The sequence below is a fragment of the Streptomyces yangpuensis genome, assembly GCF_024666385.1.
In the GTDB taxonomy this organism is placed as follows: domain Bacteria; phylum Actinomycetota; class Actinomycetes; order Streptomycetales; family Streptomycetaceae; genus Streptomyces; species Streptomyces yangpuensis.
The window spans coordinates 1128970-1185016 of the sequence record NZ_CP102514.1 but is presented as its reverse complement, the minus strand read 5'-3'; the positions used below and the strand labels follow the sequence as shown (position 1 = coordinate 1185016).

The 56047-nt window shown below is 72.5% G+C and carries 53 protein-coding genes (2 of these 53 running past the window's edge); 24 read left to right on the top strand and 29 right to left on the bottom strand.

Annotated features, from left to right (window positions below):
* The 5 genes from mug to NRK68_RS05425 form a co-directional block, all read right to left on the bottom strand.
* Positions 1-493, bottom strand: partial view of a G/U mismatch-specific DNA glycosylase gene (gene mug / locus NRK68_RS05445; RefSeq protein ID WP_257857778.1) — the 5' portion only. The gene continues 62 nt to the left of window position 1, outside the view; only the first 493 of its 555 coding nucleotides appear in the window; the start codon lies at positions 491-493; its stop codon lies off the left edge, out of view.
* A complete protein-coding gene (gene purB, locus NRK68_RS05440) occupies positions 490-1923 on the bottom strand; it encodes an adenylosuccinate lyase (RefSeq protein ID WP_257855220.1) in 1434 nt (477 codons plus the stop codon). The genes mug and purB overlap by 4 nt, the downstream gene beginning before the upstream one ends.
* Before the next feature lie 71 nt (positions 1924-1994).
* Positions 1995-2777 carry an SGNH/GDSL hydrolase family protein gene (locus tag NRK68_RS05435; RefSeq protein WP_257855218.1) on the bottom strand — a complete coding sequence of 261 codons (783 nt, stop codon included), beginning with the start codon at positions 2775-2777 and terminating at the stop codon, positions 1995-1997.
* A 64-nt stretch (positions 2778-2841) separates the two neighbouring features.
* On the bottom strand, positions 2842-3867 hold the full coding sequence (locus NRK68_RS05430) for a hemolysin family protein (RefSeq protein ID WP_257855215.1): 1026 nt from the start codon (positions 3865-3867) through the stop codon (positions 2842-2844).
* The gene (locus NRK68_RS05425; protein WP_257855214.1) at positions 3864-5216 is read right to left on the bottom strand and encodes a hemolysin family protein; all 1353 of its coding nucleotides are present in this window, start codon (positions 5214-5216) and stop codon (positions 3864-3866) included. The genes NRK68_RS05430 and NRK68_RS05425 overlap by 4 nt, the downstream gene beginning before the upstream one ends.
* Before the next feature lie 230 nt (positions 5217-5446).
* On the opposite strand from NRK68_RS05425, the gene NRK68_RS05420 reads away from it, so the two are divergent.
* Positions 5447-5917: a GNAT family N-acetyltransferase gene (locus NRK68_RS05420; protein ID WP_257855213.1), complete on the top strand. Its 471-nt coding sequence runs from the start codon at positions 5447-5449 to the stop codon at positions 5915-5917.
* Between the two features lie 203 nt (positions 5918-6120).
* Here the strand turns inward: NRK68_RS05420 and bioD are convergent, their stop codons facing one another.
* Genes bioD through bioB form a run of 3 tightly spaced genes read right to left on the bottom strand, consistent with a single transcriptional unit; the run spans position 6121 to position 9455 of the window.
* Positions 6121-6864: a dethiobiotin synthase gene (gene bioD, locus NRK68_RS05415; RefSeq protein ID WP_183069021.1), complete on the bottom strand. Its 744-nt coding sequence runs from the start codon at positions 6862-6864 to the stop codon at positions 6121-6123.
* Between the two features lie 10 nt (positions 6865-6874).
* A complete protein-coding gene (locus NRK68_RS05410) occupies positions 6875-8197 on the bottom strand; it encodes an adenosylmethionine--8-amino-7-oxononanoate transaminase (RefSeq protein ID WP_257855211.1) in 1323 nt (440 codons plus the stop codon).
* Complete coding sequence (gene bioB, locus NRK68_RS05405) at positions 8190-9455, bottom strand: biotin synthase BioB (protein WP_183069023.1); 1266 nt, start codon at positions 9453-9455, stop codon at positions 8190-8192. Before bioB ends, NRK68_RS05410 begins: the two co-directional genes overlap by 8 nt.
* A gap of 156 nt (positions 9456-9611) precedes the next feature.
* Here bioB and NRK68_RS05400 point away from each other — a divergent pair, with 156 nt between their 5' ends.
* On the top strand, positions 9612-10784 hold the full coding sequence (locus NRK68_RS05400) for an 8-amino-7-oxononanoate synthase (RefSeq protein WP_183069024.1): 1173 nt from the start codon (positions 9612-9614) through the stop codon (positions 10782-10784).
* Here NRK68_RS05400 and NRK68_RS05395 read toward each other — a convergent pair.
* Together NRK68_RS05395 and NRK68_RS05390 are read right to left on the bottom strand one after the other, a co-directional pair.
* Positions 10781-11011, bottom strand: coding sequence for a DUF397 domain-containing protein (locus NRK68_RS05395; protein WP_183069025.1), 231 nt, complete (start codon positions 11009-11011; stop codon positions 10781-10783). The two genes, NRK68_RS05400 and NRK68_RS05395, sit on opposite strands and share 4 nt — an antisense overlap.
* Before the next feature lie 13 nt (positions 11012-11024).
* A complete protein-coding gene (locus NRK68_RS05390; protein ID WP_183069026.1) occupies positions 11025-11909 on the bottom strand; it encodes a helix-turn-helix domain-containing protein in 885 nt (294 codons plus the stop codon).
* 196 nt (positions 11910-12105) lie between these two features.
* Between NRK68_RS05390 and NRK68_RS05385 the strand changes: the two genes are divergently transcribed.
* From NRK68_RS05385 to NRK68_RS05350, 8 genes are all read left to right on the top strand, one after another.
* Positions 12106-12555 (top strand): ATP-binding protein, encoded by a 450-nt coding sequence (locus tag NRK68_RS05385; RefSeq protein ID WP_183069027.1) that lies wholly within the window; start codon positions 12106-12108, stop codon positions 12553-12555.
* 393 nt (positions 12556-12948) lie between these two features.
* Positions 12949-13251 carry an urease subunit gamma gene (locus NRK68_RS05380; protein ID WP_183069028.1) on the top strand — a complete coding sequence of 101 codons (303 nt, stop codon included), beginning with the start codon at positions 12949-12951 and terminating at the stop codon, positions 13249-13251.
* A gap of 16 nt (positions 13252-13267) precedes the next feature.
* Positions 13268-13579 carry an urease subunit beta gene (locus NRK68_RS05375; protein WP_183069029.1) on the top strand — a complete coding sequence of 104 codons (312 nt, stop codon included), beginning with the start codon at positions 13268-13270 and terminating at the stop codon, positions 13577-13579.
* A complete protein-coding gene (locus NRK68_RS05370) occupies positions 13572-15293 on the top strand; it encodes an urease subunit alpha (RefSeq protein WP_183069030.1) in 1722 nt (573 codons plus the stop codon). Before NRK68_RS05375 ends, NRK68_RS05370 begins: the two co-directional genes overlap by 8 nt.
* Positions 15294-15306: 13 nt before the next feature.
* Positions 15307-15981, top strand: coding sequence for an urease accessory protein UreF (locus NRK68_RS05365; protein ID WP_183069031.1), 675 nt, complete (start codon positions 15307-15309; stop codon positions 15979-15981).
* 150 nt (positions 15982-16131) lie between these two features.
* A complete protein-coding gene (gene ureG / locus NRK68_RS05360; protein ID WP_183069032.1) occupies positions 16132-16827 on the top strand; it encodes an urease accessory protein UreG in 696 nt (231 codons plus the stop codon).
* A complete protein-coding gene (locus tag NRK68_RS05355) occupies positions 16824-17609 on the top strand; it encodes an urease accessory protein UreD (RefSeq protein ID WP_257855201.1) in 786 nt (261 codons plus the stop codon). The genes ureG and NRK68_RS05355 overlap by 4 nt, the downstream gene beginning before the upstream one ends.
* A 182-nt stretch (positions 17610-17791) precedes the next feature.
* The gene (locus NRK68_RS05350; RefSeq protein ID WP_257855199.1) at positions 17792-19468 is read left to right on the top strand and encodes an alpha/beta hydrolase; all 1677 of its coding nucleotides are present in this window, start codon (positions 17792-17794) and stop codon (positions 19466-19468) included.
* A gap of 54 nt (positions 19469-19522) precedes the next feature.
* Here NRK68_RS05350 and NRK68_RS05345 read toward each other — a convergent pair whose 3' ends face one another.
* The 6 genes from NRK68_RS05345 to NRK68_RS05320 form a co-directional block, all read right to left on the bottom strand.
* Positions 19523-20233: a lysophospholipid acyltransferase family protein gene (locus NRK68_RS05345; RefSeq protein WP_257855197.1), complete on the bottom strand. Its 711-nt coding sequence runs from the start codon at positions 20231-20233 to the stop codon at positions 19523-19525.
* A gap of 84 nt (positions 20234-20317) precedes the next feature.
* Positions 20318-20476, bottom strand: a complete 159-nt coding sequence (locus tag NRK68_RS05340) for a hypothetical protein (protein WP_031150049.1) — start codon at positions 20474-20476, stop codon at positions 20318-20320.
* A gap of 32 nt (positions 20477-20508) precedes the next feature.
* Positions 20509-21465, bottom strand: a complete 957-nt coding sequence (locus NRK68_RS05335) for a cytochrome c oxidase assembly protein (protein WP_183069035.1) — start codon at positions 21463-21465, stop codon at positions 20509-20511.
* A 101-nt stretch (positions 21466-21566) separates the two neighbouring features.
* Positions 21567-22592: a 6-phosphofructokinase gene (locus NRK68_RS05330; protein ID WP_257855194.1), complete on the bottom strand. Its 1026-nt coding sequence runs from the start codon at positions 22590-22592 to the stop codon at positions 21567-21569.
* Between the two features lie 215 nt (positions 22593-22807).
* A complete protein-coding gene (locus NRK68_RS05325) occupies positions 22808-23536 on the bottom strand; it encodes a type 1 glutamine amidotransferase (protein WP_030660438.1) in 729 nt (242 codons plus the stop codon).
* A gap of 28 nt (positions 23537-23564) precedes the next feature.
* On the bottom strand, positions 23565-24803 hold the full coding sequence (locus NRK68_RS05320) for a MurT ligase domain-containing protein (RefSeq protein WP_030960131.1): 1239 nt from the start codon (positions 24801-24803) through the stop codon (positions 23565-23567).
* 123 nt (positions 24804-24926) lie between these two features.
* On the opposite strand from NRK68_RS05320, the gene def reads away from it, so the two are divergent.
* The gene (def, locus tag NRK68_RS05315) at positions 24927-25481 is read left to right on the top strand and encodes a peptide deformylase (protein ID WP_183069036.1); all 555 of its coding nucleotides are present in this window, start codon (positions 24927-24929) and stop codon (positions 25479-25481) included.
* Between the two features lie 125 nt (positions 25482-25606).
* Here the strand turns inward: def and NRK68_RS05310 are convergent, their stop codons facing one another.
* The gene (locus tag NRK68_RS05310; protein WP_183069037.1) at positions 25607-26251 is read right to left on the bottom strand and encodes a TetR/AcrR family transcriptional regulator; all 645 of its coding nucleotides are present in this window, start codon (positions 26249-26251) and stop codon (positions 25607-25609) included.
* Positions 26252-26465: 214 nt separating this feature from the next.
* On the opposite strand from NRK68_RS05310, the gene NRK68_RS05305 reads away from it, so the two are divergent.
* The gene (locus NRK68_RS05305) at positions 26466-27695 is read left to right on the top strand and encodes an acyl-CoA dehydrogenase family protein (protein ID WP_183069038.1); all 1230 of its coding nucleotides are present in this window, start codon (positions 26466-26468) and stop codon (positions 27693-27695) included.
* A gap of 302 nt (positions 27696-27997) precedes the next feature.
* Here NRK68_RS05305 and NRK68_RS05300 read toward each other — a convergent pair whose 3' ends face one another.
* Complete coding sequence (locus tag NRK68_RS05300) at positions 27998-28435, bottom strand: SRPBCC family protein (protein ID WP_183069039.1); 438 nt, start codon at positions 28433-28435, stop codon at positions 27998-28000.
* Positions 28436-28590: 155 nt separating this feature from the next.
* Here NRK68_RS05300 and NRK68_RS05295 point away from each other — a divergent pair, with 155 nt between their 5' ends.
* Entirely contained in the window at positions 28591-28776 is a 186-nt protein-coding gene (locus tag NRK68_RS05295) for a DUF5999 family protein (protein WP_183069040.1), read from the top strand.
* Between the two features lie 152 nt (positions 28777-28928).
* Here the strand turns inward: NRK68_RS05295 and NRK68_RS05290 are convergent, their stop codons facing one another.
* Both NRK68_RS05290 and NRK68_RS05285 read right to left on the bottom strand, forming a co-directional pair.
* Complete coding sequence (locus NRK68_RS05290; protein WP_257855188.1) at positions 28929-31025, bottom strand: ATP-binding protein; 2097 nt, start codon at positions 31023-31025, stop codon at positions 28929-28931.
* 62 nt (positions 31026-31087) lie between these two features.
* Entirely contained in the window at positions 31088-32062 is a 975-nt protein-coding gene (locus NRK68_RS05285) for a fibronectin type III domain-containing protein (RefSeq protein WP_257855186.1), read from the bottom strand.
* A 180-nt stretch (positions 32063-32242) separates the two neighbouring features.
* Here NRK68_RS05285 and NRK68_RS05280 point away from each other — a divergent pair, with 180 nt between their 5' ends.
* The 7 genes from NRK68_RS05280 to NRK68_RS05250 all read left to right on the top strand — a co-directional run bounded on the left by NRK68_RS05280 (position 32243) and on the right by NRK68_RS05250 (position 39462).
* Entirely contained in the window at positions 32243-33847 is a 1605-nt protein-coding gene (locus NRK68_RS05280; RefSeq protein ID WP_183069042.1) for an ABC transporter substrate-binding protein, read from the top strand.
* A 46-nt stretch (positions 33848-33893) separates the two neighbouring features.
* Positions 33894-34859 carry an ABC transporter permease gene (locus tag NRK68_RS05275; protein ID WP_183069043.1) on the top strand — a complete coding sequence of 322 codons (966 nt, stop codon included), beginning with the start codon at positions 33894-33896 and terminating at the stop codon, positions 34857-34859.
* On the top strand, positions 34852-35718 hold the full coding sequence (locus NRK68_RS05270; RefSeq protein ID WP_257855183.1) for an ABC transporter permease: 867 nt from the start codon (positions 34852-34854) through the stop codon (positions 35716-35718). Before NRK68_RS05275 ends, NRK68_RS05270 begins: the two co-directional genes overlap by 8 nt.
* Positions 35715-36821: an ABC transporter ATP-binding protein gene (locus NRK68_RS05265; protein ID WP_373023471.1), complete on the top strand. Its 1107-nt coding sequence runs from the start codon at positions 35715-35717 to the stop codon at positions 36819-36821. Before NRK68_RS05270 ends, NRK68_RS05265 begins: the two co-directional genes overlap by 4 nt.
* Positions 36814-37473, top strand: coding sequence for an ABC transporter ATP-binding protein (locus NRK68_RS05260; protein ID WP_183069045.1), 660 nt, complete (start codon positions 36814-36816; stop codon positions 37471-37473). Before NRK68_RS05265 ends, NRK68_RS05260 begins: the two co-directional genes overlap by 8 nt.
* Positions 37474-37571: 98 nt before the next feature.
* Positions 37572-37766 carry a hypothetical protein gene (locus NRK68_RS05255; protein ID WP_183069046.1) on the top strand — a complete coding sequence of 65 codons (195 nt, stop codon included), beginning with the start codon at positions 37572-37574 and terminating at the stop codon, positions 37764-37766.
* A gap of 130 nt (positions 37767-37896) precedes the next feature.
* Entirely contained in the window at positions 37897-39462 is a 1566-nt protein-coding gene (locus tag NRK68_RS05250; RefSeq protein WP_257855181.1) for a hypothetical protein, read from the top strand.
* A gap of 35 nt (positions 39463-39497) precedes the next feature.
* Here the strand turns inward: NRK68_RS05250 and NRK68_RS05245 are convergent, their stop codons facing one another.
* A complete protein-coding gene (locus NRK68_RS05245; protein ID WP_373023470.1) occupies positions 39498-43319 on the bottom strand; it encodes an nSTAND1 domain-containing NTPase in 3822 nt (1273 codons plus the stop codon).
* A gap of 155 nt (positions 43320-43474) precedes the next feature.
* Complete coding sequence (locus NRK68_RS05240; protein ID WP_183069049.1) at positions 43475-43837, bottom strand: hypothetical protein; 363 nt, start codon at positions 43835-43837, stop codon at positions 43475-43477.
* Positions 43838-44171: 334 nt separating this feature from the next.
* Here NRK68_RS05240 and NRK68_RS05235 point away from each other — a divergent pair, with 334 nt between their 5' ends.
* Positions 44172-45215 (top strand): right-handed parallel beta-helix repeat-containing protein, encoded by a 1044-nt coding sequence (locus tag NRK68_RS05235; protein WP_257857775.1) that lies wholly within the window; start codon positions 44172-44174, stop codon positions 45213-45215.
* Between the two features lie 35 nt (positions 45216-45250).
* Positions 45251-46345 (top strand): methyltransferase, encoded by a 1095-nt coding sequence (locus NRK68_RS05230; RefSeq protein WP_183069050.1) that lies wholly within the window; start codon positions 45251-45253, stop codon positions 46343-46345.
* 103 nt (positions 46346-46448) lie between these two features.
* On the opposite strand, the gene NRK68_RS05225 is transcribed toward NRK68_RS05230, so the two are convergent.
* Both NRK68_RS05225 and NRK68_RS05220 read right to left on the bottom strand, forming a co-directional pair.
* Positions 46449-46706, bottom strand: a complete 258-nt coding sequence (locus tag NRK68_RS05225) for an acyl carrier protein (protein ID WP_183069051.1) — start codon at positions 46704-46706, stop codon at positions 46449-46451.
* A gap of 12 nt (positions 46707-46718) precedes the next feature.
* The gene (locus NRK68_RS05220) at positions 46719-47909 is read right to left on the bottom strand and encodes a SchA/CurD-like domain-containing protein (RefSeq protein ID WP_183069052.1); all 1191 of its coding nucleotides are present in this window, start codon (positions 47907-47909) and stop codon (positions 46719-46721) included.
* 146 nt (positions 47910-48055) lie between these two features.
* Between NRK68_RS05220 and NRK68_RS05215 the strand changes: the two genes are divergently transcribed.
* On the top strand, positions 48056-49708 hold the full coding sequence (locus NRK68_RS05215) for an FAD-dependent oxidoreductase (RefSeq protein ID WP_183069053.1): 1653 nt from the start codon (positions 48056-48058) through the stop codon (positions 49706-49708).
* A 199-nt stretch (positions 49709-49907) separates the two neighbouring features.
* On the opposite strand, the gene NRK68_RS05210 is transcribed toward NRK68_RS05215, so the two are convergent.
* The 3 genes from NRK68_RS05210 to NRK68_RS05200 form a co-directional block, all read right to left on the bottom strand.
* The gene (locus tag NRK68_RS05210; RefSeq protein WP_257855179.1) at positions 49908-50399 is read right to left on the bottom strand and encodes a hypothetical protein; all 492 of its coding nucleotides are present in this window, start codon (positions 50397-50399) and stop codon (positions 49908-49910) included.
* A 213-nt stretch (positions 50400-50612) separates the two neighbouring features.
* Complete coding sequence (locus NRK68_RS05205) at positions 50613-51278, bottom strand: TetR/AcrR family transcriptional regulator (RefSeq protein ID WP_183069054.1); 666 nt, start codon at positions 51276-51278, stop codon at positions 50613-50615.
* 165 nt (positions 51279-51443) lie between these two features.
* Complete coding sequence (locus NRK68_RS05200) at positions 51444-53507, bottom strand: galactose-binding domain-containing protein (RefSeq protein ID WP_183069055.1); 2064 nt, start codon at positions 53505-53507, stop codon at positions 51444-51446.
* Positions 53508-53762: 255 nt separating this feature from the next.
* Between NRK68_RS05200 and NRK68_RS05195 the strand changes: the two genes are divergently transcribed.
* Positions 53763-54047 (top strand): hypothetical protein, encoded by a 285-nt coding sequence (locus NRK68_RS05195; protein ID WP_183069056.1) that lies wholly within the window; start codon positions 53763-53765, stop codon positions 54045-54047.
* Positions 54048-54122: 75 nt separating this feature from the next.
* Here the strand turns inward: NRK68_RS05195 and NRK68_RS05190 are convergent, their stop codons facing one another.
* Positions 54123-55331, bottom strand: coding sequence for a serine hydrolase domain-containing protein (locus NRK68_RS05190; protein ID WP_257855175.1), 1209 nt, complete (start codon positions 55329-55331; stop codon positions 54123-54125).
* Positions 55332-55480: 149 nt separating this feature from the next.
* On the bottom strand, positions 55481-56047 hold the final stretch of the coding sequence (locus NRK68_RS05185) for an AMP-binding protein (protein WP_257855173.1). It continues 1062 nt past the right edge of the window; 567 of the gene's 1629 nt are visible here — the last part of the coding sequence; the start codon falls outside the window, past its right edge — the gene reads right to left on this strand; it ends in the stop codon at positions 55481-55483.

Sequence of the window (56047 nt, the reverse complement as noted above, 5' to 3'; positions counted from 1 at the left end):
TGGACTCGGCGGTCCAGTGGGCGTTCAGGCCGCTGGGGTTGGGGAGGGCCCAGATGCGGGTGGCGCCGATCGTGCGCTCCTGGGGGCCGATCTGCGCGGTCCGCTCGCCGAAAGCGGTGCGGTAGGCCGTGACGCCGACCACCGCCAGCCACTGGGGGCGCAGCCGTTCCACCTTGGCCGTCAGAATGCGGCCGCCCTCGCGGAACTCCTCGGCGCTCAGCTCGTCCGCGCGGGCCGTGGCGCGGGCCACGACGTTGGTGATGCCGAGGCGGTCGGTCAGGAGTTCCTCCTGCTCCGCGGGAGCCAGGCGGCGCGGGGTGAAGCCCGAGAGGTGCAGGACCGGCCAGAAGCGGTTGCCGGGGCGGGCGAAGTGGTGGCCCGTCGCGGCGGAGAGGAGACCGGGATTGATCCCGCAGAACAGCACACGCAGACCGCCCGCGACCACGTCCGGGAGGACGCGGTCGCGGGCGGCGGCCAGCTCTTCGGGGGTCAGAGGATCGACCCTGGCGCGTACCCGGCGGCCTCCGGGTGCTGCTTGGCGATCGCCTCGATACGGGAGACCACGGTCGAGACCTGGTCGCCCGCGGCGCCGGTGAAGGAGAGCTTGTCCGCCATCAGCGCGTCGAGCTGGGCGCGGTCCAGCGGCATCCGCTCGTCCGCGGCCAGCTTGTCGAGCAGCTCGTTGCGCTCGGCTCCCTGCTCGCGCATGGCGAGCGCGGAGGCCACCGCGTGCTCCTTGATGACCTCGTGGGCGGCCTCGCGGCCCACGCCCGCACGCACCGCGCCCATCAGGACCTTGGTGGTCGCGAGGAAGGGCAGGTAGCGGTCCAGCTCGCGGGCGACGACCGCGGGGAAGGCGCCGAACTCGTCGAGGACCGTCAGGAAGGTCTCCAGCAGGCCGTCGAAGGCGAAGAAGGCGTCCGGCAGGGCCACGCGGCGGACCACGGAGCAGGAGACGTCGCCCTCGTTCCACTGGTCGCCGGCCAGCTCGCCCGTCATCGAGGCGTAGCCGCGCAGGATGACCATCAGGCCGTTCACGCGCTCGCAGGAGCGGGTGTTCATCTTGTGCGGCATCGCGGAGGAGCCGACCTGGCCGGGCTTGAAGCCCTCGGTGACCAGCTCGTGGCCGGCCATCAGGCGGATCGTCTTGGCGATCGACGACGGGGCGGCGGCCAGCTGGACCAGCGCGGTGACCACGTCGTAGTCGAGGGAGCGCGGGTAGACCTGGCCGACCGAGGTGAAGGCCTGCGCGAAGCCGAGGTGGGCGGCGATGCGCTGCTCCAGGTCGGCGAGCTTGGCGGCGTCGCCGCCGAGCAGGTCGAGCATGTCCTGGGCGGTGCCGACAGGGCCCTTGATGCCGCGCAGCGGGTAGCGCTCGAGGAGGTTCTCCAGGCGGTCGTAGGCCACCAGCAGCTCGTCGGCCGCCGTCGCGAACCGCTTGCCCAGGGTCGTCGCCTGCGCGGCCACGTTGTGGGAGCGGCCGGCCATGACCAGCTCGGCGTGCTCGCCGGCCAGCTTGCCGAGGCGGGCGAGCACGGCGACCGTACGGTCGCGGGCCAGCTCCAGCGAGAGGCGGATCTGGAGCTGCTCGACGTTCTCGGTCAGGTCGCGGGAGGTCATGCCCTTGTGGACGTGCTCGTGGCCGGCGAGGTCGTTGAACTCCTCGATCCGGGCCTTCACGTCGTGCCGGGTGACCTTCTCGCGCTCGGCGATGGAGGCGAGGTCCACGTCTTCCAGGACGCGCTCGTAGTCGGCGAGGGCCGCGTCCGGGACCTCGATACCGAGGTCCTTCTGGGCGCGCAGCACGGCGAGCCACAGCCGCCGCTCCAGCGTCACCTTGTACTCGGGGGACCACAGGACGGCGAGCTCCGCAGAGGCGTAGCGGCCGGCCAGGACATTGGGGATGCGGGGCTTGGCAGTCACGTGTAGGGATTCTACTTGGGCCGCAGCTGTGTGTTTACGCAGGTCGGGCCACCGCTCGTGATTGTGCCTTGCTACGAGAGCGGTGCGTCCCCGTAGGGCTGTAGTTCGGGGCGCTTGGCCGGGCGGCCGTCCCCGGAGGAGCGGCCCGTGAGGCGGCGGCCGATCCAGGGCAGCAGGTGCTGCCGGGCGAAGCTCAGGTCCTGGGAGCGGCGCGCCGTCCAGCCGGGCGGCTCGGCGACCGGCAGTTCGGTGCGCCAGTCCAGCTCGGCGGGCAGGCCCAGCGTCTGCCAGACGGCCTCCGCCACCCGGCGGTGGCCCTCGGGTGTCAGGTGCAGCCGGTCGACGTCCCACATCCGCGGGTCCGCGAGGACGGGAGCGCCGTAGAGGTCCACCACCCGGGCGCCGTGCCGGGCTGCGAGCTCGTCGATGGTGGCGAAGAGCTGCTCCATCCGGGGACGGAAGCGTTCCATCACCGGCCCGTTGCGCCCCGGGGAGCGCATCAGCACGAGCTGCCTGCACGAAGGCGCGAGCAGCTCCACGGCCGACTCCAGGTGGGCGCGCACCCGGCCCATGTCGACCTTGGGGCGCAGGGTGTCGTTCAGCCCGCCCACCAGGGTCACCACGTCCGCACCCATGGCGGCTGCCACCGGGGCCTGGTCCTCGGCGATCTGGCCGATCAGCTTCCCGCGGACCGCGAGGTTCGCGTAACGGAAGCCCGGCTCGCGCGCGGCGAGACGGGCCGCCAGCAGATCGGCCCAGCCGCGGTAGGAGCCGTCCGGCAGGAGGTCGGACATGCCCTCGGTGAAGGAGTCACCGACCGCGACGAAACTGGTGTAAGACGCATTCATCTCCATGGCGGAGTGATGTTACCGCGCGGTACCCCGGCCCCGCAGGGCCGGGGACCCACGCCCCTCAGCACTACGCCGAGGCCGGCCTCCCGAACAGCTCCCGCAGGACGTCCTCCATCGTCACCAGACCCGTCATGGCGTCCTCCGCGCCCAGGACCGCCGCCAGGTGGGTACGGCTGCGCCGCATGGCGGTCAGCACGTCGTCCAGCGGGGTCTCCGCCCGGACCTGCGCGATCGGGCGCAGCGCCGACGCCGGGAACGGCTCGTCGCGCGATTCGGCGTCCGCGTCCAGGGCGTCCTTCACATGCAGGTAGCCCAGGATGCCGCGCTGAGCGTCGACCACGGGGAAGCGGGAGTACCCGCTCTCCGCCGACAGCCGCTCCAGCCCGGCCGGAGTGATGCCCTCGCGGGCCGAGATCACCCGCTCCGCGGGCAGCACCACGTCGTTCACGGGTCGCCGGCCCAGTTCCAGGGCGTCGTGCAGGCGCTCGCTCGCCCGGCCGTCGAGGAGCCCGGCGTCGCTGGAGTCCTTCACCATCCGGGCCAGCTCGTCGTCCGAGAACGTCGCCGAGACCTCGTCCTTGACCTCCACCCGCAGCAGCCGCAGCAGGGCGTTGGCGAAGGCGTTGATCGCGAAGATCACCGGCCGCAGCGCCCGGGTGAGGGTCACCAGCGGCGGCCCCAGCAGCAGCGCCGTGCGCACCGGCTCGGACAGCGCGACGTTCTTCGGGAGCATCTCGCCGAAGAGCATGTGCAGGTACGTCGCCAGTGCCAGCGCCACCACGAAGGAGATGGCGTGCGTCAGCCCGGACGGGACCCCGACCAGCTCGAAGAGCGGGGTCAGCAGATGGGCGATGGCCGGTTCGGCCACCACACCCAGCACCAGCGTGCACAGGGTGATGCCGAGCTGCGCCGCCGCCATGAGCGCCGACACGTGCTCCAGGCCCCACAGGACGGCGCGGCCGCGCCGGTCGCCCTGCTCGGCGTACGGCTCGATCTGGCTGCGCCGGACCGAGATCAGCGCGAACTCCGCGCCGACGAAGAAGGCGTTCACGACCAGGGTCGCCAGGCCGATCACCAACTGGATCACGGTCATCGCGCGTCCTCCGTCCCGTCGGCCGAACCTGCGGACCCGGCGGCCCCGACGGGCGCGTGCAGCAGCACCCGCGCCGCCCGGCGCCCGATGTCGTCCACCACGTCCAGCCGCCAGCCGTCCAGCTCCAGGCTGTCGCCGACCGCCGGGATCCGGCCCAGCTCGGTCGCTATCAGGCCGGCCAGGGTCTCGTACGGGCCGTCCGGCACGCGCAGCCCGATCCGCCGGAGCTGGTCGGTGCGCGCGGCACCGTCGGCGGAGTAGAGCTGACGCCCGGAGGCGTCCGTGCCGGCCGGGGCGAGGTCGGGGGTCTCGTGCGGGTCGTGCTCGTCGCGCACCTCGCCGACGACCTCCTCGACGATGTCCTCCAGCGTGGCCACGCCCGCCGTGCCGCCGTACTCGTCGATGACCACGGCCATGGTCTGCTTGCCGGACAGCCGGTCCAGCAGCCGGTCCACGGTCAGGGACTCCGGTACGAGGAGGGGCTCGCGCAGCAGCTGCGACACCGGACGGCGGCGCCGCTCCTCGGCGGGCAGCGCCAGCACGTCCTTGATGTGGACGGTGCCGACGACGGTGTCGAGGCTCCCGCGGTAGACCGGGAAGCGGGACAGGCCGGTGGCCATCGTGGCGTTCGCGACGTCCTCGGCGGTGGTCTGCACGTCGAGGGCGGTGACCTGGACGCGCGGGGTCATCACGTTCTCCGCGGTCAGATCGGCCAGGTTCAGGGTCCGGACGAACAGCTCGGCCGTGTCCTTCTCCAGGGCGCCCTCCTTGGCGGAGTGCCGGGCCAGGGCGACCAGCTCCTGCGGGGTGCGCGCGGAGGCCAGCTCCTCGGTCGGCTCCATGCCGAAGCGGCGCACCAGGTGGTTCGCGGTGGTGTTGAGGTGGCTGATCAGCGGCCGGAACACCCGGCTGAAGACCCGTTGGAAGGTCGCCACCCGCTTGGCGATCGCCAGCGGCGAGGAGATGGCCCAGTTCTTCGGCACCAGCTCGCCGACGACCATCAGGACGACGGTGGACAGGACCGTCCCGAGAACCAGGGCGGTGGAGGACGCGGCGCCCGCCGACAGCCCCATGGCCTCGAACGGCCCCTGGAGCAGGGCGGCGATCGAGGGCTTGGAGATCATGCCGATGACCAGGCCGGTCACCGTGATGCCGAGCTGGGCGCCGGAGAGCTGGAACGTCAGGGTACGGACGGCCGACAGAGCGCTGTCGGCGCCGCGCTCACCGCGCTCGGCGGCCCGCTCGAGCTCGCTGCGCTCGACGGTCGTGAGGGAGAACTCGGCCGCGACGAAGACTCCGCAGGCAAGGCAGAGCAGCAGTGCCACGACGAGCAGGAGCACCTCGGTCATCGGTCGATCACCTCCGTCCCATGATCGGCCAGGAGGAGGGGGATCGCGCGGTGTCGCGAACGCAGACGTCGCGAGGGTGGCGGAGTGCTGTGTCGTGGACTGGGAGGCTCGCCCATGGGCGGACGCTCACACCTTTCACTCAAGAGGGATGTGTCCCCACATGGTAAAGGACAAGCAAAGCGGGCGGATCATCCATTCGGTGGAGCGCGGCCGGATGATGGGATCGCGGCATGAGTGATCTTCATATCGGCCCCGCGGCGGCAGGCGACCTCGGTGACGTACTGGACTTCTGGAAGACCGCTGCCGAGGGGACGAGCATCAGCGACGACCTCGCGGGCGTCGAGCGACTCCACGAGCGGGACCCGCAGGCGCTGCTGCTCGCGCGCCGCGACGGTGAGCTCGTCGGGACCGTGATCGCCGGGTTCGACGGCTGGCGCTGCCACCTCTACCGGCTCGCCGTGCACCCCGGGCACCGGCGGCAGGGGATAGGCGCGGCGCTGCTGGCCGCAGCCGAGGAGCGGTTCGCCGGACTCGGCGGGCGGCGGGCCGACGCGATGGTGCTCAACCGCAACGAGCGGGCGCACGCGGCGTGGGAGGCGGCCGGGTATGGGGCGCAGGAGGAGTGGAGTCGCTGGGTGAAGCCGCTCGCCTCGCCGGCGGGGCCGCAGAGTTCCGGGGGTGGGCGCCCCGGCCCCGCGTGAACGTGGGGCCGGGACGGCGGGCCTGAAAGATCGGGGCTCCGCCCCGGACCCCGCGCCTCAAACGCCGGCGAGGCTGGTATTGCCGGGGCTCCGCCCGGGCGGGCCCCGAGCCTCCAGCGCTGGAGGCGCGGCGGGGCTGAGTGGTGCTGGGGCTCCGCCCCTGGACCCCGCGCCTCAAACGCGGGCGGGGCTGGAACCGTGCCTCAGGCGTCGGCGGGGGCGTAGGGCGGGGGGGACCAGGTGGTGAGGAAGGTTTCCGGCGACCAGGTGCCCGACAGGGACGGGGCCAGCCAGGACGGGGCCGCCGCGCGGAAGCGCTCCGGGGGCAGCGTGCCCGAGTTCTCCGGGACCGCGCCCAGCAGCGGTACCCGCGAGGACTTCGGGAGGTCCGCCAGGTTGCAGCGGGCCGCCAGGTCCGCGGAGTGCGGCCAGCTCCCGACCACCACGCCCAGCGGGGTCAGGCCCCGGGCCCGCAGGCCCTCCGCCGTGAGGGTCGTGGAGTTGAGGGTCCCCAGGCCCGCCTGGGCGACGATCAGCGTCGGGGCGTCCAGCAGCCGCGCCGCGTCGGCCAGGGTGTTGCCCGCCTCGTCGAACCGCACGAGCAGCCCGCCCGCGCCCTCCACCAGGACCAGGTCGTGGTCCTCGGCCAGCCGCCGGGCGGCCTCCGCGATCTGCGCCGGGGCCAGCGTCGGCAGCCCCGCGCGCCGGGCGGCCGTGTCCGGAGCCAAGGGCTCCGGATAGCGGGCCAGTTCCATCGCCGTGACGGCGGAACCGGCCAGCCGTACCACCTCCGCCGCGTCCCCCGGCTCGTGCGGGCCGACGCCGGTCTGCGCCGGCTTGAGCACCGCCACCGAGCGGCCCGCCGCCACGGCCGCCGCCGCGACGGCCGCCGTGACCACGGTCTTGCCGATCTCCGTGCCCGTCCCGGACACGATCAGTACGGTCATCCCGGCCCCCTCAGCCTTCCTGGGCCGCCGCGCACACCGCGCGGCAGATACGAGCCACGTCCGCGTCGCCCGAGACGAACGGCGGCATCACGTAGAGCAGGTCCCGGAACGGCCGCAGCCACACGCCCTCGCGCACCGCGGCCCGGGTGGCCGCCGCCACGTCGACCTCGTGGTCCAGCTGGACCACGCCGATGGCGCCCAGCACGCGTATGTCCCGCACACCGGGGACGTCGGCCGCGGCGGACAGGCCCGCGCGCAGCCCCGCCTCGATCCGCTTGACCTCCAGCGCCCAGTCCTGGCCGAGCAGCAGCTCCACGGAGGCCAGCGCCACCGCCGTGGCCAGCGGGTTCCCCATGAAGGTCGGTCCGTGCGCCAGCACCGGGACCTCGCCCTGCGAGATCCCGTCGGCCACCCGTGCCGTGCACAGGGTCGCCGCGAGCGTGAGGTAACCACCGGTCAGGGACTTGCCCAGGCAGATCACGTCCGGGGTGATCCCCGCGTGGTCGGCCGCGAAGAGCGCGCCCGTGCGGCCGAAGCCCGTGGCGATCTCGTCCAGGATCAGCAGGACCCCGTACTCGTCGCACAGTTCCCGCAGGACCCTCAGGTAGCCGGGGTTGTGGAAGCGCATGCCGCCCGCACCCTGCACCACCGGCTCCACGATCACGGCGGCCAGCTCGTTCGCGTGCGCGGCGATCACGTCGCGCAGGTGGTCGGCGTACGCGGGATCCACGGGCGTGTCGAAGCCGCCGGGCGGCGCGTCCGCGAAGACCTGCCGCGGCAGGTGACCCTGCCACAGCTCGTGCATGCCACCCTCGGGGTCGCAGACGGCCATGGGCTGCCAGGTGTCACCGTGGTAGCCGCCGCGCCAGGTCATCAGCCTGGTCTTGCCCGTGTGCCCCAGCGAACGCCAGTACTGGAGGCACATCTTGACGGCGACCTCGACGGAGACCGAACCGGAGTCGGCGAGGAAGACGTGCTCCAGGCCCGGCGGGGTGATCTCGACGAGCTTCGCGGCGAGACGGACGGCGGGCTCATGGGTGAGACCGCCGAACATCACGTGCGACATCCGGCCGAGCTGCGCGGTCACGGCCTCGTTGAGCACCGGGTGGTTGTAGCCGTGGATGGCCGACCACCAGGAGGACATGCCGTCGACCAGCTCTTCGTGGCCCTCCCCCTGGGACGGTTCGGCGAGTCTCAGCCGCACCCCCGACGCGGACGCGATGACCAGCGGCTCCTGCCGTCCGGGCATCGGGCCGTACGGGTGCCAGACGTGCTGCCGGTCCAGCGCGAGCAGGTCCGCGCCGGCCGACGGCGGGAGCGTCTGCTCAGGCATTGGGGGCGATGTCCGTCCCCGCGCCGCGGCGGCGTACCGCCACCAGGTCCGACCGGAGCGCGCCGGGCTCGGCCTGGGCCGGCTGCGCCGCCACCGGGGCGGCCTCCGCGTGCGCGTGCCCGGAGCAGCCGCCGCAGGCCGAACCGCAGCCCGCGGCGTCCGCGTCCGTGTCCGACGCCGCACCCGCGCCCGAACCGCACAGCGAGGCGCCGCCGCCGGAGCCGCAGCCGCCACCGGCGGGGGCCGCCGCGTCGGAGCGGTGCGCGGGGAGGGTGGTCGTACCGGCGCCCTCCACCTCGAAACCGGCGTCCGCGATCATGTCGAGGTCGGCCTGGCCGGCCTGGCCCTCGCTGGTGAGGTAGTCACCCAGGAAGATCGAGTTGACGATGTTCAGGGCCAGCGGCTGCAGCGAGCGCAGGTGCACCTCGCGTCCGCCCGCCAGCCGGACCTCGACGTCGGGGCAGACGAACCGCGCCATCGCCAGGATCCGAAGGCAGCGCTGCGGGGTGAGGTTCCACTCCTTGGCCAGCGGAGTTCCCTCGAAGGGGATCAGGAAGTTGACCGGGACGGAGTCGGCGTCCAGCTCACGCAGCGAGAAGACCACGTCGACGAGGTCCTCGTCGGTCTCGCCCATGCCCGCGATCAGGCCGGAGCAGGCCGACAGGCCCGCCGCGTGCGCCTTCTCCACGGTGTCCACGCGGTCGGCGTAGGTGTGGGTCTTGGTGATCTGGCCGTAGGTGGCCTCGGAGGTGTTCAGGTTGTGGTTGTAGGCGTCCGCGCCCGCCTCGCGCAGCTTCTCCGCCTGGCCGTCCGAGAGCAGACCGAGGCAGGCGCACACCTCGATGCCCTCGTTCTGCTCCTTGATCGCCTCGATCGTCCTGCCGACGCGCTCGACGTCACGGTCCGTCGGACCGCGGCCGCTCGCCACCAGGCAGACCCGCTTCGCCCCGCCCGCGACGCCCGCGGCGGCGGCCTGGGAGGCCTCCTCCGGCTTGAGCCACGTGTACTTGAGGATCTCGGCCTTCGAGCCCAGGCGCTGGGAACAGTAGGAGCAGTCCTCCGGGCACAGGCCCGACTTCAGATTGACCAGGTAGTTCAGCTTGACCCGACGCCCGAACCACTGGCGGCGCACCTTGCCGGCCGCGGCCACCACGTCGAGCAGTTCGTCGTCAGAAGTCGCCAGTACGGCGAGTGCTTCTTCGCGGGTCGGCAGCTCGCGCCGCAGCCCCTTGTCCACCAGGGTGTTCAGCAGGTCCATGGACCAGATCCTGTCCCACACCACCGCCCCCGGCCAAGGAGAGATCGCACAACATGGCCGGATGGGTGTGTGTGTATCACCACACCTGACGGACCGGCCGCGGCGGTTAGGGTCGGGCAGGTCTGTGGACTGCCGACAAAACACGAGGACTCGCCGATGCCCCAGCACCCTGCCGACCCCGCGGACGTCTTCGCCTGGATCGACGCCGCGGAGAGCGTGCGGGAGCGGGCCGGACTGGTCCGCACCCTGCGCCCCCGGCCGCCGGTGTCGCCGCTGCTGGACCTCGCGAGCAACGACTACCTCGGCCTGTCCCGGCACCCCGAGACCGTCCGGGGGGCCCGCGAGGCGGCCGAGTGCTGGGGAGCCGGAGCCACCGGATCCCGTCTCGTCACCGGCACCACCGAACTGCACGCGGAACTGGAGCGGGAGCTCGCCGCCTTCTGCGGTTTCGAGGCCGCGCTCGTCCTGTCCTCCGGATACGCGGCCAACCTCGCCGCCGTCACGGCGCTCAGCGACCGGGGCACGCTCGTCGTCTCCGACGCCGGCAACCACGCCTCCATCGTCGACGGCTGCCGCCTCTCGCGCGCCGCGACCGCGGTGGTCCCGCACTCCGACCCGGACGCCGCGCGCAAGGCGCTCGCCGCGCACGAGGGCCGGACCCTGCTGGTCAGCGACTCGGTGTTCTCCGTCGACGGGGACGCCGCACCGCTCGCCGGGTACGACGCGGTGTGCCGCGAGGAGGGCGCGGCCCTGCTCGTGGACGACGCCCACGGACTGGGCGTGCTGGGGGAGGGCGGCCGGGGCGCCCTGCACGCCGCCGGACTGGCCGGCGCCCCCCACGTGGTCGCCACCCTGACCCTCTCGAAGTCACTGGGCAGCCAGGGCGGCGCCGTGCTCGGCCCCGCCAAGGTGATCCGGCACCTCGTCAACACCGCGCGCACCTTCATCTTCGACACCGGGCTGGCCCCGGCCGCCGCGGGCGCGGCCCTGGCGAGCCTGCGCCTGCTCCGGCGGGAACCGGAACGCGCCGACCGCGCCCGCGAGGTGGCCGGCCGGCTGTACGGGCGGCTCACCGCGTCCGGCCTGACCGCGGCCCGGCCGGACGCGGCCGTGGTGTCGGTACGGGCCCCGTCGGCCTCGGCGGCACTGCGCTGGGCCGCCGACTGCCGCGAGGCAGGTCTGTCCGTGGGATGCTTCCGCCCGCCGTCGGTGCCGGACGGCATCTCCCGGCTGCGGCTGACCGCCCGGGCCGATCTCACGGGGGACGAGATCGACCGGGCGGTCACGACGATCGTCCGGGCCGCGCCCGCCGGGGCCGTGGACTGCTAGACGGGCACGCGGTCGTCCGCGCGTACGGAGGCGAGGAAGCCGTTCCAGGCCGGCCCGGTGAAGAGCACGGCCGGGCCGTCCGTCCGCTTGGAGTCGCGGACGGCCAGCAGACCGTCGCCGAGGACGGCCGTTTCCACGCAGTTGTTCATTCCGGTGCTGCGGCTGCTCCGCCGCCACCGCGCAGCTCTGATCAGAAGTCCGCCGGGGCTTAAGGGGGTTGCGGACACGGGGGTGCCTCCTCTACGCGTCGTCAGCGAGTGAGCTGATGAGTTCAGACGAGTCCTGGGGCGGGAGGGCGTGCGCCTGGATGGTGCGGAACGCGGCGCCGTACGCCTCAAGGTCTTCCTTCCGCTCCAGATAGAGGCTACTCGTCAAATGGTCGAGTACCACCACATCGAGATCGGCGATGTTCGTAAATGAGAAAATGACGAACGGTCCTGTCAGGCCGAGATGACCACCCACGCTGAACGGCAGTACCTGTAGGGTCACTTGGGGGAGCCGTGCCACCCGGACCAGGTGCCGCAGTTGCTCGCCCATCACCCCGGGCCCGCCGATCTGCCGGCGCAGCACCGCCTCGTCCAGCACCGCGCTCAGCTCCAGCGGCGGATCCGCCCTCAGCACCTCCTGGCGGGCGAGCCGTACGTCGACCAGCGCGTCCACCTTCGGTTCCGGAAGCCCGCCGAGGGCGGCCCGGGTCACGGCGCGTGCGTAGTCGGGGGTCTGCAGCAGTCCCGGCACCACGGACAGTTCCACCGTACGGGCGGACCGGGCCCCCGCCTCCAGGCTGATGAAGTCCCGGTACTCCTGGGGCAGCAGCCCCCGGTAGTCGTGCCACCACTGGCGCCCCCGCCCGGTGCCGCCACCCGGTCCGGGGCCGGCGGCCGAGACGGCGAGGGCCTCCAGCAGCGCCCGCTGCTCCGGGCTCACGAGCTCTCCGTAGGCATCGAGAAGCAGCCGGATGTCCTCCGGTTTCACGCCGCTGCGGCCTGTCTCGATGCGGCTGATTTTCGACTGGTGCCATCCCATGATCCGGGCGGCCTCACCACTGGTGAGTCCGGACCGGTCACGCAGGGCACGCAGTTCCTCGCCGAGCTTGCGCCGGCGCACCGCGGGACCGTGCTGCACACCCGCCTCCTTCCACCGGCACAGGTCGCACCAGTCTGCCGTCCAAATACGCTCTTCCGTAGCAGAGTTCACCGCAACGGGCGACAGATATATGCACATCTTTGGGGAAAGGCAGGTGCGGCGCCACGATGGGTGGCACTCTGGCGTCCAGCACAGATCCGGGGAGTTTCCGACCCGGTGGGAAAGGGACGTCGCCATGGCAGACCACCAGGAAGCATCCGTCACTCTGCCGAGCGATCCCGCCTCGGTGGCCGCTGCCCGGCGCTACGTCGCGGAGGTGCTGTGCGAATGGGGACTGCCCGATGACGCCGAGACCGCGGACAGCGTCCGGCTGATCGTCTCGGAGCTGGCCACCAACGCCGTGCAGCACACTTTCGGCCAGTCGCCCACCTTCACCGTCGACATCCGTCTGGAGCGCGAGGAATGGCTCCGGGTCGGGGTGACCGACAGCCACCCGCGCTGGCCCAGGCGGCTGCCCGCCGCCGTCCAGCAGGACAACGGCAGGGGGATGGTCATCATCCGCTGGCTCGCCGCGGAGGCGGGCGGCCGGCTCTCGGTCACCCCCACCGAGGAGGGTGGCAAGACGGTCTGGATCGCCCTGCCCTGGACCGCGGGCACACCCGCCGCGGCGGCCGGCGGCTGCTGACCGCCCGACCCGGCGCCGAAGGGTCCGGGGCCCATGTCCCGATGTCCTCATGTGCGGGTGTCCCCATGTCCTCGATCCTCGTGTCCTCGTGTCCTCGTGTTTCGGTGACCCGTATACGGAAGTCGCGGTCGCATCGCCGCGCAGCCGAACCGGGAGGCTTCCCGAAACGTGGGTTAACCCGGTGGAAAAGAGCGGACCTTAGCGTGGCGGTCACGTACGGCCACCAATGATCACCCATGAGCCGGTAAAGCTGCGGTGGGCGGAACGGAAAGCCTTCCCCTGCGTTGGGCAAGAGACGCTTGGGTCGGAAATGCGCAGGTCAACAGAGTGTTGAACGCCGCTAAGGTCACCTCGGCACGAAGTCGATCTTGTCCCGGAAGCTTGGTGATACGAGTGCAACTGACACCGCACGAACAGGAGCGACTGCTCATCCACGTGGCCGCGGACGTGGCCGAGAGACGGAAGGCGCGCGGAGTGCGCCTCAACCACCCCGAGGCGGTGGCGCTGATCACTTCGCACATCCTCGAAGGGGCCCGCGACGGCCGCACGGTGGCCGAGCTGATGGCCTCCGGCCGCACCGTGCTGAGCCGCGCGGACGTCATGGAGGGGATCCCCGAGATGATCCACGACGTGCAGGTCGAGGCGACCTTCCCGGACGGCACCAAGCTCGTCACGGTCCACGACCCCATCGTCTGACAAGGAGCACCACCGCATGATCCCCGGCGAAATCGCCTTCGGGGAGGGCCCGGTGCTCCTCAACGAGGGCCGCCCCGTCACCCGTCTCACCGTGCTCAACGCCGCCGACCGGCCCGTCCAGGTCGGCTCCCACTACCACTTCGCCGAGGCCAACCCCGGCCTCGACTTCGACCGCGCGGCCGCCCACGGGCTGCGGCTCAACATCGCCGCCGGTACGGCCGTCCGCTTCGAGCCGGGCATCCCGGCGTCGGTGGAACTCGTTCCGCTGGCGGGCTCGCGGACCGTACCCGGACTGCGCGGCGAGACCGGAGGGCCGCTCGATGGCTGAGATCTCCCGCCGGGTGTACGCCGACCTCTTCGGCCCGACGGCCGGCGACCGGATCCGGCTCGCGGACACCGACCTCTTCGTCGAGATCGAGCAGGACCTCGCCGGCGGCCCCGGCCGGTCGGGCGACGAAGCCGTTTTCGGCGGCGGCAAGGTGATCCGCGAATCCATGGGCCAGGCCCGCACCACCCGGGCCGAGGGAGCGGCCGACACCGTCATCACCGGAGTCGTGATCCTCGACCACTGGGGCATCGTCAAGGCCGACCTCGGCATCCGTGACGGCCGCATCTGCGGCATCGGCAAGGCCGGCAACCCCGACACCATGGACGGCGTCGACCCCGCCCTGGTCATCGGCCCCGAGACCGAGATCATCGCGGGCAACGGGAAGATCGTCACCGCCGGCGCCATCGACGCCCACGTGCACTTCATCTCCCCGACGGTCGTCGACGAGGCCCTCGCCTCCGGGATCACCACCCTGGTCGGCGGCGGCACCGGACCGGCCGAGGGCACCAAGGCCACCACCGTCACCCCCGGGCCCTGGCACCTGGCCCGGATGTTCGCGGCGCTGGAGGCCTACCCGGTCAACATCGGCCTCCTCGGCAAGGGGAACACCACCTCCCGCGAGGCCATGCACTCCCAACTGCGCGGCGGAGCCCTAGGGTTCAAGATCCACGAGGACTGGGGGGCCACCCCCGCCGCCATCGACGCCTGTCTGAGCGTCTGCGACGAGACCGGCGCCCAGGTCGCCATCCACACCGACACGCTCAACGAGGCCGGCTTCGTCGCCGACACCCTCGCGGCCATCGCCGGCCGGACCATCCACTCGTACCACACCGAGGGCGCGGGCGGCGGGCACGCACCCGACATCATCACCGTGGTGTCCGAGCCGAACGTCCTGCCCAGCTCCACCAACCCCACCCGGCCGCACACCGTCAACACCGTCGAGGAACACCTCGACATGCTGATGGTCTGCCACCACCTCAACCCCGCCGTCCCCGAGGACCTCGCCTTCGCCGAGTCCCGCATCCGGCCCTCGACGATCGCCGCCGAGGACGTCCTGCACGACCTCGGAGCGATCTCCATCATCTCCTCCGACTCCCAGGCCATGGGCCGCGTCGGCGAGGTCGTGCTGCGCACCTGGCAGACCGCCCATGTGATGAAGCGCCGCCGCGGCTTCCTCCCCGGCGACGGACCCGCCGACAACCACCGGGCCCGCCGCTACGTCGCCAAGTACACGATCAACCCCGCCGTGGCCCAGGGGATCGCCCGCGACGTCGGCTCGGTCGAGACCGGCAAGCTCGCCGACCTGGTGCTGTGGAACCCGGCCTTCTTCGGCGTCAAGCCCGAGGTCGTCATCAAGGGCGGCCAGATCGCCTACGCGCAGATGGGCGACGCCAACGCCTCCATCCCCACCCCCCAGCCCGTCCTGCCCCGCCCGATGTTCGGCAGCCACGGCCACGCGCCCGGCCTGAACTCGCTGAACTTCACCGCCCAGGCCGCGCTCGACGACGGCCTGCCCGAACGGCTCGGACTCGGCAAGCAGTTCACCGCCATAGAGACCACCCGCAAGGTGACCAAGGCGGACATGCGCAACAACGACGCCATGCCCCGGGTCGAGGTCGACGCCGACACCTTCACCGTCACCATCGACGGCGAGCCGGTGGAGCCCGCACCCGCGGCGGAACTGCCTATGGCCCAACGCTACTTCCTCTTCTGATGGGCCTCCTCGCATGAGTCTCGCCGCCCTGCTCGTCCTCGCGGACGGCCGGTTCCCCGCCGGGGGGCACGCCCACTCCGGCGGGGCCGAGGCCGCCTGCAAGGCGGGCCGGATCCACGACGCCGCCACCCTGGAGGACTTCTGCCGGGGCAGGCTGCACACCGCCGGGCTCACCGCGGCGGCACTCGCCGCCGCGGCGGCCCTCGGGCTCGACCCGGCCGTGCTCGACGCCGCGGCCGACGCCCGCACCCCGTCGCCCGCGCTGCGCACCGCGGCCCGGCGGCTGGGCCGCCAGCTGCTGCGGGCCGCGCGGGCGACCTGGCCCGACCCCGGGCTGGAGCGGCTCGCCGCCGCGTTCCCGCGCGGCGCCCACCAGCCCGTCGTGCTCGGCCTCACCGCCCGGGCGGCCGGGCTCGGGCCGCTCGACGCCGCGCACGTGGCGGCGTACGAGAGCGTCGGCGGACCGGCGACCGCCACCGTGCGGCTGCTGGGCCTGGACCCCTTCGAGGCGAGCGGGGTCCTGGCCCGGCTCGCCCCCGAGCTCGACGCCGTCGCGGCCCGGGCCGCCGAGGCCGGACGCCGGGCGCTGCTGGACGGCCCCGAGGCCCTGCCCGCGGCCTCCTCGCCGCTGCTGGAGATCGCGGCCGAGGTACATGCCGGCTGGCCGGTACGCCTGTTCGCCTCCTGACCGCCCGCCGCCCGCCGCCCCTGACCGCCCGCCGCCCTCGCCCGCACGACGACCGCCGCCCGCCGCACGACGACCGCCGGTCGGCGCCTTCCGCCCTCTGCCCGGCGCCCGACCGCGCCGGCGCACCCCTTCGACCCCGGGAGCATCCCCATGCACCTCGACCACGCCGTCGCCCACACCCACCGCCACACCCACAGCGCCGAACCGCTGCGCGCCGACGGCACCCGGCGCGCCCTGCGCATCGGCCTCGGCGGACCCGTCGGCTCCGGCAAGACCGCCACCGTCGCCGCCCTCTGCCGCGCCCTGCGCACCGACCTGTCCATGGCGGTGGTCACCAACGACATCTACACCCGCGAGGACGCCGAGTTCCTGCTCCGCGAGGCGGTCCTGCCGCCGGAGCGGATCACCGCCGTCGAGACCGGAGCCTGCCCGCACACCGCCATCCGCGACGACATCTCCGCCAACCTGGAGGCCGTCGAAGAGCTGGAGGAGGCCTTCCGTGAGCACGCCCCGCTCGATCTGATCCTCGTCGAGTCCGGCGGGGACAACCTCACCGCCACCTTCTCCCGGGGACTCGTCGACGCCCAGATCTTCGTCATCGACGTCGCCGGCGGGGACGACATCCCGCGCAAGGGCGGCCCCGGCGTCACCACCGCCGACCTGCTCATCGTCAACAAGACCGACCTCGCCCCGCACGTCGGCTCCGACCTCGGCCGGATGGCCCGCGACGCCGCCGAGCAGCGCGGCGAACTGCCCGTCGCCTTCCAGTCGCTGCGCGGCCCCGAGGGCGTGGCCCCGGTGGCCGACTGGGTCCGCGCGCGGATCGCCGCCTGGACCGTACGGTGACCACCGCGCCCCCCGCCGCCCCGCCCGCCACGGGGGTGCGGGCCACCGCCCGCATCCACGCCGTGGCCGACGGCCGGGGCGGAACCGCACTGCCCCTGCTGGCCGGCGAGGGTCCGCTCGCCCTGCGCCGCACCCGTGGCGGGGAGGCCGAGGCCGGCGTCGTGCTCGTCGGCGCGATGAGCGCCCCGCTCGGCGGCGACCACCTCACCGTCCGTGCCACCGCCGGGCCCGGGGCCCGGCTGGCCCTGGCCTCGGCGGCGGCCACCCTGGCCCTGCCCGGCCGGGCGGGCGAGCCCGCGCGCTACGACGTGGAGCTGGACCTGGAGGACGGCGCCTCGGTGCGGTGGCTGCCGGAGCCCCTCGTCTCGGTCCGCGGCAGCGACCTGCGGGTGCACACCCGCGTCCGGCTGGCGCCGACCGCGCGCCTGCTGCTGCGGGAGGAACAGGTCCTCGGACGGCACGGGGAGCCGTCCGGTCTGCTGCGCAGCCGCCTCACCGTGACCCGCGGCGGCCGGCCGTTGCTGGACCAGGAGCTCGCCTGCGGCCCCGGCGCCCCCAGCGGCTGGGACGGCCCGGCCGGCCTCGCCGGACACCGGGCCGTCGGTCAACTCCTTCTCGTTGATCCGGTGTTCGAGACCGACCCGCCGCTGCCCGCGGTGCTGGGGGAGTACGCCGCGGTCACTCCGCTGGCCGGTCCGGCCGTCCTCGTGACGGCCCTGGCCGCGGACGCCCTCCGGCTGCGCGAGGTCCTCGACAAGGCCTGCCGGATCCACCACCGCTGACCGCGGGACGAATCGGGCACCGCTGAGCGGTACACGGCTCTCCGGTTATCGGGTTGGCAAAGAAGCCGGCACCACCCTGTCGCCGGGACGGGCCCGGACGACAGGATCCCCCTGCACGCCGACGACCGAGAGCAGCCAACCAGGCCGCCCACGGCGGCATCTGACGCAGGGGGAACAACCACGTGATACGCAACGCGGCGCTGGGGAGCGCCGCCACACTCCTCACCGGCGCACTGGCCGCGGGCCTGTTGCTCGCACCGCCGGCGGCCGCGGCCCCGGCCGACCGGGACATCCGCCTCCCGGAGACGCTGGGCGTGCAGATCGCCGCCGCCCGCGCCGCCCGCAGCGGGATCGACTGGAAGGACTGTCCCGCGGACTGGGGCCTCGCCGCCCCCATCCAGTGCGGCAGGGTCAAGGTCCCGCTGGACTACGCCAAGCCGTACGGCAGGACGATCGACATCGCCGTCGACCGCGCCGTCAGCACGGGTACGAAGGAGGAGCGCCAGGGCGCCCTCGTCTACAACCCCGGCGGCCCCGGCGGCTCCGGCATGCGCTTCCCGCGCCGCTCCACCTCCCGGAGCCCGCTGTGGGTCAACACCGCGAAGGCGTACGACTTCGTGGGCTTCGACCCGCGCGGGGTCGGCCACTCCGCGCCCATCTCCTGCATCGACCCGCAGGAGTTCGTGAAGGCACCCAAGGCCGACCCGGTCCCGGACACCGAGGCCGACAAGCGCGCCCAGCGCAAACTCGCCGCCGAGTACGCGGACGGCTGCAAGGAGCGCAGCGGTGAGATGCTGCCGCACATGACCACGCCGAACACCGCGCGCGACCTCGACGTCATCCGGGCCGCCCTCGGCGAGAAGAAGCTGAACTACCTCGGCGTCTCCTACGGCACCTACCTGGGCGGGGTCTACGCGACCCTCTTCCCGACCCATGTGCGCCGCATGATCGTCGACAGTGTGGTGGACCCGTCACGGGACAACATCTGGTACGAGGCCAACCTCGGCCAGGACGTCGCCTTCCAGATGCGCTGGAACGACTGGCAGGACTGGGTCGCCAAGAACGACGCCGTCTTCCACCTCGGCGACACCCGCGCGAAGGTCGAAGCCAAGTGGCAGGAGCTGCGCGGCAAGGCCAAGGCCGACCCGCTCGGCGGGATCGTCGGCCCGGCCGAGCTCATCGGCTTCTTCCAGAGCGCCCCGTACTACGACTCCTCCTGGGTGCCCGTCGCCCAGACCTTCGCGGCATGGGCCGCCGGTGACGAGCAGGCGCTCATCGACGCCATCGCCCCGGACATGTCGGACACCAAGGCCAACGCGGCGGCGGAGAACAGCAACGCCGTCTACACCGCCGTCGAGTGCGCCGACGCGAAGTGGCCCACCAGCTGGACGAAGTGGGACCGGGACAACACCCGGCTGCACGAGAAGTACCCGTTCCTGACCTGGTCGAACGCGTGGATGAACCTGCCCTGCGCCACCTGGAGGTCCAAGCAGCACACCCCGGTCGAGGTCGGTGCCGGGCGCGGCCTGCCGCCCGTCCTGATCGTCCAGTCCGAGCGGGACGCGGCCACCCCCTACAAGGGCGCGGTCGAACTGCACCGCCGTCTCGCCGGCTCGCGGCTGATCACCGAGCAGAACGCCGGCTCGCACGGTGTCACCAGCCTGACGAACCCGTGCGTCAACACCCGGGTGGACACCTACCTGCTGACCGGCAAGGTCGACGCCAAGGACGTGACGTGCGCCCCGCACGCCGCTCCGGTCGCCCCGGCGCCGGCCGCGGCCGCCGGCGCGCTCTCGCTCGACCACGGCACCGGTGCCGGCTGGCCGCAACGCGAGGAGCTCCCCGCCGTCCGTCGATGACGGAAGGACGGGAGGGCGGGCAGCCGCCGGGTGAGCGGTGAAGCGGGAGAAGGCTCAGCGCGTCGTGCGCCGGGCCTTCTTCCGCGCCTGCTCCTCCTCGGCCTTCACCTCGGCCGCGTACCGGTCGACGTACTCCTGCCCGGACAGGCCGAGGATCGCGTACATGATCTCGTCGGTGACCGCCCGCAGGACGGCGCGCTCGCCCTCCAGGCCGGCGTACCGGGAGAAGTCGAGCGGCTCGCCGAAGCGGATCGTGACCCGCCGGATCTTCGGGATCTTCTGCCCGGGCGGCTGGATCTCGAAGGTCCCCACCATCGCGCAGGGGATGACGGGCACCCCGGCGCCCAGGGCCATCGCGGCCACGCCCACCTTGCCCTTGTAGAGCCGGCCGTCGTGCGAGCGCGTGCCCTCCGGGTAGATGCCCAGCAGCTCGCCCTTGCTCAGCACCCCCAGCCCCTCGCGCAGGGCGGCCCGGCCGGCGTCCTTGCCGGACCGGTCCACCGGGATCTGGCCGGCGCTGCGGAAGAACGCCGCGGTGAGCCTGCCCTTGAGTCCGGGACCGGTGAAGTATTCGGCCTTCGCCAGGAAGGTGATCCGCCGCGCCAGGATCGCGGGCATCAGGAAGTGGTCGGAGAACGACAGGTGATTGCCCGCGACGATCGCGGCGCCCTCCGCCGGGATGTTCTCCAGGCCCTCGATCCGCGGCCGGAACAGCAGCCGCAGCAGTGGGCCGAGGAACACGTGCTTGAGCAAGTGGTAGAACACCAGGCCGCTCCTGTCGGTATCCCGTCGTCACGGCCATTTTACGGACGGTGAGTCCCGGGATGGAGGGGGCGGCGGTGACCTTCCTCAGGCATTGCGCGAGGCGGCCATCCCCGCGGTCAGCAGCCCCAGCACCACCCAGCCGAACCACAGCCAGCCGTTGCTGCCGAGGACCACCGAGTACGTGGCGACGGCCACCAGTGCGGCGAAGGTCATGACTGCCATCGCCTTAACGGATCCGGTCATGCCCCATGGTGGCGCGCCGGAACGGGATCGCGCTACTGGCCACGCGCTCGGAGCGAGGCGAGATACGCGTTGTACGCCTCCAGCTCCTGGTCGCCGTTGCGGTCCGCGGCCCGGTCGGAGCGCTTCGCGGCCCGCTGCTCGGAGTGGTACCACTGGTAGATCAGGGCGATCAGCACCAGCACCGAGGGGATCTCGCTGAACGCCCAGGCGATGCCGCCGCCCCACTGCTGATCGAGCAGCGGATCGATGCCGAGGGAGGCCGGCGGGTTCGCGTACGTCTTGATCATCGGCTGGCTCGCCATCATCAGGGCGATGCCGAAGAACGCGTGGAAGGGCATGCCCGCGAAGAGCTCCAGCATCCGCATGACGTAGCCCGGACGGTGCGGACCGGGGTCGATGCCCATGATCGGCCAGAAGAAGATCATGCCGACCGCGAAGAAGTGCACCATCATCGAGATGTGCCCGGTGCGGCTCTCCATCAGGAAGTCGAAGAGCGGCGTGAAGTACAGCGCGTAGAGGCTCGCGATGAACATCGGGATCGTGAAGGCCGGATGGGTGATCACCCGCATGTACCGGCTGTGCAGGAGCGCCAGCAGGAGCTCGCGCGGACCCTTGCGGCCGCGGCCCGCGGGCGGCAGCGCGCGCAGCGCCAGCGTCACCGGGGCGCCCAGCAGGACCAGGATCGGGGTGATCATGCTGATCACCATGTGCTGGACCATGTGCACGCTGAACATGACCATGCCGTAGTCGTTCAGCTTGGTGCACATCACCAGGATCACGGTGAGCACGCCGAGGGTGAACGCGATCGTCCGGCCCAGCGGCCAGGAGTCGCCGCGACGGCGCAGCCGCAGCACGCCCCACCCGTACAGGGCGAGCGCCAGCAGGGAGCCGAACAGGAAGAACGCGTCGAAGGAGAACTCCAGCCCGCGCCCGAGAGTGAACGGCGGCAAGTCCATGTGCATGTCCATGCCGTGCCCGCTGTGGTCCATCTGTTCACTCCCTCGACTGTGCTGCCCCACCACAGTAGTGCCGCCCCCGTACGCTCGTGCGCGCGGGGGCGGTCTGCCACAAATGGGACGCCGGGGAGCGGTCAGAGAACCGTCTGGGCCTCTTCGTAGCGCTCGGCCGGGACGGTCTTCAGGGTCGAGGTCGCCTCGGCGAGCGGGACCATCTCGATCTCCGTGCCGCGCAGCGCGGTCAGCATGCCGAACTCGCCCCGGTGCGCCGCCTCCACCGCGTGCCAGCCGAACCGGGTCGCGAGGACCCGGTCGTACGCGGTGGGCGTGCCGCCGCGCTGGACGTGACCCAGGATCACCGGCCGGGCCTCCTTGCCCAGACGGTTCTCCAGCTCGACGGCCAGCAGGTTGCCGATGCCGGCGAACCGCTCGTGGCCGTAGATGTCCTTGCCACGCTCCTCGAAGGCCATCGAGCCGGGCCTGGGCTTGGCGCCCTCGGCGACCACGACGATCGCGAAGCGCTTGCCCGCGGAGAAGCGCTCGCCGACGATCGCCGTCAGCTCGTCTATGTCGAAGGGGCGCTCCGGTACGACGATCGCGTGCGCGCCGGCCGCCATGCCCGAGTGCAGGGCGATCCAGCCGGTGTGGCGGCCCATGACCTCGACGACCATCACGCGCTGGTGGGACTCGGCGGTGGTCTTCAGACGGTCGAGCGCCTCCGTGGCGACCCCGACGGCGGTGTCGAAGCCGAAGGTGACGTCGGTGGAGGCGATGTCGTTGTCGATGGTCTTCGGGACGCCGACGATCGGCAGACCGGCCTGCGAGAGCAGGTTCGCGGCCTTCAGGGTGCCTTCGCCGCCGATCGGGATGATCGCGTCGAGGCCGAGGTCGGCGACGTGTCCGCGGGCACGCTCGACACCGTCGCGCAGGTGCGCGGGCTGGACCCGGGAGGAGCCGAGGATGGTGCCGCCGCGGGCGAGGATGCCGGCGACGGCATCGAGGTCGAGCTTGCGGTAGTCCGCCTCCAGCAGGCCCTTCCAGCCGTCGTGGAAGCCGATCACCTCGTCGCCGTGGTCGACGACGGCGCGGTGCACGACGGAGCGGATGACGGCGTTGAGGCCGGGGCAGTCGCCACCGGAAGTGAGCACACCTATGCGCATGGCAGAAGAGACCTTTGCAACGTGGGCCGGCGACCGGACCACGTCGTCCGGTTGGAACTACGGCCACCCTACAAGCGGTTTGGAGGTGTGCTGAACCATCCTCCACATGGTGGTCGTGATCGTCGTGCGAAACGACGTCGGCCCGGTTCTCCCTAGGGAAAACCGGGCCGAACACATGATGCGGGGGCCGCCCTGATGAGCGCTCCGCGAGGGTGCTAGGCGGGCTGCGTCGCAGCCGCGATCCGCTCCGCGCGCAGCGCCTCGTACCACCGGTCGTCTATGGCCGGCAGGGCGTTCACGTCGAGCGCCAGCTTCAGCAGCAGGTCCGCGATCTGCGGGTTGCGCGCCATCACGGGCCCGTGCATGTAGGTGCCGAACACGGTGTCGTTGTACGCGCCTTCGGTGCCGTCGCCGGTGCCGTTGCCGCGGCCCATGGTCACCCGGGCGAACGGCTTCGCCGTCGGGCCGAGGTGGGTGACACCCTGGTGGTTCTCGAAGCCCGTCAGCTGCGGCAGGCCCAGCCGCGGGTCGATGTCGGCGAGGACGTCGCCGACGCACCGCTCGCCCTCACCGCGCACGGTGACGACGTCCAGCAGGCCGAGGCCCTCCTGGCGCTGGCCCTGGTCGTTGACGAACTCTTTGCCCAGGATCTGGTAGCCGGCGCAGACGGAGAAGACGATCGCCCCGTTCGAGACGGCCCGCTCCAGACCGCCGTCGCGCAGCAGCCGCTCCGCGGCCAGGCGCTGCGGACGGTCCTCGCCGCCGCCGATCAGGTAGATGTCACCCGACGTGGGGATGGGCTGGTCGCTGCGCACGTCCACGCGCTGCACGTCCAGGCCGCGCTGGCGGGCCCGGCGCTCCACGACGAGGGCGTTGCCCTGGTCTCCGTACGTGCTGAGCAGGTCGGGGTAGACCCACACCAGACGCAGGCTGTTGTCGCTCATGCTCTTGTGTCCTCTGGAGGTATGAGTACTAGTTGCCGACGCGGCGGCGCACGTCCTGGAAGGCGGTGTAGTTGGCGATCAGCTCGATCTGTCCGGGCGGCGCGAGCTGCACGGCCTCGTCGAGGGTCTCGCACACCCGGAAGTCCAGGCCCGCGACCTCCAGGCGGACCGCGAGGTCCAGCTTGCGGTCGCCGATCACGAAGATCGGGTGGCCGGCCAGGCGCGGGTAGTCGACGTCCCACAGCCAGGAGGTGTCGGTCCCGTCGGCGCCGCGCGCGTTCACGGAGAGGATCACCGGGGTCGGCGGCGGGTCGATCAGCGAAAACGTTTCGAGCCAGCCCGCAGGGTTCTTCGCGAGCAGCAGCCGCAGCTCACGGCCCTGGAAGTGGACGACGTCGTAGCGTCCGGCGACGGCCTGTACCTGGTACATCCGCTCCAGCGCGACCTGCGGCGGGACGCCGAAGACGGCGGCCACGGCGGCCGAGGTCGCGGCGTTGGCCTTGTTGGCGCGGCCGGGCAGCTGGAGGTGGATCGGCCAGGCCGAGCCGTGCGGGTCCAGCACGTGGTCGCCGGAGAGCACCCAGGTCGGGGTCGGGCGGCGGAAGCCGCACTCGCCGCAGAACCAGTCGTCGCCCGGGCGCTGCATGACACCGCCGCAGGAGGGGCACGACCAGGCGTCGTCCTTCCACTCCTGGCCGGCCGCCACCCACACCACGTTCTGGGAGGAGGAGGCGGACCAGACGATCAGCGGGTCGTCGCAGTTGGCGACGATGACGGCCTTGGAACCCTGGAGGCCCTCGCGCCACTTCTCCGCGAGCATACGGGTCTCGGCGGCGCGGTCCAGCTGGTCGCGGGAGAGGTTGAGCAGGGCGATCACCTTGGGGGTGACGTCCCGGGCCACTCCGGCCAGGTACTTCTCGTCGACCTCGATGACGCCGTACTTGGCGTCCGAGCCGCCGGCGAGCGCCGAGGTGATGCCCGCCGGCATGTTGGCGCCGAGGGCGTTGGAGACGACCGGACCGCTGGCCCGCAGGGCTTCGGCGATCAGCCGGGTCGTCGTGGTCTTGCCGTTCGTCGCTGATACGAGGACGACGTCGAGGTGTTGCGCCAGCGCGCCGAGAAGATCGGGGTCGAGCCTGAGTGCGACCTTGCCGCCGATCACCGATCCGCTTCCGCGTCCCGCGGCCCGCGACACCGCCGCCGCGGCCTTGCCCGCCGTCACGGCCAGCTTGGCCCGCGGCGAAAGCGGCTCCGTGTTGCCTGCCATCGTCCCTTGTCCTCCTAGCGTCGGTCGGCCCCAGCCTATCCAGTACCGGCCGGAGCCTTGACCGCGGCGCCCCCGCCCCGCCGCGGATCTCCTCATATAGTCGCCCGTCGTAGGCTTACGGCCATGCGACAGCGCCTCATCCCCGGTACCACCGGACTCGTCCGCACCATGAGCCTGCTGGGTGATCCGGTGCTCCACTCGCCCTGCCCGGAGGTCACCGAGTTCGGCCCGGCCCTCGACCGCCTCATCGAGGACATGTTCGCGACGATGTACGCCGCCGAGGGCGTCGGCCTCGCCGCGAACCAGATCGGTGTCGCCCAGCGGGTGTTCGTCTACGACTGTCCCGATGACGAAGACGTACGGCACGTCGGGCACATCGTCAACCCGCGCCTGGTGACGGCCGACGGGGACGAGTTCCTGGGGCCCGAGGGCTGCCTGTCCCTGCCGGGGCTGGAAGCGGGCACCGTCCGCTTCGACCACGCGGTCGTGGAGGGGGTCACCTCGGACGGCGCGGCGGTACGGATCTCCGGGACGGGTTTCTTCGCGCGCTGCCTCCAGCACGAGTGCGACCACCTCGACGGGACCGTGTACGCGGACCGTGTGACGGGGATGCGGGCCCGCCGGCTGCGGCGGGCGATCGCGAAGACGCCCTGGGGAGCCGAGTCGCCGCGCGGCTAGCGCGGCCAGGCGGATCACTCCCGGGGCGGCCCGGGAACCCGGCTCCGCCGGGAACCGGGCTCTGCCCGGGCCCGCGCCTCGAACGCCGGCGAGGCCGGAGTTGCCCCGGCGCAGCCCGGAAATCGTCAGAAGCCCGGGCCGTCCTCGCGGTTGCCAGCGGTGGCCAGGCGGCCCCAGAGGAGATCGGTGAGGCCCGCGACCAGGTCCGCGCGCTCGCAGGGGCGTTCGCCCAGCCACCAGTCGCCGGCCGCGTGCATCATGCCGACGATGCCGTGGCCCCAGACCCGCGCCAGCTGTTCTCCGCCGGGGCCGAGGTCGACGCGCTCGCTGATCACCTGGGCCAGCTCCTCGCCCAGCCGGCGCAGCAGCGGCGCCGAGTGCAGGCCGACGTCGAAGCCCCGTTCGGCGGTGTGGGAGTCCTCGGCCGGGTGCATCAGGAAGCGGTACACCTGCGGGCGGGCCTCGATGGCGGCCAGGTAGGTGTCGAGGGTCGACTCCACCCGCCGGCGGCGCTCGGCGGGGGCGTCGAGCGCCGCCCGCAGCGAGTCGAGCAGCGCGTCGGTGTGCCGGACGGCGAGTGCCTGGTAGAGGCCCGCCTTGTCCCCGAAATGCCGGTAGAGGATGGGCTTGGTGATGCCGGCCTCGGCCGCGATGGCGTTCATGGAGGCCTTGGGGCCGTCCCTGAGCACGACCCGGTCGGCGGCTTCGAGCAGCTCGCGCCGACGGCGTTCGGCCGCTCCCGGTTCGCCGGTCTGCTGCGTGGTCTCCATGACGTGTTCTCTCCCCGCCCTTGCGATGTGCGTGACGCCCACGCAACGTAACACCCGAGGCACCCCGGCGATCGAATCGGCGGACCCTACCTGACGGCCGCCGACGGCATCGCTCGTGCTTGACAGTGCTTACTCGTCGGTAACAGACTGTGGCCCCCAGGCAGGTTACCGCTGGTAACTTCCGGACCGAACGCGTACGACAGGTGGAGGGGACATGGCGGAGTTCACCATGGAGCTGAACGACGACCAGAAGCAGGTGCGGGACTGGATCCACGGCTTCGCGGCCGATGTGATGCGACCCGCCGCCGCGGAATGGGACGAGCGCGAAGAGACTCCGTGGCCCGTCATCCAGGAGGCCGCCAAGGTCGGCATCTACTCGCTGGACTTCTACGCCCAGCAGTTCTTCGACCCGACCGGGCTCGGCATCCCGATGGCCATGGAGGAGCTCTTCTGGGGCGACGCCGGCATCGCGCTGTCCATCGTCGGTACCGGGCTCGCGGCGATCGGCGTCGTGGCCAACGGCACCGAGGAGCAGATCGGCACCTGGATCCCCCAGATGTACGGCACCCCCGACGACGTGAAGGTCGCCGCCTTCTGCTCCTCGGAGCCGGACGCCGGCTCGGACGTCGGTTCGATGCGCACCCGGGCCGTCTACGACCAGGCCAAGGACGAGTGGGTGCTCAACGGCACCAAGACCTGGGCCACCAACGGCGGTATCGCCAACGTCCACATCGTCGTGGCCGTCGTCGACCCGGAGCTGGGCACCAAGGGGCACGCCTCCTTCATCGTGCCGCCGGGCACGCCCGGGCTGTCGCAGGGGCAGAAGTTCAAGAAGCACGGCATCCGCGCCTCCCACACCGCCGAGGTGGTCCTGGAGGACGTACGGATCCCCGGCAACTGCCTGCTCGGCGGCAAGGAGAAGCTGGACGAGCGGCTCGCCCGGGCCCGCGAGCGGGCCCGCAGCGGCGGGGGCGAGCGGGTCAAGAACGCGGCCATGGCGACCTTCGAGGCCTCGCGGCCGGCCGTCGGGGCGATGGCGGTGGGCACCGCGCGCGCCGCGTACGAGGTGGCCCTCGACTACGCGAAGACCCGTACGCAGTTCGGCCGCCCGATCATCGACAACCAGGGCGTGGCCTTCCAGCTCGCCGACATGCGCACGCAGATCGACGCCGCGCGGCTGCTGGTGTGGCGGGCGTCGTGGATGGCGGTCGCGGGGCGGCCCTTCGAATCGGCCGAGGGGTCGATGTCCAAGCTCTTCGCGAGCGAGGTCGCCCAGAAGGTCACCGCCCAGGCCGTCCAGATCCTCGGCGGCAACGGCTTCACCCGCGAGTACCCGGTCGAGCGGATGCACCGGGACAGTGCGATCTACACGATCTTCGAGGGCACCAGCGAGATCCAGCGGCTGGTGATCGCGCGGACGATCTCCGGCATGCCGATCCGCTAGCGCGGAGCCGAGCCACCCCCCGGGGCCCTGCGGCCCCGCAACCCCACCCCACGGGGCCCTGCGGCCCCGCTACCCCTCCCTGCGGGGCGCTGCGGCCCCGCACCCTGCGGGGTGCTGCGGTCCCGTGCCCGCGCCCGGCGGGGCTGCGGTCCCGCTACCCGACCGCGTGGGGCACTGCGGTCTTGCTCTGCGCCGTGGCCGCCGGGCCCTGCGGCTCCGCTACTTCGCGCTGCCCTGCGGTCCCCCCCGGGGGGCTTTGCGGCCCCGCAATTTCGCGCTCCGGGCAGGGTTTGCCTTCGGGCTCAGGTGTGCAGGAGGCGGGTGAGGGCGCGGGTGAAGACGAGGTGGGCGGCCTTCGCCACCAGAGGGTCCAGGGCGCGGGGGAGGCCGCGCAGGCGGAGGTCCTCGCGCCAGTGGATCTCCGCACCGCCCGTGGGGAGGGGGCGGATCTCGATCTCCGCCCAGCCCGTCACGGGACGGCCGCGCTTCTCCAGCCGGACCAGCCCCGGCGAGTCCGCCGCGGGGGGCTGCCAGACGACGACCTCCATGCGGTCGTCGAATGTGATCCTGCCCACACCCGTGCGGGCGGTGAAGATCGTCCCCACCCGCGTCGGCGGCGCCGTCTCGATGATCGTCCGCGTGAGAGGGACCTGCGCCCCGTGGCGCTCCCAGTCGGTGAGCCTCGACCACGCCTCGGCGGCCGGCGCGGACGTACGGTGAACGATCCGGATAACGGGCATGAGCGCATGGTAATCGGGCATACACACCGTGAACTGGACGGCGAATATGGGTTCCGTCCGGGGGTGGCGATCAGTAATACTCGCCGCCACCGTGGATCGCGGATTCGACCGGGTGACCACCGGCCCTCCCGCCCCACATCGCGAGGAGGTGCGCCATGTGCTCCCACCAGCCCCCCTGCCCAGCCGCCGACAGCGCCGACCACGACGCCGCCCGCAGTGTGGCCTCCCATCCCGAACAGGGATGGAGCCTGCTGTGCAACGGAGTCGTGATCTTCGACGACACCGGTGAACTGCTCCCCGACAGCCGCACGGTGGAACCCCGCCGCCCGGCCCTGGTCTGAGCGAGGAGGCAGCATGCGCCAGCAGCTGATCCGCAAGCCCGTCCCCAAGCCCGCCCCCCGAGACCTGGATCTGCGCACACCGTCGGGCAGACCCCTCCCGTACTGACGGGAGCCCCGGCGAAGTTACGCAGCGCGCCGTCCACGGGCCGGACTCAGCCCGTGGGCGCCGCCGCCCCGCCGCGGAACGCCGCCTCGAAGGCCGCGTCCCCGATCGCCGCCCTGGCCTGCCGTTCGCCCTGGTCGCGTACGGCCCTCAGGGACGGTGAGCCCATCTGCGGCCGGCCCACGGTCCGCCACCACGCGTGGCCGGTGCCCAGCAGGCGCGCCGCCAGTTCGCCGTCGCCCAGCCCGGCCACCGCCGCGGCCAGCAGGTCCAGGCCCAGTGCGATGCCCAGCCGGTCGCCGAGGAGCCGCTTCCCGGACAGCATCGCCCGTACGTGGCGGGCGGCCTCCCCGTGGTCGCCCAGGCTCAGCGCGGCCACCGCCAGGATGTAGTCCGCGTAGCCCCGCATCCACCGTTCGCCCAGCTCCGCACACGCCTCGCGCAGCGACCTCGCCTCCTCGGTCGCCTCCCCGAAGCGCCCCAGGGCGCACAGCGAGTAGCTGGTCGACAGCTTGCACAGGAGCCAGCCCGGCCCGGTGGTCCGTCCGCCGTGCGCGGCCCGGGCCTGCGGGCCGGCCAGTTCCAGGGCGCGTACCGGGTCGCCCGGCATGAGGACGGACGCCGCGTGCAGGTAGGCGGCGCGCAGCTCCCGTTCGGGGTCGGCGAGGTGGGCGGCGTCCCGCGCGCACTGCTCGCCGACGCGCCGGGCCTCGTCCATGTCGCCCTGGAGCACCATCGTGAGCCCCAGGGACCACAGGGCCTGGTTGTACGCGACCTCCGTGCGCGGGGCGATCTCCAGGGCCCGTTCCAGGAAGGCGCGGCCCTCGTGCACGTGCCCGCACGCGAACCAGTAGAACCACAGGGCGCCGGCCATCTCCAGCGCCGCCGTCGGGTCGGCGGTGAGCAGGTGCTCCAGGGCGGTGCGCAACTGTGCGTGCTCGGCGGTGATCCTGCGGTACCAGTCCACCTGTCCCGGCCCCATCCAGCCCCGGTCGGCGGCGTGCGAGAGTGCCGCGTACCAGTGGGCGTGCCGGGCGGTGACCAGTTGTGTCTCGCCGAGCTCGGCCAGCCAGTCGTGCCCGTACTCGCGGATCGTGTCCAGCAGCCGGTAGCGGGCGCCGGCGCCCCGCTCCTCGGTGCGCAGGACCACGGACTTGGCGGCGAGACCGGCCAGTACGCGTTCCACCCGGGCGGCGGGCAGCGGTCCGCCCGCGCACACGGCGCGTGCCGCGGCGATGTCGAAGTCGCCGGTGAACACCGAGAGCCGGGCCCACAGCAGCCGTTCCAGCGGCTCGCACAGTTCGTGGCTCCAGCCGATCGTGGTCCGCATCGTCTGGTGCCGGGGCGGCCGGGGGACGCGGACGTCCGACAGCATCTCGAAGCGCTCGCCGATCCGCTCGGCCATCTGCTCCACGGTCCACAACCGCAGCCGGGCGCCCGCGAGTTCCAGGGCGAGGGGGATCCCGTCCAGGCGCCGGCACACCTCGGTGGCGACCGCGGTCCGCTCCGGGTCGGCGAAGACGGCGGCGGCGCGCGGGGTCGCGGTGAGGGCGCGGGCCCGGAAGAGGGCCAGGGCGTCGCTGTCGGGACCCTCGCAGGGCAGCGGGCGGACCTCGACGACCTCCTCGGTCGCACAGCGCAGTGGCTCCCGGGAGGTGATCAGGATGGTCAACCCGGGGGCGGACTGCAGCAGTTCGCCCGCCAGGTGGCGGCAGTCGGAGACCAGGTGCTCGCAGGTGTCCAGGACGAGCAGGAGCTCCCGGTCGGCCATCCACGCGCACAGCTCCTCGTCGAGCGGGCGCGGGGTGTGGTCGGCGAGGCCGACGGCATGCGCGACCGTCGCGGTCAGCAGGGCGGGATCGCGCAGTGGGGACAGGTCGACCCACCAGACGCCGTCCGGCCGGGTCTGGCCGGTTTCGGCGACCGCGCGCAGGGCGAGCCGGGATTTGCCGACGCCCCCCACCCCGGTCAGCGTGATCAGTCTGCGCTCGCGCAACAGCTGCCGGATCAGGTTCAGTTCGGGCTGTCTGCCGATGAAGCTCGCCGGTTCCGGCGGCAGGTTTCCCAGTGGTGTCCCGGCGCCCGGGGCGGGGACGCCGGCCGTGGGATCTGGCTGATTGTCATTGACCGAGTACTCACCGAACACGGGAGTATTGTGCGTGATCTCCTGCCCCACCGGGCCGTCGGAGCGGGAACGGTGCCGCGGGGTCACCCCGCGAGGGAGATCCGCCGTTCCGCCGAGAAGGCCCCCCAGTTGCCGTCGGGGAGCCTGGCTCGCAGTGTGACGGTCCATTCGGTGCCGGCGGGCTCCGTCACCATGAGGCGGTGTTCCACCCGTCCGGTGGGTACGGCGCCCGCGCCGAACTGGATGACCGTGGTGGGCCGTCCGTTGACGTACAGCTCGTACTCGGCGGTCGGGCGCCCGGTGTCCGGGGCGGTCCAGGTGAGCGTGACGGCGCCCGGTGAGGCGGTCGCGGTGAGGTCGGCGGGCGCGGTGCCCGGGCCGTCGCCGGAGGCGGGCGGCGTGCTCACGTCCACGGCCGGGCCGTCGGGGGAGGAGTTGTCCGCGCCGTCCCGGGCGCGGACCGTGAAGGTGTAGACGGTGTCGGGCCGGAGGCCGGTCAGCACGGTCGTGTTCTCGCCGGGCCCGGCGGTGTGGATGCGTACGCCGCCCTGGTGGACGTCGTACGCGGTGACACCTGTGTCGTCCGTCGAGGGGGCCCACGAGATCCGGGCGGAGCGGGGGCCGGTCGCGCCGGCCTCGGTGGTGGCGGGGGCGGTGGGTGCCGTGCGGTCCTCGGCCTTCGCCGCCGGGGTGGTCACGGCCGCGGCCGGTCCGGCCTCGGAGAGGTTGCCGGCGGAGTCCAGGGCCCGCACCGTGAAGGAATAGCCGGTCTGCGGGGTGAGGCCGGTGATGTCGACCATGGTCTTCTCGGCGGGGAGTTCCCGCACCGGCTTTCCGGCCTCGAAGACCTGATAGCGCGTCACTCCGTCCCGGTCCGGCGCCGCGTTCCACATGACGTGCACGGAGGTGGCGCTGCCGGCCTGGGCGGTCAGTCCGGTGGGGGCGGACGGCGGCTCGGTGTCCGGGGCGGTGCACGCGGTGAGGCCGGTGAGCCCGGTCAGGCCCGCGATGCCGGCGAGGGTCAGGAAGAGGGCGAGCGTGGGGGCGCTGCGTCGCACGGGGTGCCTTCCTCGGCTTCCGTAAAGGTCTAGACATATATGGCACGGAAGGCCGGAGGGCGACAAGACCTGCGCGTGGATGACCGGCGATGTGACCCGATTCGTCGACTTCTGATCACCTCTGGCATTATTGCCAGCTCTTTGCAATAACGGATGAACGCGAACAGGGATGTGCAGAGCATGACGGCCCGGACAGTACGGGGAGCGGCCAGGGCGACGGTGGCCGCCGCACTCATCACGGGCGTGGCAGCCTGCTCCGCCCCCGGAGCCGGACCCGGCGGCGCGGCCGCCGCCGACTCGGTCGTGGTCGGCATCGCCACCGAGCCGGAGAGCCTCAGCCCGCTCCTGGGCTACGGCAAGGACGGCAACTCCAAGGTCTTCGACGGTCTGCTCACGCACGACGCGGACATGAAGCTGAAGCCCGCCCTGGCCGAGCACCTCCCCGGGGTCTCCGCGGACGGACGCACCTACACCTTCACCCTGCGCCGCGGCGTCACCTTCAGCGACGGCGCCCCCTTCTCCGCCAAGGACGTCGTCTTCACCTACCGGACCATCCTCGACACGGGGACGAACAACGCCTCCAAGACCGAGCTGGACGCGATCGAGAGCGTCGAGGCGAAGGGCGAGGACACCGTCGTCTTCACCCTCAAGTACCCCTACGCGCCCTTCGCCGAGCGGACCGTGCTGCCCATCGCCCCCGAGCACATCGCGGGCGCGCAGGACGTCAACAGCGGCGACTTCACGACGCGGCCCGTCGGCACCGGCCCCTACGTGCTCGTCGGCTGGTCCAAGGGCGAGAAGCTCAGCTTCAGGGCCAACCCCCGATACTGGGGCGGCGAGCCCGCGGTCAAGAAGTTCACCATGGCCGTGATCAAGGACGACGACGTCCGTGCCACCCGGCTGCGCTCCGGCGAACTGGACGGCGCCGTCCTGCCGCCGAACCTGGCCGAGGGCTTCGCCAAGGACGCCTCGCGCCGCACCTACGCCGCCAAGACCTTCGACTACCGCAACGTCACCCTCCCCACGCACCACAAGGTCACCGGCGACCTCGCCGTCCGGCAGGCACTCGACATCGCCGTGGACCGCACGGCCATGGTCGACAAGCTGCTCGAAGGCGCGGGCAAGCCCGCCTTCGGCCCGGTGCCGACCGACAGCCCGTGGTTCACGGCCGGCACCGAGCGCCGCCACGACCTCGACCGGGCCCGCAGGATCCTCGACGACGCAGGCTGGAAGGCGGGCGAGGACGGGATCCGCGTCAAGGACGGGGTCCGCGCCGCCTTCCCGCTCTGGTACACCTCCGGCGACAAGATCCGCCAGGACCACGCCCTCGCCTTCGCCTCCGACGCCAAGAAGGCCGGTATCGAGGTCACGGCAGAGGCCGGGACCTGGGAGGTCATCGAACCGCGGATGAAGACCGAGGCCGTCCTCGCGGGCGGCGGCTCACCGGCCGACCCGGACTTCGACCAGTACCTGCTGCTCACCTCGTCGCTGGGCGGCGACGGTTTCAACAACATGGCCCGGTACGACGATCCGGCCGTGGACGCGGCCCTCGCCGAAGGCCGCCGCAGCGCCGACCCGGCCGTCCGCAAGGCCGCCTACGACACGGTGCAGCGGCGCCTCGCCGACAACCCGGGCTATGTCTTCCTCACCCACATCGACCACCTCTACGTCGTGAACGACCGGTGGGCCGGGCTCGGCACCCAGGTGGAGCCGCACGACCACGGTCTCGGCGCCGGCCCCTGGTGGAACGTCGAGAGCTGGAAGCCCGAGCCGAAGCAGAAGTGAGCCGCCCCCAGTGACCACCCGCTCCGTCCGCCTCCCCTGGAGGCCGATGGCGCGCATGGCGGGGCGGCGGACCCTGTCCGCCGCCCCCGTCCTGCTCGCCGTCACCTTCGGCGTCTTCGCCCTCGCCGCACTGTCCCCCTTCGACCCCGTCAAGGCCTACGCCGGCACCGCCGGACTCACCGCCTCGCAGGCCGAACTCGACCAGTTGCGGATCAACCTCGGCGTCGACCGGCCCCTGGCCGTCCGCTGGTGGGACTGGCTGACCTCGGCGCTCACCGGCGACCTCGGGACCTCCGCCGTCATGCGCCAGCCCGTCGCCGACGTCATCGCGGAGCGGGTGGGCTGGTCGGCGCTGCTCGCGGCCTGCGCCTTCACCCTGGCCGTCCTCGCGGGCACCGCGCTCGGGGTGCTCGCCGCACGCCGGGCGGGCGGCCCGCTGGACCGCGCCGTGTCCGCACTCGCCTACACCCTGGAGGCGGCCCCGGCCTTCTGGCTGGCCCTGCTCGCCATCTGGTTCTTCTCGGTCCGGCTCGGAGCGCTGCCCTCGGGCGGCCTCACCGACGCGGGCAGCGACACCGTCACCCCCGGGCAGGTCGCCTCCCACGTGGTGCTCCCCGCACTGGTCCTGGGCGTCACCCAACTGCCCTGGTTCTTCCTCTACGTCCGCCAGGGCGTGGCCGACGCACTGGCGGAGGACCCCGTACGCGGGGCCCGCGCACGCGGTCTGGCCGAGCGCAGGGTCCTGCTCGGGCACGCTTTGCGCTCCGGCATGCTGCCGATGCTGACGCTCGTAGGCTCCCGGGTACCCGAACTGATCACCGGCGCCCTCCTGGTGGAGACGGTCTTCAGCTGGCCCGGCGTCGCCGCGGCGACCGTACAGGCGGCCACCTCCGTCGACTTCCCGCTCCTGGCCGCCCTGACGGTGCTGGCCACCGCCGCCGTACTCGCCGGGAACCTCCTCTCCGACCTGCTGTACGGGCTGGCCGACCCGAGGGTGGGCTTCGATGGCTGAGCAGGTCTGGCGCCCGCAGGGGCGTACCCGGCGCTCCACCCGCACCCTGCGGGTCCGCGCCTGCGTAGCCGTCATGGCCGTGATCGCGGCGGCCGTCCTGCTCGTGCCCCCGCTGGCGCACCTGGACCAGCAGGCGGTCGACCTGGCGGCGAAACTGCAACCCCCCTCGTGGGACCACCCCTTCGGCACCGACGACCTCGGACGCGACCTGCTGCTGCGCTGCGTCTACGGACTGCGCGTCTCCCTCTTCGTCGGACTGGTGGCCGCACTCGTCGCCACCGTGATCGGCACCGCGGTAGGCGCGGCCGCGGGCGCGCTCGGCGGCTGGACCGACCGGGTGGCGATGCGCGCGGTGGACACCCTCTCCTCCGTCCCGCACCTGCTCCTGGGCATCTTCGTCGTGGCGGTGTTCCGCCCGGGCGTCTGGCCCGTCGTGGCCTCCGTCGCGGTCACCCACTGGCTCTCGACGGCCCGGATCGTCCGCGCGGAGGTCATGTCCCTTCGCGCCCGGGCCTACGTGGACGCCGCCGTCTCCGGCGGAGCCTCGCGGTGGCGGGTCGCCGTACGGCACCTGGTGCCCGGCGTCCTCCCGCAGGCGGGCCTCGCCGCCGTGCTGATGATCCCGCACGCGATGTGGCACGAGTCCGCCCTCTCCTTCCTCGGCCTCGGACTGCCGGCCCACCAGGCGAGCCTGGGCAACCTCGTGCAGACCGCGCGCGGTTCACTGCTCGCCGGCGCTTGGTGGCCCACCCTCTTCCCCGGCCTCCTCCTGATCCTCCCGACCCTGGCCATCGCCGGTCTCGCGGGCACCTGGCGCGACCGCCTCAACCCGCGCCGCCGCTCGGAGCTGACCCTGTGACCCCCTCGCCCCCCGCCACCCGCGCCGGAGCCGGCACACCCCGCCCCGGCGAGACCGGACCCGTCCTGCACGTCGAGGACCTCTCCGTCCGCTTCCGCATGCCCGCGGGCCGGTACGTGGAGGCCGTCACCGGCGCCACCTTCGCCCTCGGCCCCGGCGAGAGCCTCGCCCTCGTCGGGGAGAGCGGCTGCGGGAAGTCCGTACTGGCATCCGCCCTTCTCGGCCTGCTCCCCGGCAACGCCGAGACCGCCGGATCGGCCCGGCTCGCCGACGGCCTCGACCTGCTGGCCGCCGACGAGCGCACCCTCGCCCGGACCGTACGCGGCCGACGCGTCGGCCTGGTCCCGCAGAGTCCGGCCGCGCACCTCACCCCGGTCCGCACCGTCGGCGCCCAGCTGGAGGAGACCGTGCGCGAACTGGCCGGCACCGCATACGCCGGCCACACCACGGAGGCCCCGGAGGCGGGCACCGGCCCGGCCGCCGGGGGACGGGGCCCGTCCTCCGGCGCGTCCGACCGCCCTGCCCGCCGCGGCCGCCGGCACCGGCTCGCCGCCCTGCGCGCGGCCGCCCGGGCGGCGGCCGGGCGCGCCGCCTTCCCCGCCTCCCACCTCGACCGCCACCCCCACGAGCTCTCCGGCGGCCTCGCCCAGCGCGCGGCCACCGCCCTCGCCCTCGTGGGCGACGCCCCGCTGCTCCTGGCCGACGAACCGACCACCGGCCTCGACCGCGACCTCGTCGAGCGCACCGTCGACGAACTCCGCGCCCACACCCGCGCCGACGGCCGGGCGCTGCTGGTGATCACGCACGACCTGGCCGCGGCCGAGCGGATCGCCGACACCGTCGCCGTCATGTACGCGGGACGGATCGTCGAGATCGCCCCGGCCGGAGCCTTCTTCGGCAGCCCCGGACCCCGCCACCCCTACGCACGGGGCCTCCTCGACGCCCTCCCCGAACGTGCCTTCACCCCCGTCCCCGGGGCCCCGCCCGAGCTCGGCGCGCTCCCGCCGGGCTGCGCCTTCGCCGCCCGCTGCGCCGCCGCCGACCCGCTCTGCCGTACCCGGCGGCCCATGCTCACCGAAGGGGTGGCCTGCCACCATGCTTGAGCTCGACGACATCACCGCCGGCTACGACCGCCGCGCCCCCGCGGTCCGCGGCGCCCACCTGAGCCTGCGCCCGGGGGAGTCCCTCGGCCTGCTCGGGCCGAGCGGCTGCGGCAAGTCCACCCTGGCCCGCGTCGCCGCGCTGCTGCACCGGCCGGACCGGGGGACCGTCACCCTCGACGGCCACACCGTCACCGGCTTCTTCCACCGGGCCCCCCGCTCCCTGCGCACCGCGGTCGGCGTGGTCTTCCAGCAGCCGCGTCCGGCCGCCGACCCCCGCCTCAGGCTGCGCGACCTCGTCGCGGAACCCCTCCGGGCGACCGGCCGGCGTACGGAAGCGGGCCCGCGCGTCGCCGAGTTGGCGGAGCGGGTGGGACTCGGCGCGGACCTGCTGTCCCGCCGCCCCCACGAGGTCAGCGACGGCCAGCTGCAACGTGCCTGTCTGGCCAGGGCCTTGGTGCTGCGGCCGCGCTGGCTGGTCTGCGACGAGATGACCGCGATGCTGGACGCCTCCACCACGGCCGCGCTGGTCGCGGTCGTCGAGGACTACCGCGCCGAGACGGGGGCCGGACTGCTCGCGGTGGGCCACGACCCGGTGCTCCTCGACCGCTGGTGCGGACGCACGGTCCACTGGAACGAGATCGTCAAGCACTGACCGCCCGTCACGGACGGTCAACACCCGTACGGCGGACACGTCGTTCGCCCGGAAGCACCCCGCTCTGCGCGACCATGACGGTGACTCAGGAGGTCTCGATGGTGCTTTCCCTCTCCGTGGTCGTCCTGCTCCTCATCCTCGCCTGGATCTTCCTGCGCAGCGGCGGGCTGAAGTTCTCGCACGCCCTCGTCTGCGTCCTGCTCGGCTTCTACCTCGCCAGCAGCAGCATGGCCGCGACCATCCACAACGGCCTGACGGCCACCGCGAACGTGGTCTCCAGCCTCAACCCCTGACCGACTGTTGCGCCTTCGTGAATCATCCGGCGCGTGCATGGACTCCTCGGGCACCGCGATCTAGCGTCTGGCGGCGGCGCGATGTCAGACGCAATGTCAACAGACCTGTTGCGACACGGAGGAAGTCCGGATGTTCCGAAGAGCGCTGAACTGCGCCGTCCTGCCCGTCGTGGCCGTTTTCACGGTGCTCCACGGCGGCTCCCCGGCCCAGGCCGAGGAGATACCCAAGGCACCGGGCCACCGGCTGATCACCCACTACGAAGGCGGCCCCGCCACCGCCGCGCCACTGCCGGGCGAGGCCCCGCCGCAGCACCCGTACCTCGCACCCAACGGCCGCAGCGGCATGCACTCCGACGCGGCCGGCAGCGCCACCTCCCCCTGGGCGGGGCCGCTCGGCAGGAACCTGCAGGTGACCAGCGAGAGGATCGCGGCGCTCGGCGGCGAGTGCGCCACCGCAACCTTCGACTCGGGCGGCCGCCTCGTCACGGTGTGCGGCACCTTCTCGGGCTTCACGGTCAAGCTCCTGGAGCCCCGTACGCTCGCCACGCTCGCCGAGTACCGGCTCCCGCAGCGCCCCTCCACCGTCGAGGCGATCACCTCGCTCGACTTCGCGAAGATCTTCAAGGACACCTCCGGCGGCGCCTACTTCTACCTGGACAACCAGGACCGCGCCGTCCTCGCCGACTCCCGCCAGCACATCCTGCGCCTCGCCCACTCCCAGAACCCCGACGGCACCTGGAAGTTCACCGTCGACGACGACTGGGACCTCACCGGCCACGTCCCGCACGACTGTGTGACCTGGACCAACCTGCGGCCCAGCGGCACCTGCGACCCCGTCACCTCCGTGATGCCGGACTGGGAGGGCCGCATCTGGTGGGTGACCCGCCAGGGCCGGGTCGGCACGGTGGACCCGCAGACCGCGCAGATCCGCTCCCTGCGGCTGGACGGCGAGGAGATCCAGAACTCCTTCTCCGTGGCCGAGGACGGTGTCTCCATCGTCTCCGACCACGCGCTGTACAGCTTCCGGGCCGCCGCCGACGGCACCCCCCATGTGCAGTGGCGCCAGACCTACGACCGCGGCACCGGCACCAAGCCCGGTTCCGTCAACCAGGGATCGGGCACCACACCGGACCTCTTCGGCGACGGCTACGTCGCCATCACCGACAACGCCGACGACCGGATGAACGTCCTCGTCCACCGGCGGGGCACGGACGTCGCCGAGGACCGGCGGCTGGTCTGCAAGGTGCCCGTCTTCGGCTCCGGCGCCTCGACCACCGACAACTCCCTGATCACCTGGGGCAACAGCATCATCGTCGAGAACAACTACGGCTACGAGAACCCCACCAGCCTGCTGCTGGGCAAGTCCGTCGTGGGCGGGGTGACCCGCATCGACGTCCGCCCCGACGGCAGCGGCTGCGACACGGTGTGGGAGAGCGCCGTGCGCGCACCATCCGTGGTCCCCAAGCTCTCCACCGCGAACGGGCTGATCTACTTCTACGAGAAGGAGCCCAACGCCTGGGGGATCGACGGCTGGTACCTCACCGCCGTGGACTTCCGCACCGGTGAGCGGCGCTGGCGGCAGCTGACCGGCACCGGCCCGCTCTACGACAACAACTGGGCTCCCATCACGCTCGGCCCCGACGGCACCGCGTACGTCGGCGTCGTCAACGGCATCGTGGCGGTCCGTGACCGCTGACCCCCGCCCTCGGACCCGGACGCCGGGCCGGCCCCTCATCGGGCCGTCCCGGCGTTCCGGGACGACGGGCCGGCCTGGCCGGCCCGCAGCCGGTCGATCGCCTCCAGCCGCGCTCCCACGTCGAGGTCCCACAGCCGTACGGTGCCGTCCGTGCTGCTGCTCGCCACCGTCCCCCCGTCCGGGGCGAAGGCGACGCCCCACACGGCGTTCGTGTGTCCCGAGAGCGCCGCCAGCGTGCGCCGGCCGACCACGTCCCACAGCCGCACCGTGCGGTCGTTGCCGCTGCTGGCGAGCGTGCGGCCGTCGGGGGAGAAGGCGATGCCCCGAGCCGACCCGGTGTGACCGGACAGGGCCGACTCGAAGCGGTGGCGGCGCGCGTCCCACAGCCGTACGGTCCCGTCGTTGCCGCTGCTGGCGAGCGTACGGCCGTCGGGGGAGAAGGCCACGCCCCGCACCGCACCCGTATGACCGGTGAGCGTGGCCAGCGGGCGGCCGCCGGGCACGTCCCAGAGGCGGACCGTCAGATCGTCACCGGCGCTGGCCAGGGTGTGCCCGTCGGGGCTGAACGCCACGTCGTTGGCGAAGTCCGTGTGCCCGCGGAGCGTGGCGACCGGGCGGCGCGAGGGGACGTCCCACAGCCGGACCGTGCCGTCCGATCCGGCCGAGGCGAGCGTCCGCCCGTCCGGCGAGAAGTCCACCGAGAACACGGTCCCGTCCTGGCCGGCCAGCGTGGCCGACGGGCCGCCCGCCGCGACGTCCCACAACTGGATCGTGCCGTCGGATCCGGCCGAGGCCAGCGTCCGCCCGTCCGGCGAGAAGCCGACCGCGAACACCGTCTCGGTGTGCCCCTCGAAGGTGGCCACGACCCTGCGCCCGGCCACGTCCCACAGCCGCACCGCGTGATCGGCCTCCGCCGTGGCCAGCAGCTTCCCGTCCGGGCTGTACGCGGCGTGCCAGACCTCCGTGAACGGCCGCGAGGCCAGCACCGCGCCCCGCAGGTCCCAGAGCACCACCGACTGGTCGAAGCCCGCGGTGGCCAGCATCGCGCCCCGGCTGTCCACGGCCACCCCGAGCACGTAGTCGGTGTGCCCGGCGAGCGTCGCCGTCAGCCGGCCACCGGCCACGTCCCACAGCCGGGTCGTACCGTCGCCGCCCGCGCTGACCACCGTCGTCCCGTCCGGCGTGAAGGCGACGCCGTTGATGTCGTCACTGTGCCCGGTGAGGGTGGCCGTCGTCCGGCGCCCCGCCACGTCCCACAGCCGTACGGTCCGGTCGACGCCCCCCGTGGCGACCGTACGGCCGTCCGGGGCGAACGCCGCGCCGAGCACCTCGTCCGTGTGCCCGGACAGCACGGCGAGTTCGGCGGCCCCCGCCGGGTCCCACAGCCGCACGGACCGGTCGACGCCGGCCGAGACCAGCGTCCGGCCGTCCGCGGCGAAGGACAGGGCGTTGACCTGCCCGGTGTGCCCGGCCAGGGACGCGACGGCGCGATGCTCCCCAGTGGTCTCCCACAACCGGATCGTCCCGTCCGGGCAGCCGGTGGCCACGGTCCGCCCGTCCGGCGCGAAGGCGACGGCACGCGAGCCCGTCGTACTCGCCGGGAGCGCCGCGCCCGGACGGCCGCCGGTGGTGTCCCAGAGCCGCGCCGGCCCGTCCGTGGAGGCCGCGGCGAGCGTGCGGCCGTCGGGGCTCACGGCGACCGAGCGGACCCGTCCGGCCAGGGCGAAGGTCGCGGTCGTGCGCCGGTCGGACACCCGCCGCAGGGTCACCGTCCCGTCGGAACTGCCCGTCGCGAGCATCCCGTTGTCCGGGCCGAAGGCCACCGTGTTGACCGGTCCGCCGTGTCCGCCCAGCCGGGCGACGAACGGCTGTGACTGGGTGCTGAGCAGGGCCCCGCGCGCCTCGCTGGTCCGCGCCGTCCGGTACGCGTCGCCGGCGAGCAGCATCGACGCCTCCGGCTGCCCCGCGGCCAGGGCCGCCGACTGCAGGGCGAGCGCCCGGGAACGGGCGATCCGTTCCTGGCCGAGCGCGCCCGAACGCTGCTGGTACGCCAGCCCGCCGGCGCCCACGGCGAGGACCAGCAGGACCACGAGCGTGGCCAGCATCCGCTGGCGCAGCCGTGCCTGGCGGGCGGCCTGCCGCTCGCGGCCGGCCTGGGCCGCCCGGCTCTCGCGGAGGAAGGCCGCCTCCCCGGGGGCGAGCCGGCTGCTGCCGTCGAGTTCGTCCGCCCAGGCGCGGGCGGTGTCCAGCCGGGTCCCGCGGTAGAGCGCCGACGGATCACGGCCCTCGCGCTCCCACTCGGCCGCGGCGTGGGCCAGTTGCTGGTGGATCAGGAGCCCCGCCCGGTCGGCGCCGATCCAGCCGCGCAGCCGGGGCCAGGCGTGCAGCAGGGCCTCGTGGGTGATCTCCACGGTGTCGCTGTCCATGGTGATCAGGCGGGCCCGGACGAAGCTGTCGAGCGCGGCCGACGCCGGGCCCGCGTCGGCCAGTTGCTCCATGAGGGCCGTCCGGGCCATCCGGCGCCGGGTGGCGCCCGTACCGTCGGCGACGTGCACCAGCCGTACCAGGATGCGCCGGAGCGTGTTCTGCTCGGCGGGATAGAGGCGGGCGAAGACCTCCTCGGCGGTCCGGGCGACGGCCCCCTGGATGCCGCCGGTGCGCTCGTATCCGGCGACGGTCAGCGTGGCGCCCTCGCGCTGGCGCCAGGTGGCCATCAGCGCGTGGGAGACCAGGGGCAGCGCGCCGGAGGGCGTCGCCCCGCCGGGCGGATCGTCGCGCAGGCCGACGTCGCGCAGCAGCAGCGGTACCAGACCCGGTTCGAGGCCGAGACCCGCGAGCCGGGCCGGGCGGGTGATGGACTCCAGCAGTTCCTCGGGCGACATCGGCGGCAGGACGAACAGGCCGCCGGTGAAGACGGGGGCGAGCTCGGGGAGGTCCAGGCAGTTCCCGGAGAAGTCGGCCCGCACGCCGAGCACCACGACGGCCGGGTCGTGCGGGACGTGCGGCGGTCCCGGGACGGCCAGGGCGCACAGCACCCGTACGAAGGCGCGCCGCTCGTCCTCGTCGGCGCACAGGGTGAACAGCTCCTCGAACTGGTCGACGAGCAGTACGGGACGCAGGGGCGGCGGCAGGTCCGGCGCGGCCGCCGGGCGGGGGACCGACAGCCGGTGGACCGCGTCGAGCAGGACGTGCGGACGTTCCCGCAGCTCGGCCGGTGTGATGCCGAGATCGCCGCCCAGCACCTTCGCGGTGCGGCCGAGCAGTTCCTCCAGCGGGTGCGCGGTGGGCGTGAGCCCGACCACCGGCCAGCTGTCGGCGCCCGGCATCGGGAGGCCGCCGCTCCGCAGGGCCGGTACGAGGCCGGCGTTGAGCAGGGAGGACTTGCCGGCGCCCGACGGGGCGACGAGCATCAGGGGCCCGCTGCCGATCCGCTCGAAGACCCGTTCGGCGAGCTCGGCGGTGGCCCTCTCCCGGCCGAAGAACCACCGGGCGTCCCGCTCGGTGAAGGCGGGCAGGCCGCGATAGGGGCACTCGGCCTCCGTCCGCGGCCCGGCCACGGTGCCCGGATCGCCGGCGGCCACGCCCTCGGACGACTCCGCCTCCCTGGCCATCCGCAGCAGTTCACCCCCTGCCCGCAGCACGTCGTCGCAGCGGCGCGCCACATCGGCGGTGACGCGCTTCGAGCCGGTCTCGATCTTGCTCAGATAGCCCTTGCTGTAGTGCGTCTCGCGCGCGAGGTCCGCGAGGGACAGGCCGCGTTGCAACCGCAGACGTCTCAGCTGGGCAGGGAAGGGTTGTGCGGCGTCGTCGGACTCCCGCAGCTGGTCGGTCTTCCGCCGGCGGTCCGGATCCCCCACGACATCCCCCATGGCAGTGCGCCCAGGCAGTGAGACGGCACTGCCCAGGCTACCGCGAGGGGGAACCGGAAGCGGAGATCTTCCGGCCGGTATGACGAGAACACGAGCTTCCGGAGCCGAAGTCGACGGCTCCGGAAGCCCTCCTCGTGGGGGTCCTACCGGTTGAGGCGGATGGAGTTGATCGGCGTGAGGTCGGCGTACACGCCGGTCTTGGCGGCGATGGGGCTGCCGCAGCCCGCGCCGTTGGAGCCGGTGCACAGGTTTGCGGTCGCACCGCCGTACTGGTTGTTCAGCACCCAGTGCCTGCCGAACTGGTTGGTGAGGTTGTGGGCCCCGTACCGGTAGAAGACGTGAGTCGGCCTGACGGCCGGGTTCTCGTTCTGGGGGTAGATGCAGACGGCCCCGTCCGGGCAGCCGGCCCAGGTGTCGACCGGCTTGGCCTCCACCGAGCCGCTGAGCGCGACCACGGCGACGACGGAGGTGGCGAGGGCGGCGGCGCCGCGGAACAGCTTGCGCATGGTTTCCCCTTGCGGTTCGTGCCTCGTGCTGACGGCTCCAGGCTGGCGCCGCCGGCACGGCGGGGTCGACGGGTTGCCCGTTGCCCGTCCCGGGGGCGACCGGGAAACCCGCCCGGGCCTGTGCCGTTGCCGGCCGGTGGGCAACAGCGGGTGGCGCGGTGGGCGGCGCTGCGGCTCCGGTATGACGATCCACTCTCCAGACGTCGAAATGCGGCCGTTTGCCCACGGCATGCCTCGATACCCTGACCCAATGTGGCGATATGTCCAAATCGCCCATAACTTCTCCAGGGTGACGAACCGACAACTGAAGTCCCTCACGTGCATCGCCGTCGTCATGGCCGCCGGTTTCGGCGTGTTCGCGCCACCCGCGTCCGCGGCCGGACACCGAGTGCACCCGGGCGACTCGATCCAGGACGCGGTGGACTCCGCGCGGCCGGGCGACATCATCACCGTGATGCCCGGCACCTACTACGAGAACGTGCTGATCACGAAGAGGCTGACGCTGCGCGGCTGGGGGGAGCGGACGGTCATCAGGCCGCCGGCCGCGAAGACCCTGCCGGCCAAGCCGAAGACGTCCGGACGGGCCGCCCTCGCCTGCTCACAGGCCGATACCGGCATCTGCGTCATGGGTACCGAGGAGCAGCCCGTCGACGGGGTCGAGATCCGCGCGCTGACCGTCTCGGGCTTCAAGCGGAACGGTATCTGGGCCTCGTACACCGACCGGCTGAGCGTCGAACGCGTGATCTCCGAGAACAACAGCACCTGGGGCATCGCCCAGGAGCGCTCCACCCGCGGGTTCTTCCGCGACAACATCGCCCGCGACAACGCCGAGTCGGGCATCTTCATCGCCAACACCGTCGCGCGCGAGGGCGGCGCCACCGACACCCAGGGCGCCGTGATCCGCGGCAACCGGCTGACCGGCAACCGGATCGGCGTCACGGTCAGGCGGGTGCGGAACCTCACCGTCAGCGGCAACAGCGTCACCGGCAACTGCGGCGGCGTGTTCGTCGTGGGCGACGAGGGCGAGCCCGGCGCCGGCGACCTGACCATCCGCGGCAACCGCATCCACGAGAACAACAAGTTCTGCAAGGGCAACAGCCGCCTCCCCGACATCCAGGGCGTCGGCATCGTCCTCACCGGCGCCGAAGAGACGATCGTGCGTTCGAACTCCATTCGCGGCAACGTCGGATCTTCCCCCCTGTCGGGCGGCATCCTGCTGTTCAAGAGCTTCGTGGGCGCGACGAACACCGACAACGTCATCGAGGGCAACGTGGTGAGGGACAACCAGCCGGCCGACCTGGCCAACCAGGGCGCCGGGTCGGGCAACCGCTTCCTCAACAACCGGTGCGACACCTCCGTGCCCGCCGGCATGTGCTGACCGGTGTCCCCCCTCATCAGGAGAATCGAGGCCGTATGACCACGGTGAGTTCCACCCCTGCCGCCACCCCAGCCCCCGTTCCCGTCCCGGCCCCGAACGCGGGCCCCCCGCACACGCCCCCGCCGGCCATGCGCCTGCGGGAGCTCGCCTTCGGCGCGGCCGTCGCCGCCGCCGTACGGGCCGCCGCCCGCCTGGGGGTCGCCGACGCCCTCGGTGAGTCCCCCGCCACCCCCGCCGAGCTGGCGGCCGCCGTGCACGCGGAGCCGAAGCCCCTGCAACGCCTGCTCCGGGCCCTGTCCTGCTACGGGATCTTCGCCGAGACCGAGGACGGGAGCTTCGTCCACACGGAGATGTCGCGACTGCTGCGCGAGGACGACCCGCACAGCCTGCGTGACATCTGCCTGTGGTGCACGGAACCCTGGACCTGGCAGGCGTGGCCGCGGCTCGACGACGCCGTGCGCACCGGCGACGGCGCGAACATCTTCCACGAGCTGTTCGGCAAGGGGTTCTTCACATACCTGCACGAGGACGCCCACGAGTCGGCGCAGGTCTTCAACCGCGCCATGACCACCTCCAGTGTCCAGTCGGCGCTGGACGTCGCGGACCTCCTCGACCTCACCGGAGTCTCGGTGGTCGCGGACATCGGCGGTGGCCAGGGGCACGTGCTGGCAAGCCTGCTGGAGAAGCACCCGACCGTGCGCGGCCACCTGCTCGACCTGCCCGGCGTGGTCGCCAAGGCCGATCCCCGGCTGCGCGACGGCGGTCCCCTCGCCGACCGGACCGGCATCGTCCCCGGCGACTGCCGCGAGGCCGTCCCGGTCCAGGCCGACCTCTACATCATCAAGAACATCCTCGAATGGGACGACGAGAGCACCCGCCGGTGCCTGCGCAACGTCCTCGCCGCCGCCCGCCCCGGAGCCAGGGTCGTCGTCATCGAGAACCTCGTCGACGACACCCCGTCGATGCGGTTCACGACGGCCATGGACCTGATGCTCCTGCTCAACGTCGGCGGTGCGAAGCACACCAAGGAAAGCCTGCGCACCCGGCTGACGGACGCCGGACTGGTGCTCGGCGACATCCGTCCCGTCAACGCGTACCTGCACGCCTTCGAGTGCACCGTGCCCGGGTGACCCTCCCGCCCGGCACGCGCCACGACGCCCCGGGACCGGCGGTGGGCCGGTTCCGGGGCGTCGTCATGCGTGCCGGGCTGCGGCGCCCGTCCGCCCGGACGCCTCAGGTTCCGGCGGTCAGGGCCTCGTTGACGAGGTCGAGGAACTCGCGCGGCGACTTGCACTGGTCCGCCCCGGCGGGGAGGGGCCGGCCGTGCCGGTTCTCCAGTTCGCCGACGATGCCGAGCAGTCCCAGGGAGTCGAGCCCCCATTCGTCGAACCGCGCGTCGGGCCGGTTCGCCATCACGGCGGGGTCGACGGCGATGCCCGCACCCTTCTTCATCAGCGCGGCCAGTTCTTCCACGGTCAGTCGGTCGGTCATGGCGGGCTTCTCCTAGGCTCGGGCCGGCGAACGCCGGTCGGTGATCAGGCGCATCTCGGAACGCTCCAGGAAGCGCGAGATCTCCTGGTGGGTGGTGGGGACGCCGTCCTTGGCGCTGTCGAGCAGCCGCGCGAGCACCGCCGCCTTGTGGCCGCCCTCGACGCCGAGCGTCAGAGCCGGCCGGGCGTCGTGCGGCCCGCGCAGGTCGAGGAGACGCACGACGACGTCGTCGCGCTGGAAGACGGTGCTCGCCTCGATCGGGCTCGACGCGTCGTCCACGGCCGCCTCGTCCTGTGCGGCGAGCAGCCGGGCGAGCTCCGTGCCGCAGCCCTTCTTGGCGGGATAGAACAGCGCGTGCCGTTCGAGTTCCGCGCCCTCACCGCCGCCGGCCGCCACATGGTGCACCGCGGGCAGCGCCGCACGGGTGAAGAAGGTCCGGGCCGAACCGGGGTCGCTGAGATCGCGGTCCTGCTCCAGGTACGGGTTGATGGCCTCCTCCAGTGCCCTGACCTCGGGCTGCAGGGCCACGTGGCGCAGCGCCGCGAGCAGGTCGCCCTCGACCTCCACGGCCCGTACGACCCGGTTGCCGTGCATGAAGAGCGAGGTGCGGCGCAGCCGGGTGTGCTCGTCCACCTGCGCCTGCGGGGACGCGTACCCGCTCAGCAGCTCCGCCACGACGGCCTCGCTGCCCGGCTTGACCGTGAAGGTCAGCGCGTGGCGGACCACACCGTCACCGCGCCGCGGGGCGACCTGGAGTCGGCCCCTGGACCGGTCCGGGCCGTCCGCGGAAGCGGGGGCGAAGGCGGAGCCGACGGGCGGGCCGGAGGAGAAGGCCGCGGCGGCGGCGCCGGGACCGTGGTCCCGGCCGGTCTCCCGCAGCACGCTGAACCGCAGCGAGCGGGTGTCCCGTACGCAGCCGTGCAGGGGCTGGACCGACGCGACGTGCTCCTCGCTGTTGACCCAGGCCAGGAACCGCGGCGCGCTCTCCCACTCGCTGGTGATCAGCCACTGAGACGGATTCTCGATCGACTGGCACAGCTCGTCCCGGATGTGCCCGGGGACGGAGGAGACCTGTTTGTGGAGGTCCTCGTAGACCTCCAGGAACTGGTTCTGCGCACCGTCGTACAGATCCAGCAGCAGCACGACCCGAAGTCTCGAGTCGTCGAAGGCGGACTGGGATATCCGTTCCGACAAGGTTGTCATCGTTCACACTCCTTCGAGACCACACGGTCGCCACGGGCGGCGCCACCCGAACCGATCGTGGTCCGATAGCGCCGTCGGCGCGAGAGGAGAGAACCAAGCGGGTGAACGGGCGAGGGAACCCCCCTCGTACAGGGCATGGAAGACCCATGAAGGAAAACGTCGACCACCGCGTCCCGGTCCTCATCGTGGGCGGCTCGCTGGTGGGCCTGTGCACCTCGCTGTTCCTCGGCCGTCATGGCATCACGCACATGCTGGTCGAGAAGCACGCGGGAACCTCGCTGCACCCGCGTGGACGCGGTATCAACGTACGGACGATGGAGCTGTTCCGGGTCGCCCGGGTCGAGGACCGGATCCGTGAGGCCGCCTCGGTCCTGGCGGACAACCACGGCATCCTGCAGGGCGGCTCGCTGACCGGCGACGACCAGGAGTGGCTGTTCGAACAGATCGACCCGGGTGGCGCGCTGGCGCGGTTCAGCCCTTCGACCTGGTGCCTGTGCAGCCAGAACGACATCGAGCCGGTCCTGATGTCCGTGACCCCGACGCTCGGGGCGGACCTGCGGTTCTCCACCGAACTGCTCTCCTTCGAACAGGACGAGAGCGGGGTGACCGCGCTGGTGAAGAACCGGGAGACCGGGGAGCACAGCACGGTGCGCGCGGACTACCTGGTCGCCGCCGACGGGCCGCGCAGCCCCGTGCGCGAACAGCTCCGGATCGGCCAGAGCGGCCCCGGCGACCTGTTCCACAACGTGAGCATCACCTTCCGGTCCCGCGCCCTCGCGGACGTGATCGGCGACAAGCGCTTCATCGTCTGCTACCTGACCAAGCCCGACGCCGACGGCGCCCTGCTGCCCGTCGACAACCGCGAGCGGTGGGTCTTCCACGCGCCGTGGCACCCCGACCGGGGCGAGACGCTGGAGGACTTCACCGACGAACGCTGCGTGGAGCACATCCGGCGGGCCGTCGGCGCGCCCGATCTGGACGTCGAGATCACCGGGAAGGCGCCGTGGCACGCCGCCGAGCGCGTCGCCCAGCGGTACGCGGCCGGCCGGGTCTTCCTCGCCGGGGACTCCGCCCACGAGATGTCGCCCACCGGGGCGTTCGGCTCCAACACCGGCATCCAGGACGCGCACAACCTCGCCTGGAAGATCGCCGCCGTGCTGGGCGGCGCCGCGGGCCCGGGGCTGCTGGAGACCTACGAGGCCGAGCGGCTCCCGGTGGCGCGGGCGACGAGCGAGCGGGCCTCGGCCCGTTCCGCCGAGCACAGCCACCCGGGGTACGAGCCGGACCCCGATTCCGCCGCCGGGACACCGGCGCGCGGCCCCCAGAGCGGCGTCCTCTCCGTGGCCATGGGGTACGGGTACGGCCAGGGCGCGGTCGTGGGAGCCGACCCGGAACTGCCGGTCGTGCCCGAACGGATGCGGCTGTGCGGGGACCCGGGCACGCGCGCCCCGCACCTGTGGCTCCGTGACCCGGCGGCGGGGGAGCGGAAGTCCACCGTCGACCTCTACGAACGGTCCTTCGTCCTGCTCAGCTCTGAGGGCACCCCGTGGAGCGGAGCGGCCGGCCCGGTCGCCAAGCGGATGAACGTACGCCTGGACGCCTACGCGATCGGCACCGGCCCGGAGGCCGACCTGATCCCGGAGGACGGCGGCGACTGGGCCGAGGCACACGGCACCACCGAGGCCGGAGCGGTCCTCGTCCGCCCGGACGGCTTCGTGGCCTGGCGCTCGGCGGGGGCCGTGGCGGACCCGGAATCGGTCCTCTACAAGGTCCTCACGACCGTGCTGCACCGCCACTGACACCCGGCCCGAAGGCGCCCGTCCGGCGCCTTCGGGCCGGATCGGCCGGATCGGCCGGATCGGCCGGATCGGCCGGATCGGCCGGATCGGCCGGATCGGCCGGATCGGCCGGATCGGCCGGATCGGCCGGATCGGCCGGATCGGCCGGATCGGCCGGATCGGCCGGATCGGCCGGAACAGCCGGAACAGCCGGACCGGTTCACGGGATCACCGTCGAACCGAGCTCACCGGGCTTCTTCGGTATCCAGGGCGCCACAGCGGTGGCCTCGGCGGGGTCCGGCTCCCTCATGTGCACCCCCCAGCCGTCCCTGGCGTTCGCCGAGGCGGGCAGGACGTAGATCTGTTTGATCTGACCGGTGTCGTGCAGGTAGAGCACGACGGTCTGGCGGTACGAGCCCTCGTCGTAGAACTCGGCGGTGACCTTCCCGCCCGCGCCCTTCCGGAAGGCGGCGATCCAGTTCTCGGCGGTCTTCTGCGCATCGGCCCGCTCCTCCTCGTCGGCGGTCAGGGCCGCCAGCACGCCGGCCTTCCCGTCGGCGATCCGCCACACCACCTGCTGGGTGATCTCCAACGTGCCGGTGGAGGGGTACCCGACCACGGCGAGCGGCGGGTGGCTGCTGTAGTCCCCGGCGTACTCCAACTCGGCGGCGTCGTACTCCGGCGAGCAGCCGGTCAGCACCCCGAGGACCACAGCGGCGGCGAAAACGCACCGGGGTCCTCTCCCACGACGTCGTGCCGCGGGGAATCGCGCAGTCATACTTCCTCGGTCCTTATGCGAGCGCCCGGTGTTCGGGGCAGGAGGGGAGCAACGTAGCGCCCCGACCGGGCAGGACCCTCGCGCGTCTCATGACGGTTTCCGGATGCCGGACAACCGCACCCCTCGGCGGGGCGGGCGGGAAGCTCCTCAGACGGACAGCGGCGGACCGGCGTACTCCTGTGCGGGGGGCCGGTCCCCGTCCCGCTCGGGGGTGTCTGCTGCGGTGTGGGTGAGCCCCGCGACATGGTCGGTGATCATGTCGAGGATGGCCGCCGATACCGCGGCGTCGCCGAGCACGAGGTGGTTGAGGGTGAGCCCGTCCGTCATGGCGGCCAGGTAGCGGGCCAGTACGGGCACCGGCACGCGCAGTTCGAAGGGCATGAGCAGGCGGAGCTGCTCGATGAGCTCGGTGTAGGTGTCGGAGTACAGCTCGTACTGGCGTCGCGCGAGGTGCTCGAACCCGGGCCGGCGCAGGGCGTACTGCGTGAGCTCGTAGGTGAGCATGTGTTCGCCCGGGTTGGCGGCCACGTGGTCCCAGTACGCCTGGAAACCGGCCCGGATGGTCTCCCGGAGGGTGGCCCTGGGCCGGATGGCCTCCCTCGCCACGGTGATGCCGTGCTCGGTGATCGCCACGATGACCGACTCCAGCAGGGCCTGCTTGGAGTCGAAGCAGTAGTGGAAGACGCTCAGGGACACGCCCGCCTCGGCGCAGATCGAGCGCGTCGTCGCCCGGCCGACACCGTCGCGGGCCATCACGCGGATCGCCGCCTCGGTCAGCTGCCGGCGTCGCTCGGCCGACGGCATCCGTGCCATGGGCGTTCGGTCCCTTCGTTCCGTGCGGTTCGTTCCGTGCAGTTCGTTCCGTGCGTGTGCTGCGACGCGCTGTCGGGCAAAGGCGGCAGAGGCGGCAAAGGCTGCGGCCGGGGCCGGCCGGATCGGCGGATCCGGCCTGCCCCGGCCGCGGTCACGCGAGCGGCGTCAGCTGCTGTAGACGCCGACCTCGTGGAGCGAGTAGCCCCACTTGGTGCCGCGCTGCACCCCGTGGACGCGTACGTAACGGGCGGTGGTGCCGGTGAACAGGGCCGTGTCCAGGCCGCCGTCACCGGTGGTGGTGGACCATGCGGACTGCCAGTTCGTGCCGTCGCCCGACAGCTCGATGCGGTAGGCCTGCCCGTGCGCCCGCTCCCAGTCGAGGGTGACGCGCTTGACCAGGTTCGCGGCGCCGAGGTCGATCTGGATCCACTGGTCGTCGCTCCAGTCGCTCGCCCAGCGCGTGCCCGTGTTCCCGTCGACGGCCCGGGACGGGGCGTAGCTGGTGAACGGGTTCCACTCCGACGAGCTGGCCGTGGCCGGTGCGCCCGCGGCGAGGTTCACCCCGGCCTTGTGCTTCTCGGACGAACCCCAGGTGGTGAGGTAGGACTCGGCCCCGCGGAAGAGGTCGTCGACCACGTCCTGGCCGCCGACGATCCGGAGGTCCTCGATCCAGTCCGGGACCAGGCCGTAGTGCGAGGCACCGTCGGTGTTGAGGTCCCAGGTGCGCTGTCCGGTGGTCTGCTTGTCGATCACGGAGCCGCCGTCGACGCTGCGGAACGGGTAGCGCACCGGGTTCGGGGTGTCGGCGCCGCGCGGGGCCGGCCAGCCGCCGACGCCGTTCATGTCGGTGCCGTAGCCGTAACCGACGTTGTACTTGTCGCGCAGGGCGTTCTTGGCCTTGGCCTCGGCGCTGAAGCCCTCGGCTCCGCCCATGTACTGGGCGACGAACCCGCCGAGCTTGTAGAGCCGCTCGGTCCAGTTGTCGTCCATCCAGCTGTGCGAGGAGATGATGCCCGGGTAGGACTCGGACTCCAGGATGTCGAAGGCCCGGCCGGCGGCCTTGACGCTCATGTGGTCGATCTCCAGCATCATCTTGCGTTTCATCATGCCGCGCACCGCGTACTCACCGAGGTCCGTCAGACCGCGGGTGTTGCACTGCGCGTCCGCCGCGTACGAGGGCACGGACACGCCCGCCGGGAGCTCCTTCTGCGCCGCGGGAGCGGCCGCGAGCCCGATGGGGTTGTCGTGCTGCGGGCCGGTGCACTTCTCCGTCTTCCAGAAGGTGCCGGTCGACAGGAACTGGCCGACGTTGATCGCGGTGCCGAGCGCACCCTGGTCGAAGCGGACACCGCACAGGGCGTTGTCGAACTTGTGGCAGAGGAACATGCTGCGCACGCCCAGCCGGTGCAGTTCGTCGAGGCCCCGGTCGATGTCCTCCTTGCTGCACTGCGCGAAGTCCAGGATCTGCTTGCAGCCGAACGGCTCGGAGGTCTCGACTCCGAGGACGACCGCCAGCTTGCCCTGCTTGATGACCTCTCGGGCCTGGGCGGAGTCGGTGACGATACGGAACCAGCCCTTTCCGGGGCCGCCGTACATCCTGTCGATGAAGGCCTGCATGTCGTACGTCTTCTGCGCCTCGAGCCGGATGGCGGTCATCTCGTCGCAGGTGCGGTCCTTGAAGAAGTAGACCGAGCAGATCACGCCGTTGGTGACGAGGTCGTTGACGAGGACGCGCTGGCCGCCGCGCCAGGCCCGTTCGACCCAGGCGTAGTAGTTCTGCTGGTGGGTGAGCGAGTCATGGGCGGGCCAGTCCTTGAAGGTGGGCCAGCCGTTGGGGTCGTGCTTGCCGTCGCCGCCCTTGGTGATGAAGTCGAAGATCGCCAGGGTGCCGTCGGGGTAGTGCTCGGGGCAGTCCTTGAGCGCGTCGGCCACGCCCATGTCGGAGAAGGGCTTGCCGCAGATGAGACGCCCGCCGAAGCCCTCGTTGGACATCAGGTGGTCGTGGGCGTCGACGAAACCGCGGACCCTGCCCTGGGAGTCGGTGCCCTTGAAGGGCTCACCGGTGATGTTGATGTCGGAGTCGGGTGCGGGCCGCGCCACCGGATTCCACCAACCGGGGTCGGCGGCGGAGCTCGGCACGGGGCCGAGCACCATCGCGACGACGGCGAGGAGCAATGACAGGACCGCGAGGGGACTGCGCCTGTGGTGCGTGTGTCGGGAAGGGGTCATCACTCACGTCTTCGGTCAGCGGATGCCGCGATGGAGGGGTCGGATCCGTTCGGGGACGCGACGGCCACAGGGGTGCTGACTTGTCATGAACCCGCAAACGGTGCACCGAGAATCGCCACTGGCGCCGACGGAGTCAAGAGTCCGGGACGGATGACCTGATGATTCGTCAGGCCGCCTTTTTGCGGGAGCGGTATGCGTCGGACGGCCCGGCGTGGCCGGACGGCGGGAGGCGCCGGGACGGCCTACCGTCGGGGTATGAGCGCGATGGCCGTGGTGTACGAGGTGAAGGACCCGGTGACGGCACACGCCGGCGGGACCGCGGGAGGCGGCGCCGAGGTGACCGTCGTACGGGTGCACGCGGCGCCCGTGGCACCCGGCAGGCCCGGTGTCCCCGGCCCGCGGACGTTCTGCGGCAGGGACACCTTCGCGATGCGGGCCGCCCCGCGGCAGCCCGCGGGGCAGCCCGGCCCGGCGTGGTACGACGCCGAGTACGCGGACCGGGTCTGCCCCGCCTGCGACGACGCGGTGGGCACCGGCTGAGGGACCGGAGTGGCAGCGGCCGTGGGGCCGGGGTGCACCGGCTGAAGGACCGGGGCGGCACCGGCCGCGCTGGCGTCAGCGCGCGTTGTGCTCGGGCAGGTCACTCTCGGCCGGGGTGAAGCCGAAGCCGCGGGCACCCTTCTTCTCGGTCTGCTTGCCGCAGAACGCCGCTTCGAGGGTGCCGCCGAGCGCCGTGTTGGCCGCACCCCGGTTCGAGGTGTTCGCCATCGCGGAGAGACTGCGCCGGCCGTCGCGCGTGGAGAAGGCATAGGTGTAGAAGCCCTGCACGGTGCCCGTGTGCCCGTAGACCGACGTGCCGCAGGAGAGGTCGTAGCGGCGCAGGCCCAGGCCGTAGAAGCGGGTGTTCGTGGTGTCCGTCGGGGTGGCGGTCACCATGGCGTCCAGCAGCTTCGGGGACAGCAGCCGGCCCCCGAGCAGTGCCGAGGTGAAGGTGTTCAGATCGGCGGGGCTGGAGATCACCGCTCCGGCGGACTGGGCCCACGACACCGTCTGCTCGGTGGAATCGACCAGCGGTGCGCCGGCCTCGTCGGGGTGGAGGTAGCCGCGGGCGTGCAGTCCCTTGATCCTGGTGTCGGGGTGCACGTACGTGGTGTCGCGCAGGCCCAGCGGCTTGAAGATGCGCCGCTCGTACTCCTTGCCCACCCGGTTGCCGGTGACCTTCTCGATCAGCATGCCGACGACGACGAAGTTGGTGTTCGAGTACTTGTACGCTACGCCCGGCTCGGTCGTCCTGGGCTCGCGCAGTGAGAGGTCGAGCAGTTCCTGGTAGCTGAACACCCGGTTGCGCACGGCCTCGAAGCCGGGGACGGTCTGCTCGAACATGGCGTCGGTGTAGTCCGCGAGACCGCTGCGGTGGGTCAGCAGGTGGCGCACGGTGATCCGGTCGTCGGGCAGCAGGCCGGGCAGGTGGCGGTTGACGGGGCTGTCCAGGTCGATCTTCTTCTCACCGACCAGCTGGAGCAGGACCACGGAGGAGAAGGTCTTGCTGACACTGCCGACCCGGAAGCGGGCCTTCGGGTCCATGGCGGCGCCCGTGGTCCTGTCGCGCACGCCGACGGCGCGCGTGCTGACCCCGTCGGGGCCGCTGAAGCGGGCCATGGCACCGGGCGCTCCGGCGGCCGTGGTGTTGCGCAGCGCCTGGGTCAGCGCTTCGAGGTCGGGGGTGGTTCCGGCGGCCCGGGCGGTGGTCGCCGGGGCGACCGCGGCGGTCACGGCGAGCAGGGCGGCGGTCAGGGCGAGGCGTCGGTTCAGGGGCAGCGGCACGGTGCTGGGTTCCTCTGGTCGGTGGTCAGTCGGCAGGGAGCGACGGGACGCCGCGGCCGGCCGGCCGGTCGGTCGACCGGCGCGACCGCGACGCACCCAGAAAGATCATCGGGCAGGAGGCGCGACGGCGTGAGCCGCAACGCGCCGTTCTACGAGGGTAGTTCCAGCAGACGCAGGGCTTCCTGGCGCATTTCCACCTTGCGGACCTTCCCGGTGACGGTCATGGGGAACTCCTCCACGACGTGCACGTAGCGCGGGATCTTGAAGTGGGCCAGCCGGCCCGCGCAGTAGGCGCGGACCGTGTCCGGGGTCAGCGGCTCGGCGCCGTCGCGCATCCGCACCCAGGCCATCAGCTCCTCCCCGTACTTGGCGTCGGGCACCCCGATGACCTGGACGTCGAGGACGTCCGGATGTGTGTGGAGGAACTCCTCGATCTCGCGCGGGTAGAGGTTCTCCCCGCCGCGGATCACCATGTCCTTGATCCGGCCGGTGATGCTCAGGTACCCGTCCTCGTCCATGACGGCCAGGTCGCCCGTGTGCATCCAGCGGGCGGCGTCGACGGCCTCCGCGGTGCGCTCCGGTTCCTCCCAGTAGCCGAGCATCACCGAGTAGCCACGGGTGCACAGTTCGCCCGGTTCGCCGCGGGGCACCGTCCGCCCCGTCCCCGGGTCCACCACCTTGACCTCCAGATGGGGCCCGACGCGGCCGACGGTGGA

Coding starts and splice junctions, on each gene's coding strand:
- NRK68_RS05200 (WP_183069055.1), bottom strand. CDS start 53,507: ATGACCCCTTCCCGACACACGCACCACAGGCGCAGTCCCCTCGCGGTC.
- NRK68_RS05325 (WP_030660438.1), bottom strand. CDS start 23,536: ATGAGCGACAACAGCCTGCGTCTGGTGTGGGTCTACCCCGACCTGCTC.
- NRK68_RS05270 (WP_257855183.1), top strand. CDS start 34,852: ATGGCTGAGCAGGTCTGGCGCCCGCAGGGGCGTACCCGGCGCTCCACC.
- NRK68_RS05310 (WP_183069037.1), bottom strand. CDS start 26,251: ATGGAGACCACGCAGCAGACCGGCGAACCGGGAGCGGCCGAACGCCGT.
- NRK68_RS05320 (WP_030960131.1), bottom strand. CDS start 24,803: ATGGCAGGCAACACGGAGCCGCTTTCGCCGCGGGCCAAGCTGGCCGTG.
- ureG (WP_183069032.1), top strand. CDS start 16,132: ATGCACCTCGACCACGCCGTCGCCCACACCCACCGCCACACCCACAGC.
- NRK68_RS05305 (WP_183069038.1), top strand. CDS start 26,466: ATGGCGGAGTTCACCATGGAGCTGAACGACGACCAGAAGCAGGTGCGG.
- NRK68_RS05280 (WP_183069042.1), top strand. CDS start 32,243: ATGACGGCCCGGACAGTACGGGGAGCGGCCAGGGCGACGGTGGCCGCC.
- NRK68_RS05375 (WP_183069029.1), top strand. CDS start 13,268: ATGATCCCCGGCGAAATCGCCTTCGGGGAGGGCCCGGTGCTCCTCAAC.
- NRK68_RS05370 (WP_183069030.1), top strand. CDS start 13,572: ATGGCTGAGATCTCCCGCCGGGTGTACGCCGACCTCTTCGGCCCGACG.
- NRK68_RS05240 (WP_183069049.1), bottom strand. CDS start 43,837: ATGCGCAAGCTGTTCCGCGGCGCCGCCGCCCTCGCCACCTCCGTCGTC.
- NRK68_RS05420 (WP_257855213.1), top strand. CDS start 5,447: ATGAGTGATCTTCATATCGGCCCCGCGGCGGCAGGCGACCTCGGTGAC.
- NRK68_RS05435 (WP_257855218.1), bottom strand. CDS start 2,777: ATGGAGATGAATGCGTCTTACACCAGTTTCGTCGCGGTCGGTGACTCC.
- NRK68_RS05400 (WP_183069024.1), top strand. CDS start 9,612: ATGCCCCAGCACCCTGCCGACCCCGCGGACGTCTTCGCCTGGATCGAC.
- NRK68_RS05215 (WP_183069053.1), top strand. CDS start 48,056: ATGAAGGAAAACGTCGACCACCGCGTCCCGGTCCTCATCGTGGGCGGC.
- NRK68_RS05300 (WP_183069039.1), bottom strand. CDS start 28,435: ATGCCCGTTATCCGGATCGTTCACCGTACGTCCGCGCCGGCCGCCGAG.
- NRK68_RS05250 (WP_257855181.1), top strand. CDS start 37,897: ATGTTCCGAAGAGCGCTGAACTGCGCCGTCCTGCCCGTCGTGGCCGTT.
- NRK68_RS05365 (WP_183069031.1), top strand. CDS start 15,307: ATGAGTCTCGCCGCCCTGCTCGTCCTCGCGGACGGCCGGTTCCCCGCC.
- bioD (WP_183069021.1), bottom strand. CDS start 6,864: ATGACCGTACTGATCGTGTCCGGGACGGGCACGGAGATCGGCAAGACC.
- NRK68_RS05340 (WP_031150049.1), bottom strand. CDS start 20,476: ATGACCGGATCCGTTAAGGCGATGGCAGTCATGACCTTCGCCGCACTG.
- bioB (WP_183069023.1), bottom strand. CDS start 9,455: ATGGACCTGCTGAACACCCTGGTGGACAAGGGGCTGCGGCGCGAGCTG.
- NRK68_RS05410 (WP_257855211.1), bottom strand. CDS start 8,197: ATGCCTGAGCAGACGCTCCCGCCGTCGGCCGGCGCGGACCTGCTCGCG.
- NRK68_RS05275 (WP_183069043.1), top strand. CDS start 33,894: ATGGCGCGCATGGCGGGGCGGCGGACCCTGTCCGCCGCCCCCGTCCTG.
- def (WP_183069036.1), top strand. CDS start 24,927: ATGCGACAGCGCCTCATCCCCGGTACCACCGGACTCGTCCGCACCATG.
- NRK68_RS05330 (WP_257855194.1), bottom strand. CDS start 22,592: ATGCGCATAGGTGTGCTCACTTCCGGTGGCGACTGCCCCGGCCTCAAC.
- NRK68_RS05255 (WP_183069046.1), top strand. CDS start 37,572: ATGGTGCTTTCCCTCTCCGTGGTCGTCCTGCTCCTCATCCTCGCCTGG.
- NRK68_RS05230 (WP_183069050.1), top strand. CDS start 45,251: ATGACCACGGTGAGTTCCACCCCTGCCGCCACCCCAGCCCCCGTTCCC.
- NRK68_RS05385 (WP_183069027.1), top strand. CDS start 12,106: ATGGCAGACCACCAGGAAGCATCCGTCACTCTGCCGAGCGATCCCGCC.
- NRK68_RS05295 (WP_183069040.1), top strand. CDS start 28,591: ATGTGCTCCCACCAGCCCCCCTGCCCAGCCGCCGACAGCGCCGACCAC.
- NRK68_RS05225 (WP_183069051.1), bottom strand. CDS start 46,706: ATGACCGACCGACTGACCGTGGAAGAACTGGCCGCGCTGATGAAGAAG.
- NRK68_RS05220 (WP_183069052.1), bottom strand. CDS start 47,909: ATGACAACCTTGTCGGAACGGATATCCCAGTCCGCCTTCGACGACTCG.
- NRK68_RS05425 (WP_257855214.1), bottom strand. CDS start 5,216: ATGACCGAGGTGCTCCTGCTCGTCGTGGCACTGCTGCTCTGCCTTGCC.
- NRK68_RS05260 (WP_183069045.1), top strand. CDS start 36,814: ATGCTTGAGCTCGACGACATCACCGCCGGCTACGACCGCCGCGCCCCC.
- NRK68_RS05195 (WP_183069056.1), top strand. CDS start 53,763: ATGAGCGCGATGGCCGTGGTGTACGAGGTGAAGGACCCGGTGACGGCA.
- NRK68_RS05205 (WP_183069054.1), bottom strand. CDS start 51,278: ATGGCACGGATGCCGTCGGCCGAGCGACGCCGGCAGCTGACCGAGGCG.
- NRK68_RS05335 (WP_183069035.1), bottom strand. CDS start 21,465: ATGGACCACAGCGGGCACGGCATGGACATGCACATGGACTTGCCGCCG.
- NRK68_RS05430 (WP_257855215.1), bottom strand. CDS start 3,867: ATGACCGTGATCCAGTTGGTGATCGGCCTGGCGACCCTGGTCGTGAAC.
- NRK68_RS05235 (WP_257857775.1), top strand. CDS start 44,172: ATGGCCGCCGGTTTCGGCGTGTTCGCGCCACCCGCGTCCGCGGCCGGA.